52 protein-coding genes and 1 pseudogene (1 of these 53 cut by a window edge) are annotated in these 56569 nt (G+C 66.7%); 18 read left to right on the top strand and 35 right to left on the bottom strand.

Features of this window, described 5'->3' with window-relative positions:
- Together BMY53_RS20340 and kdpE are read left to right on the top strand one after the other, a co-directional pair.
- On the top strand, positions 1-1624 hold the 3' portion of the coding sequence (locus BMY53_RS20340; RefSeq protein ID WP_092948325.1) for a DUF4118 domain-containing protein. Its footprint begins 1301 nt before the window's first position; 1624 of the gene's 2925 nt are visible here — the last part of the coding sequence; the start codon falls outside the window, past its left edge; it ends in the stop codon at positions 1622-1624.
- A gap of 17 nt (positions 1625-1641) precedes the next feature.
- The gene (kdpE, locus tag BMY53_RS20335; RefSeq protein ID WP_092948324.1) at positions 1642-2340 is read left to right on the top strand and encodes a two-component system response regulator KdpE; all 699 of its coding nucleotides are present in this window, start codon (positions 1642-1644) and stop codon (positions 2338-2340) included.
- A 69-nt stretch (positions 2341-2409) separates the two neighbouring features.
- Here the strand turns inward: kdpE and BMY53_RS20330 are convergent, their stop codons facing one another.
- Entirely contained in the window at positions 2410-3138 is a 729-nt protein-coding gene (locus tag BMY53_RS20330) for a type 1 glutamine amidotransferase (RefSeq protein WP_143074166.1), read from the bottom strand.
- Positions 3139-3295: 157 nt separating this feature from the next.
- On the opposite strand from BMY53_RS20330, the gene BMY53_RS20325 reads away from it, so the two are divergent.
- Positions 3296-3775: a molybdenum cofactor biosynthesis protein MoaE gene (locus BMY53_RS20325; protein WP_177200981.1), complete on the top strand. Its 480-nt coding sequence runs from the start codon at positions 3296-3298 to the stop codon at positions 3773-3775.
- A gap of 3 nt (positions 3776-3778) precedes the next feature.
- Here BMY53_RS20325 and BMY53_RS20320 read toward each other — a convergent pair whose 3' ends face one another.
- Complete coding sequence (locus tag BMY53_RS20320) at positions 3779-4063, bottom strand: hypothetical protein (RefSeq protein ID WP_092948322.1); 285 nt, start codon at positions 4061-4063, stop codon at positions 3779-3781.
- Between the two features lie 317 nt (positions 4064-4380).
- Here BMY53_RS20320 and pepA point away from each other — a divergent pair, with 317 nt between their 5' ends.
- A complete protein-coding gene (gene pepA, locus BMY53_RS20315; protein ID WP_092948321.1) occupies positions 4381-5172 on the top strand; it encodes a flocculation-associated PEP-CTERM protein PepA in 792 nt (263 codons plus the stop codon).
- Positions 5173-5420: 248 nt separating this feature from the next.
- On the opposite strand, the gene BMY53_RS20310 is transcribed toward pepA, so the two are convergent.
- Both BMY53_RS20310 and BMY53_RS20305 read right to left on the bottom strand, forming a co-directional pair.
- Positions 5421-6203 (bottom strand): Crp/Fnr family transcriptional regulator, encoded by a 783-nt coding sequence (locus BMY53_RS20310; protein WP_092948403.1) that lies wholly within the window; start codon positions 6201-6203, stop codon positions 5421-5423.
- Between the two features lie 331 nt (positions 6204-6534).
- Positions 6535-7227 (bottom strand): heavy metal response regulator transcription factor, encoded by a 693-nt coding sequence (locus BMY53_RS20305; protein ID WP_092948320.1) that lies wholly within the window; start codon positions 7225-7227, stop codon positions 6535-6537.
- A 485-nt stretch (positions 7228-7712) separates the two neighbouring features.
- Here BMY53_RS20305 and BMY53_RS20300 point away from each other — a divergent pair, with 485 nt between their 5' ends.
- On the top strand, positions 7713-10001 hold the full coding sequence (locus tag BMY53_RS20300) for a hybrid sensor histidine kinase/response regulator (RefSeq protein WP_092948319.1): 2289 nt from the start codon (positions 7713-7715) through the stop codon (positions 9999-10001).
- Positions 10002-10050: 49 nt separating this feature from the next.
- On the opposite strand, the gene paoC is transcribed toward BMY53_RS20300, so the two are convergent.
- The 14 genes from paoC to BMY53_RS20230 all read right to left on the bottom strand — a co-directional run bounded on the left by paoC (position 10051) and on the right by BMY53_RS20230 (position 24696).
- Entirely contained in the window at positions 10051-12264 is a 2214-nt protein-coding gene (paoC, locus tag BMY53_RS20295; RefSeq protein ID WP_092948318.1) for an aldehyde oxidoreductase molybdenum-binding subunit PaoC, read from the bottom strand.
- Positions 12261-13226, bottom strand: a complete 966-nt coding sequence (locus BMY53_RS20290; protein WP_092948317.1) for an FAD binding domain-containing protein — start codon at positions 13224-13226, stop codon at positions 12261-12263. The genes paoC and BMY53_RS20290 overlap by 4 nt, the downstream gene beginning before the upstream one ends.
- Positions 13223-13951, bottom strand: a complete 729-nt coding sequence (gene paoA / locus BMY53_RS20285; RefSeq protein WP_092948316.1) for an aldehyde dehydrogenase iron-sulfur subunit PaoA — start codon at positions 13949-13951, stop codon at positions 13223-13225. The genes BMY53_RS20290 and paoA overlap by 4 nt, the downstream gene beginning before the upstream one ends.
- A 121-nt stretch (positions 13952-14072) precedes the next feature.
- Positions 14073-14261, bottom strand: a complete 189-nt coding sequence (locus BMY53_RS20280; RefSeq protein WP_092948315.1) for a DUF3606 domain-containing protein — start codon at positions 14259-14261, stop codon at positions 14073-14075.
- A gap of 77 nt (positions 14262-14338) precedes the next feature.
- Positions 14339-16489, bottom strand: coding sequence for a sensor domain-containing diguanylate cyclase (locus BMY53_RS20275; protein ID WP_092948314.1), 2151 nt, complete (start codon positions 16487-16489; stop codon positions 14339-14341).
- Between the two features lie 113 nt (positions 16490-16602).
- Positions 16603-17571 carry a Gfo/Idh/MocA family oxidoreductase gene (locus BMY53_RS20270; protein WP_092948313.1) on the bottom strand — a complete coding sequence of 323 codons (969 nt, stop codon included), beginning with the start codon at positions 17569-17571 and terminating at the stop codon, positions 16603-16605.
- A gap of 71 nt (positions 17572-17642) precedes the next feature.
- Positions 17643-18515, bottom strand: coding sequence for a class III extradiol dioxygenase subunit beta (locus BMY53_RS20265; protein WP_092948312.1), 873 nt, complete (start codon positions 18513-18515; stop codon positions 17643-17645).
- Entirely contained in the window at positions 18515-18973 is a 459-nt protein-coding gene (gene ligA / locus BMY53_RS20260) for a protocatechuate 4,5-dioxygenase subunit alpha (protein WP_092948311.1), read from the bottom strand. Before ligA ends, BMY53_RS20265 begins: the two co-directional genes overlap by 1 nt.
- 24 nt (positions 18974-18997) lie before the next feature.
- Positions 18998-19945: an amidohydrolase family protein gene (locus BMY53_RS20255; RefSeq protein WP_092948310.1), complete on the bottom strand. Its 948-nt coding sequence runs from the start codon at positions 19943-19945 to the stop codon at positions 18998-19000.
- Between the two features lie 36 nt (positions 19946-19981).
- Complete coding sequence (locus BMY53_RS20250) at positions 19982-20941, bottom strand: NAD(P)-dependent oxidoreductase (RefSeq protein ID WP_092948309.1); 960 nt, start codon at positions 20939-20941, stop codon at positions 19982-19984.
- A 101-nt stretch (positions 20942-21042) separates the two neighbouring features.
- Positions 21043-22077, bottom strand: coding sequence for a Bug family tripartite tricarboxylate transporter substrate binding protein (locus BMY53_RS20245; protein ID WP_092948308.1), 1035 nt, complete (start codon positions 22075-22077; stop codon positions 21043-21045).
- A 97-nt stretch (positions 22078-22174) separates the two neighbouring features.
- Complete coding sequence (gene ligK, locus BMY53_RS20240; protein WP_092948307.1) at positions 22175-22858, bottom strand: 4-carboxy-4-hydroxy-2-oxoadipate aldolase/oxaloacetate decarboxylase; 684 nt, start codon at positions 22856-22858, stop codon at positions 22175-22177.
- Positions 22859-22885: 27 nt separating this feature from the next.
- Entirely contained in the window at positions 22886-23932 is a 1047-nt protein-coding gene (locus BMY53_RS20235; protein ID WP_092948306.1) for an amidohydrolase family protein, read from the bottom strand.
- A gap of 71 nt (positions 23933-24003) precedes the next feature.
- The gene (locus BMY53_RS20230; protein WP_255370303.1) at positions 24004-24696 is read right to left on the bottom strand and encodes a substrate-binding domain-containing protein; all 693 of its coding nucleotides are present in this window, start codon (positions 24694-24696) and stop codon (positions 24004-24006) included.
- A gap of 118 nt (positions 24697-24814) precedes the next feature.
- Between BMY53_RS20230 and BMY53_RS20225 the strand changes: the two genes are divergently transcribed.
- Together BMY53_RS20225 and BMY53_RS20220 are read left to right on the top strand one after the other, a co-directional pair.
- Complete coding sequence (locus BMY53_RS20225) at positions 24815-25711, top strand: LysR family transcriptional regulator (protein WP_092948305.1); 897 nt, start codon at positions 24815-24817, stop codon at positions 25709-25711.
- Positions 25712-26110: 399 nt separating this feature from the next.
- Positions 26111-27976 (top strand): tannase/feruloyl esterase family alpha/beta hydrolase, encoded by a 1866-nt coding sequence (locus tag BMY53_RS20220; RefSeq protein WP_218151274.1) that lies wholly within the window; start codon positions 26111-26113, stop codon positions 27974-27976.
- Positions 27977-27997: 21 nt separating this feature from the next.
- Here BMY53_RS20220 and BMY53_RS20215 read toward each other — a convergent pair whose 3' ends face one another.
- Positions 27998-28906 (bottom strand): LysR family transcriptional regulator, encoded by a 909-nt coding sequence (locus BMY53_RS20215; RefSeq protein WP_092948303.1) that lies wholly within the window; start codon positions 28904-28906, stop codon positions 27998-28000.
- Positions 28907-29016: 110 nt separating this feature from the next.
- On the opposite strand from BMY53_RS20215, the gene BMY53_RS20210 reads away from it, so the two are divergent.
- Both BMY53_RS20210 and BMY53_RS20205 read left to right on the top strand, forming a co-directional pair.
- A complete protein-coding gene (locus BMY53_RS20210) occupies positions 29017-30423 on the top strand; it encodes a gallate dioxygenase (RefSeq protein ID WP_092948302.1) in 1407 nt (468 codons plus the stop codon).
- 141 nt (positions 30424-30564) lie between these two features.
- Positions 30565-31692, top strand: a complete 1128-nt coding sequence (locus BMY53_RS20205) for a porin (protein WP_092948301.1) — start codon at positions 30565-30567, stop codon at positions 31690-31692.
- An 82-nt stretch (positions 31693-31774) separates the two neighbouring features.
- Here the strand turns inward: BMY53_RS20205 and BMY53_RS20200 are convergent, their stop codons facing one another.
- Positions 31775-32389 (bottom strand): TetR/AcrR family transcriptional regulator, encoded by a 615-nt coding sequence (locus tag BMY53_RS20200; RefSeq protein ID WP_092948300.1) that lies wholly within the window; start codon positions 32387-32389, stop codon positions 31775-31777.
- A gap of 116 nt (positions 32390-32505) precedes the next feature.
- On the opposite strand from BMY53_RS20200, the gene BMY53_RS20195 reads away from it, so the two are divergent.
- The 5 genes from BMY53_RS20195 to BMY53_RS20175 all read left to right on the top strand — a co-directional run bounded on the left by BMY53_RS20195 (position 32506) and on the right by BMY53_RS20175 (position 38580).
- Positions 32506-33996 carry an efflux transporter outer membrane subunit gene (locus BMY53_RS20195; RefSeq protein ID WP_092948299.1) on the top strand — a complete coding sequence of 497 codons (1491 nt, stop codon included), beginning with the start codon at positions 32506-32508 and terminating at the stop codon, positions 33994-33996.
- A 56-nt stretch (positions 33997-34052) separates the two neighbouring features.
- A complete protein-coding gene (locus tag BMY53_RS20190) occupies positions 34053-35444 on the top strand; it encodes an HlyD family efflux transporter periplasmic adaptor subunit (protein ID WP_092948401.1) in 1392 nt (463 codons plus the stop codon).
- A gap of 8 nt (positions 35445-35452) precedes the next feature.
- Positions 35453-36997, top strand: coding sequence for a DHA2 family efflux MFS transporter permease subunit (locus BMY53_RS20185; RefSeq protein WP_092948298.1), 1545 nt, complete (start codon positions 35453-35455; stop codon positions 36995-36997).
- Positions 36998-37240: 243 nt separating this feature from the next.
- Complete coding sequence (locus BMY53_RS20180; protein WP_092948297.1) at positions 37241-38341, top strand: NAD(P)/FAD-dependent oxidoreductase; 1101 nt, start codon at positions 37241-37243, stop codon at positions 38339-38341.
- Positions 38342-38424: 83 nt separating this feature from the next.
- Complete coding sequence (locus BMY53_RS20175) at positions 38425-38580, top strand: DUF3309 family protein (RefSeq protein ID WP_092948296.1); 156 nt, start codon at positions 38425-38427, stop codon at positions 38578-38580.
- Between the two features lie 77 nt (positions 38581-38657).
- Here the strand turns inward: BMY53_RS20175 and BMY53_RS20170 are convergent, their stop codons facing one another.
- Positions 38658-40004, bottom strand: a complete 1347-nt coding sequence (locus BMY53_RS20170; protein WP_092948295.1) for a 3-oxoacyl-ACP reductase — start codon at positions 40002-40004, stop codon at positions 38658-38660.
- A gap of 75 nt (positions 40005-40079) precedes the next feature.
- A complete protein-coding gene (locus BMY53_RS20165; RefSeq protein ID WP_092948294.1) occupies positions 40080-41528 on the bottom strand; it encodes a heavy metal sensor histidine kinase in 1449 nt (482 codons plus the stop codon).
- A 159-nt stretch (positions 41529-41687) separates the two neighbouring features.
- Here BMY53_RS20165 and BMY53_RS20160 point away from each other — a divergent pair, with 159 nt between their 5' ends.
- Positions 41688-42128: a DUF4148 domain-containing protein gene (locus BMY53_RS20160; protein WP_092948293.1), complete on the top strand. Its 441-nt coding sequence runs from the start codon at positions 41688-41690 to the stop codon at positions 42126-42128.
- Between the two features lie 443 nt (positions 42129-42571).
- Positions 42572-44290: a glycosyl hydrolase family 18 protein gene (locus BMY53_RS20155; RefSeq protein WP_092948292.1), complete on the top strand. Its 1719-nt coding sequence runs from the start codon at positions 42572-42574 to the stop codon at positions 44288-44290.
- A 201-nt stretch (positions 44291-44491) separates the two neighbouring features.
- On the opposite strand, the gene BMY53_RS20150 is transcribed toward BMY53_RS20155, so the two are convergent.
- The 13 genes and pseudogenes from BMY53_RS20150 to BMY53_RS20095 form a co-directional block, all read right to left on the bottom strand.
- Positions 44492-45073, bottom strand: coding sequence for an ORF6N domain-containing protein (locus BMY53_RS20150; protein ID WP_092948291.1), 582 nt, complete (start codon positions 45071-45073; stop codon positions 44492-44494).
- A pseudogene (locus tag BMY53_RS26525) lies at positions 45001-45265 on the bottom strand (hypothetical protein); the annotation flags it as partial. The pseudogene BMY53_RS26525 and the gene BMY53_RS20150, both read right to left, overlap by 73 nt.
- Before the next feature lie 15 nt (positions 45266-45280).
- Positions 45281-45799, bottom strand: coding sequence for a hypothetical protein (locus BMY53_RS20145; protein WP_092948290.1), 519 nt, complete (start codon positions 45797-45799; stop codon positions 45281-45283).
- Complete coding sequence (locus BMY53_RS20140; RefSeq protein ID WP_092948289.1) at positions 45796-46602, bottom strand: hypothetical protein; 807 nt, start codon at positions 46600-46602, stop codon at positions 45796-45798. The genes BMY53_RS20145 and BMY53_RS20140 overlap by 4 nt, the downstream gene beginning before the upstream one ends.
- A complete protein-coding gene (locus BMY53_RS20135) occupies positions 46586-48226 on the bottom strand; it encodes a GspE/PulE family protein (RefSeq protein WP_255370302.1) in 1641 nt (546 codons plus the stop codon). Before BMY53_RS20135 ends, BMY53_RS20140 begins: the two co-directional genes overlap by 17 nt.
- Positions 48227-48258: 32 nt before the next feature.
- Positions 48259-49464 (bottom strand): type II secretion system F family protein, encoded by a 1206-nt coding sequence (locus BMY53_RS20130; RefSeq protein WP_092948287.1) that lies wholly within the window; start codon positions 49462-49464, stop codon positions 48259-48261.
- 40 nt (positions 49465-49504) lie between these two features.
- Entirely contained in the window at positions 49505-49975 is a 471-nt protein-coding gene (gspG, locus tag BMY53_RS20125; RefSeq protein WP_092948286.1) for a type II secretion system major pseudopilin GspG, read from the bottom strand.
- Positions 49972-50514: a type II secretion system protein gene (locus BMY53_RS20120; protein WP_092948285.1), complete on the bottom strand. Its 543-nt coding sequence runs from the start codon at positions 50512-50514 to the stop codon at positions 49972-49974. Before BMY53_RS20120 ends, gspG begins: the two co-directional genes overlap by 4 nt.
- Positions 50501-50905 carry a type II secretion system protein gene (locus BMY53_RS20115; protein WP_255370301.1) on the bottom strand — a complete coding sequence of 135 codons (405 nt, stop codon included), beginning with the start codon at positions 50903-50905 and terminating at the stop codon, positions 50501-50503. Before BMY53_RS20115 ends, BMY53_RS20120 begins: the two co-directional genes overlap by 14 nt.
- A gap of 5 nt (positions 50906-50910) precedes the next feature.
- On the bottom strand, positions 50911-51447 hold the full coding sequence (locus tag BMY53_RS20110) for a type II secretion system protein (protein WP_092948283.1): 537 nt from the start codon (positions 51445-51447) through the stop codon (positions 50911-50913).
- A gap of 1 nt (position 51448) precedes the next feature.
- Positions 51449-53797, bottom strand: a complete 2349-nt coding sequence (locus tag BMY53_RS20105; protein ID WP_092948282.1) for a secretin N-terminal domain-containing protein — start codon at positions 53795-53797, stop codon at positions 51449-51451.
- 11 nt (positions 53798-53808) lie between these two features.
- The gene (locus tag BMY53_RS26025; RefSeq protein WP_092948281.1) at positions 53809-54402 is read right to left on the bottom strand and encodes a hypothetical protein; all 594 of its coding nucleotides are present in this window, start codon (positions 54400-54402) and stop codon (positions 53809-53811) included.
- Positions 54403-54405: 3 nt separating this feature from the next.
- The gene (locus BMY53_RS20095; protein ID WP_092948280.1) at positions 54406-55230 is read right to left on the bottom strand and encodes a hypothetical protein; all 825 of its coding nucleotides are present in this window, start codon (positions 55228-55230) and stop codon (positions 54406-54408) included.
- Positions 55231-55802: 572 nt separating this feature from the next.
- Between BMY53_RS20095 and BMY53_RS25555 the strand changes: the two genes are divergently transcribed.
- Together BMY53_RS25555 and BMY53_RS26190 are read left to right on the top strand one after the other, a co-directional pair.
- The gene (locus BMY53_RS25555) at positions 55803-56132 is read left to right on the top strand and encodes a hypothetical protein (protein WP_143074165.1); all 330 of its coding nucleotides are present in this window, start codon (positions 55803-55805) and stop codon (positions 56130-56132) included.
- A gap of 19 nt (positions 56133-56151) precedes the next feature.
- On the top strand, positions 56152-56569 hold a 418-nt coding region (locus tag BMY53_RS26190), incomplete at its 3' end, for a hypothetical protein (RefSeq protein WP_218151273.1).

Raw genomic sequence — 56569 nt, 5'->3', positions numbered from 1 at the left:
CATGCTGTTTCTGCTGGGCGTGGTGGGGGTGGCCCTGCGGCTGGGGCGTGGCCCGGCCGTGCTGGCCAGCTTCCTCAGCGTGGCCTTCTTCGATTTCTTCTTCATCGCGCCAAGGCTGAGCTTTGCGGTGAGCGATGTGCAATACCTGATCACCTTCGGGGTGATGCTGGTGGTCGGGCTGGTTACGGGCCAGTTGACCGCTGGCCTGCGTTATGAAGCGCGGGTTTCGGCGGACCGGGAGGCGCGCGCACGCGGGCTCTTTGAGCTGACGCGCGAGCTGGCGGGCGCCTTGCAGGTGGAGCAGGTGGTGGCCACGGCCGAACAGCAACTTGCCCAGCAGTTCGGCGGACGTGCCCTGGTCTATGTGCTGGACGATGACGATCATCTTCAGGCGTCGCCCGCCCAGCCCCTGTTGCCCGGCGCCGAGGCGCCGGACCCCGGCACCGCACGTTGGGCCCTGGACCATGAGCAGCCGGCCGGGCAGGGCACCGACACCCTGCCGGGCAGCGCCTGGTTCTATCTGCCGCTGCGCGCGCCCATGCGCAGCCGTGGCGTGCTGGCGCTGAAGCCGGGGGATGCGCGCACCTTGTGGCTGCCCGAGCGGCGGGCGCAGCTGGATACCGCTGGTCGCATCACCGGCCAGGCGCTGGAGCGGGTGCATTACGTGGCGGTGGCACAGCAGGCGCTGCTGCAGATTGAATCCGAGCGGCTGCGCAATTCGCTGCTGTCGGCGCTCTCGCACGACCTGCGCACGCCGCTGGCCGCCTTGCAGGGGCTGGCGGAGACCCTGGCGGGCTCGCTGGAGCGGGCCGCGCAGCGCCAGGGGACGGCAGGAGAGGCGCCGGAAAAGCCGAACACGCTGGAAAAGCCGAACACGCTGGAAAAGCCGAGCGCGTTGGAACAACCGCAAAAGCTGGAAAAGCTGGAAACCCTGGATGCGGTAGAGGCCGCCCGCGCCATCCAGCAGCAGTCCCTGCGCATCAACGCCATGGTGCACAACCTGCTGGACATGGCGCGGCTGCAGAGCGGGGCGCTGAAGCTGAACCGACAGTGGCAGCCGATTGATGAGGTGGTGGGCAGCAGCCTGCAGCTGATGGGGTCTGCACTGGCCCGTCACCGGGTGATTCTGGATGTGCCGGCCAGCCTGCCGCTGGTGGAGGTGGACGCGGCGCTGCTGGAACGTGTGCTGGCCAACCTGCTGGAGAACGCCGCCAAGTACACCCCGCCCGGCAGTGAGGTACGGGTGGTGGCGCGCACCCGGCAGGACGAACTGCTGGTGTCGGTGGAGGACAACGGGCCCGGGCTGCCGGCGGGGCGTGAAGAGGCCCTGTTCGAGAAGTTCACCCGGGGCCAGAGCGAATCGCACTTGCCCGGTGTGGGCCTGGGTCTGGCCATCGGCCGTGCCATCATGCAGGCCCATGGAGGCCGCATCTGGGCGGAGCGGGTGGAGCGTGCGGGGCAGGACGGCCAGGGCGGACAAGCTGGTCAGGCCGGTCAGGCCGGAAAGGCGGCGCCATCGGGCGGCGCCCGGTTCAGCTTGGCGGTGCCGCTGGGCACGCCGCCGGTGCTGCCCAGCTTTGATGAAGACGAATCCACCGGTGCCGCGCCCGGCGCGGGGAGATGAGGTGAGGAGAGTGCGCAGTGAGTGAGCCGCAACCGGTGGCGTTGATTGTCGAGGACGAGCCCAACATCCGGCGATTTGTCCGCCTGGCACTGGAAGGTGAGGGCTGGCAGGTGCACGACGCCGCCACCTTGCGCCAGGGCCTGATCGATGCAGGCACGCGCCGGCCCGACCTGGTGGTGCTGGACCTCGGCCTTCCGGATGGTGACGGCCTGGACTTCCTGCGCGACTTGCGGGGCTGGTCCGCCGTGCCGGTCATCGTCCTGTCGGCGCGAGGCGCCGAGGAGGACAAGATCGCCGCGCTGGACGGCGGGGCGGACGACTACCTATCCAAACCCTTTGGCGTGGGTGAGTTGCTGGCGCGGGTGCGCGTGGCCCTGCGCCGCAGCCAGGCGCGGGCCAGCGAGCAGCAGGATCCCGTGTTCCGGTTCGGGGACGTGGAGGTGGACCAGTCCGCCCGACGGGTGCGCCGGGCGGGCGAGGACGTCCACCTCACTCCGATCGAATACCGGCTCCTGAGCCACCTGATCGCCAACGCCGGCAAGGTGCTCACGCATCGGCAACTGCTCAAGGCGGTGTGGGGGCCGGCCCATGTGGAGCAGAACCACTACCTGCGGGTCTACATGGGCAACCTGCGCCAGAAGCTGGAGGCCGAACCGGCCAGCCCCCGGCACTTGCTCACCGAGACGGCGGTGGGCTACCGGCTGATGCAGGGCTGACAGCGGGAGCAGGAAGGCAGGAGCGTCAGGCGGCCCTCAAGCGGCCCTCAAGCGGCCGTCAAGCAGCCGTCAAGCGGCTCTCAGCCGGCCAAACACCGGCGACCTGTCCAGGTGTCCGATCCAGTGGTGATACAGCACCCCGGCGGCGCGGCGCAAGCGGGCCAGCCGTTCCGGCAGCTCGGCCAGGATCTCCTGTTCCGTCTGCACGGTCGGGCCGTGGCCATTCGCCAGTTCGGCGCGGCCGTGGGCGCACCATTCGCGCAGCCCCTTCTCGGTCACCTCCAGGTGGCTTTGCAGGCCCAGGTGCGGCCCCAGGGCGAAGCCCTTGTTGAGGCCGTGCAGGCCAAACAGCGTACGCGTGGCGCCGGGCGGCATCTGGAAGCTGTCGTAGTGCCAGTTGAAGCTGAGCAGCCGTTCCTGGCCATCGAACAGATGGCGGGCGGCCGGGGTGACCCACAGATCTCGCCAGCCGATGTCCGGACGCGGGTTGCGCGTCACGGGGGCGCCCAGGGCCTGCGCGAGTTGCTGGGCGCCGAAGCAATGGCCTAGCACCGGGCGGTTCAGGCGCAGGGCGTCCGCCAGCAGCAGGCGTTCGCGGCGGATCCAGACCAGCTTGTCATGGACGGAGTGGTCGCTGCCCAGCAGCACCAGGCCACTGAAGTCTCCGGCATACGCGGGTGGGCGGTCGCCCAGGTCGGGCCGCAGCAACTCGACCGGCAGGCCGTGGTCGTGCAGGCATTGCAGCAGGTAGCCGGGGCCCTGGGCGGGTTCGTGCTGGAGGATCAACACGGGTCTCATGCATCGAGCGTCGGGAAGGACGCGGTGGTGACGATGCGCTCAGCGTAGGGCCGGGCCTGTGCAAATGGTGGCAAGACCGGGCCCGCAGCCATCAAGAAGCTGTCAAGGCAGCGTGGGCGGGTCGGACGGGGCCCGGTGCAGTGCGAAAATCCGCCGCATGCCGATGCCCCGCGTAAGTATCCAGACTGAAGATTTCGACCTCAGCGCCGAGACGCTGGCCCTGCGTGCCGACGATGGCGGCGTGGGCGCGGTGGTGAGCTTTGTGGGCACCGTCCGGGACGCCGCAGACGGCACGCCGGTCCGCCTGATGGAGCTGGAACACTACCCGGGCATGACGGAGGCCGCCATTGAAGCCATGGTGGAAGAAGCCTTCAGCCGTTTCGACATCCGCGCCGCCCGTGTGATCCACCGGGTCGGGCCGCTGGCGGCCCGCGCGCAGATCGTGCTGGTGCTGGTCAGCTCCCGGCACCGGGGCGAGGCCTTTCAGGCCTGCGAATTCCTGATGGACTATCTCAAGACCCAGGCCCCGTTCTGGAAGAAGGAGCATGGGCCGCAGGGCGCCCGATGGGTGGACGCCCGGGTGACCGACGATGAAGCGCTGGCGCGGTGGGGCATCCAGGCCACCGGTAACGGGTAGGTCCTAGGCCCACCACATCGACAGCATCACGCCCACTGCGAGGGTGGCGATCCAGATGCGCAGGGGCGCCGGTTCGTCCTTCGGACGGTTTTGCTGATGACGGTGGCCGAGGAAGCAGGCCACGGCGCCGGCGCCGGCCAGCAGGAACACCAGCGCAAAGCCCAGGCCCTCCACGCTGCGGCCGTGGTGGATGGACAAGGCCAGCACGACCTGACCCAGCATCAGGCCGGCGACGCCGCAAATGGCGGTGGAAGACAGGGCGGCAGAGGTTGAAGAAGATTTGCTCATGACCGTGGCGCTGGGCGAAATAGCAACAAAATGATTGTCGGCCGCCCACCAAGTTTCATGACATGGAAAACTGGCGGAAGGCAGGACTAATTCGCAGCACAAGGCCATTTCGGATGGCGTTGTTAGGACGCAAATCGGTTCCCCCGTGAATGCGGGGTCAACCATAGATTTGACGGGGGGTGTAGTCACCGCTTCCTGTGACAACCAGGGGACCTGCCGCATTCAGTGCGGTTTGGCGCACAGACGTGAATTTCTCACGGTGGCGAAATGCTTTGTGTCCGCGAGGTGCGGACATCTTTTATATCGGAGCAACCACCATGACTCTGCCTTTGCTCTCCCGGAAGTCTCCGGCGTTCCAGCGTACCTTGCTGGCTCTCGCCCTGGCTGCCGCTAGCGCCAGTGCTTCGGCACTACCCTCGTTCACCTGGGATCCGTCCCTCGCAGGTTTGAACGGTTCGGCCTTCACGGCTGACAATCTGCTGATCTCGAACTACTCGACGATCAACTTCACCAGCGCCACGACCTTCACGGAAGAAGGTTACCTGGCGATCAGCGCTGCCCAGCTGGGCGGCAACGCTGTGCTGCCGGAAGGCCTGAACAGCGACTACGGTCTGTACATCAAGTTCAGCGGTGCTGGCACGATCAGCGCTGGCGACCCCGGCTCGGTGATCACCTCCGGCACGCTGACCTCGCTGAACTACACCCTGTACGGTTACAACGGCACCGCCACCTACGCCTACAGCGGTGGCGCGTGGACGGAATCCGCTGCTGGTGAAGTGGCTCTGGCATCCGGTTCGCTGCAATGGGGCACTGTGGCCACCATTCCTTCGGGCAATGGCACCACCTTCAACCCTTCTGCCAATGCTGGTCTGAACATTGACTGGCTGGTGAGCGGCTTCTCCAGCCCCACCTACGCGCTGGGTCTGACCTCGTTCTCCAACACGACCTCGCAAGTCACGGTCACCCCGACCGGCTTTGTGATCAGTCAAGGTGGTGGTTCGATCAACTTCGCTTCCCCTGTGCCGGAACCGGCCAGCTACGCGATGCTGATCAGCGGTCTGGCGGCTGTGGGCTTTGTGGCCCGTCGTCGTCGTCGCGGCGAGAAGTGATGTAGAGACGCGGATCCCGGGGTCAACGCCCTGGGAATCCGTGATGGCTGATGGCGCTGCTACCGCGGGGTCATTGGTCAGCCAGTCGGCATCTGAGGGGCACGTGATGTGCTGATCGGATGCGGACAGGCGCGGCAACCGGAAAAAGACGGACGATGCTCACGCATCGGCCGCTTTATTGCCGCGCAGATGTTCTGAAGTGAATGGGTTTGTTGGTGTGACCTGTGGAGTGACGGAGCGATTCCGTCTCAGGCCTGGACAGCAACTGGCGCGAAGGCGGCAGAGGTGGTCGCGTGAGTTTCAGTCACGGCTTGGGGAAGCAATCGTTGAAAGTCCAACTTCAGCAGGCTATAGCACTCGCAAGCCCGGGCTTCCAGCCCCGGCCGGTCCAATACTGCGATATGACCTCGTGTGTAGCGGATCAGGCCGGCGGCCTGGAGGCGTTGTGCCCCCTCGGTCACGCCTTCCCTTCGCACCCCCAGCATGTTGGCGATCAGCTCCTGTGTGACAGAGAGCTCGCTGTGGCCGTGTTGGCGGTCCAGGCATTGCAGCAGCCAACGGCACAGTTGGCGTTCCAATGCGTGATGGCGGTTGCACACGGCGGCCTGGGCCATCTGTGTGATCAGCGATTGCATATAGCGCAGCAGTGAATGCGTTACCAAGCCACCGCGCTGGAATTCTTCCCGCAGCGTATTCAGGCGCAGGCGATAGGCCAGGCCGGCACGTTGCACGACTGCGCGTGATGCGGGCGACTCGCCGCCCATCAATCCAGAGATCCCCACCAGGCCTTCCGGGCCCACCATGGCGACCTGCGAGGAGGCGCCCGAGTGTGTCGTGTAGATCAGCGACACGATGGACGTGGCGGGGAAGAACACGTGGGGGGAGGGCGTTCCGGCTTCAAACAGCACACGGCCCTTGAGCAACTCCACTGCCTCAAGATGGGGCAGCACGCGAGCCAGCTCCTCCTGGGGCCATTGACCCAGTAGGTGATTGCCGCGCGGCGCATTGGCAGAAGTTGTTGCTAAGGACATGACCATGAATTCGCTCCAGCGGGTTCCAACGTAGAGCAGTGGCAAGCTGCGTGCCCACCTGGGAAACCCAGACATTTCATCGATGCTCAACTTCCGAAAAGTTGAACGGGCCGGGAGTTGCGTGCCACCGCTGTTGCTATTGCTGTCGCCGTGGCCGGGTGAAGGCAAGGTGCGTGCCTTCTTTGGTAGTGACTGTCGATATGGCACCTACGGAGTGCATTCAACGCAAATCAACGTGTCCAGTGTCACGCAACCCGGACACCCTGCGTGCAACTGATTGCAATTTCATGGCAATAGCAAAAACCCCCTCCAGGGGGATGGATCTTGGCCGTCAGTTCTGCCGTAGTTCCAATACGTAGCCCATGCCTCGGACGGTATGAATCATGGGCAGCTCGAAGGGGACATCCAGCTTCGTTCTCAGTCGTCGCACGGCGACTTCCACGACATTGGTCTCGCTATCGAAATTCATGTCCCAGACCTGTTCGGCCAATTCAGTACGGGACAGCACTTCGCCTTGGCGGCGCAGCAGCAGGGTGAGAAGGCTGAATTCCTTGGCGGTGAGTTCCAGGCGTTGCCCGGCGCGTTGTGCCTTGCGTCGCAGCAGGTCCAGTTCCAGGTCCCCCAGCTTCAGCACGGTGGTGTCTGGCGAATGTGTTCCCTGGCTGCGGCGCATCAGCACGTGCAGCCGGGCCACCAGCTCTGAAAACGCAAACGGCTTCACCAGGTAATCGTCCGCGCCGGACTGCAGTCCTTTCACGCGGTCTTCCACGTCGCCCCGGGCGGTGAGCATCAGCACGGGCAATGCCTGGGTCTGCTTCTGCTGTCTCAGGGCCGCCAGCACGGCCAGGCCATCGAGCCCGGGAAGCATGCCGTCCAGCACCATCAAGTCGTACTGCCCCTCACAGGCCTGATGCAGCCCATCCAGCCCATCCAGTGCGACATCCACGATGAACCCCTCCTGCGTCAATCCATGTCGCAGGTATTCCGCCAGCTTGGCTTCGTCCTCGACCAGCAGCAGTTTCATCGCGCTCGATTCTCCACAAACTTAAGGAAGCTCCGCATTTCTTCTCGCGGCCAATATCGACCCCGAGTCGCCCGGGTAGTGGAAGGGTGGAACTGCGCCCGGGCACTTGTATGTCCAGGTATCGATGGCTGACGATAGTTGCTCTTCGTTGCAGCCCTTGTCTTGATGGAGGAATACCTCGCCATTCCCGACCACCTCCATTTCAGACACTGAGCAAACCAGCGACCCGCCTCAACAAAACACATGGGCGGACAGCGGATATGAACGCGCCATGGATATGGATGATGACCGGCACAAGGCGAGCGGACTACCGGAACTCGTGCCAGAACTCGGTCTAAAAAGCGCAGCGTGGTCCTCGCTTTCCTGCGCAGTACGAAACAAGCCTTAGAGAAAGACCCCAACAGGGCAGCAAAGCCCCCGTATACGCGTTAGCCCACCCCCTCCCACCGCACAACCCGCACCCCCCCCACCTCTAAAATCCCCCCATGCCCCTCCGCGCCCCTGCAGCCTCCCGCCCTCTGAGCCCCAGCTCCATCAGCGGAAAGTTGAAGGCCATGGTCTGGCTGATGGTGTTGCCCACGGTCTTGCTCTCCGTGATGGCGGGCGTTGCCGTCTTCCACACCGAGCGCCGAGCCGCCATCAATGCGGCGATGGAGACGGCTGAGGCGCTCAGCCTGGTCACCGACCGGGAGATGGCGGTGCGTACTGCCTTGCTCCAGGCGCTCAGTGTCTCGCCCAGCCTGCGCGAGGGCCGGCTCGACCAGTTCTACTGGGAGGCTGCGCGCCTGGTGGCGGGCTCGGTCAACACCATTGTGCTCAGTCGCCCGGACGGCCAGCAGGTGCTCAACACCCGTGTCCCTTGGGGCCAGGCCTTGTCCCTCACGCCGGCGTTCCTCCATCCGCCCCCCAAGGACCCCCCCAAGGAACGTGCGCTCACCGTTTCCGACATCTATCTAGGGGCCACCGACAAACGTCTCAGCTTCGCTGTGCGGGTGCCTGTCACCGTCAATGGTGAGACGATGAACCTGGGATTTGGCAGCCCTGTGTCGGAATTGCAGCAGATCTTTCGCCAGCAGCCTTTGCCTGAAGGTTGGCTCGGTGTGGTCCTCGACAGCCGGGGTTATGTCGCTGCCCGCACCCTTGATCCGGAACAGCGCGCCGGCCAACGTGCCAGCACCAACATGCTGGGCGCCATCGAGCGTGCTGACCGCGGCATCGTCGACGCCCGCACCCTGGACGGCGTGCCGGTCGTCACCGTCTTCGCGCGCGCGCCGGACTCCGGCTGGGTCGTTCTCATCGGCCTTAGCCGCTCCCAACTGGGCCAGTCTGCCTGGGCCGCTTTCGGCCTCACCTTGTGTGTGTCGCTGATTTTCATTGTGGTGGCCATCCTGGTGGCCCGGCGCATCGGTGGCTCCATCGTCCGGCCCTTGCAGCGCTTGCGTGATGACGCGCTCCTGCTTGGTGGCGGCGGTGGCATCTCTGCCTCGGCCAGCGGCCTGGAGGAAGTGGACATCGTCCAGCAGGCCCTGGTGGCGGCCAGCGAAGAACGCAGTGGGCACGACCGCCGTCTGCGCGATGAAATCGAGGCCGCCGTGGCCCAGACCCGCACGGCGCAGGAGGCCGCGCTGCGTAGTCAGAAACTCGAAGCCCTCGGCCGCCTCACGGGTGGCATTGCTCACGACTTCAACAATCTGCTGCAGACCATGACCACCGGCCTGCAGCTCGCGCGCCGCCTCAGCACGGACGCCCGAGCCAACAACGCCCTGGCCGCGTGCCAGCGCGCCACCACCAAGGCGGCTCAGCTCACCCGCCAGCTGCTGGCGTTTGGCCGCCAGCAGGTGGGTCACGAAACCGTCATCGACCTGCGCCAGCAACTGCCCGAGCTGATCGAACTGGTGCGGGGCGCCGTGGGCAGTGCCATTGAAACCACCGTGGCCACGGACGAGGCCCTCTGGGCGGTGCGCACCGACCCGGTCCAGCTCGAACTCGCCATTCTCAATCTGGCGCTCAATGCCCGCGACGCCATGCATGGCCGCGGCCGGCTGGCCGTCCATGCCACCAACCGCGTCGTCGCTGCCGACGAAATCCCGGACCTGCTGGCCGGTGACTACGTCAGCATCGCCGTCATCGACGATGGCGACGGCATGACGCAGGAACAGATGCAGCACGCCTTTGAACCCTTCTTCACCACCAAGGCGGTGGGGCAGGGCACTGGCCTGGGCCTGGCCCAGGTCTATGCGCTGGCCCGTGGCGCGGGTGGCAGCACCACCATCAACAGCAAGATCGGCCTGGGCACCGAAGTGGCGTTGTGGCTGCCGCGTTCGCTGGGCCGTGCCGCCAGTCCGTCCACCGATGTCCCGTTCAGCAGCCGCCGTTATCAGGGCACCGTGTTGCTGGTGGAAGATGATGCCTCGGTGCGTGAGCTCACGGCCCAGGCGCTGGAGGACCTGGGGTTCCGGGTCATCACCGCGCCCACCGCCGACCATGCGCTGGATCTGCTGCGCGGCGGCACCCAGGCGGACGTGGTGCTGTCGGACATCGTGATGCCCGGCACCCGCAGCGGCGTGGACCTGGTGCGTACCCTCAAGGTGCTCAAGCCGACACTGCCCGTGGTGCTGGCCAGCGGTCATGCCGTGCGCATCGAAGAAGCGCCGGATGTGCGGCTGGTGGCCAAGCCCTACGACACGGACCAGGTGGCCGCCCATCTGGCCGAGGCCATGGACCTGGCGCGTGCCGCGCTACGGTCGAAGCCGGATGCACAAGCGGCGGACTGAGCCACTGCCCGGTCCGCCGCCGCGATGAAGCTTCTCTTCGCCGTCGGTGTCAGGCCACCCGCGGCAACTTGGCCAGCAGCTTGTCCAGCGTGATGGGATAGTCCCGCACCCGTACCCCTGTGGCGTTGTAGATCGCATTGGCCACCGCAGCAGCCACGCCGCAGATGCCCAGCTCCCCGACACCCTTGGCCTTCATCGGCGATGAGATCGGGTCCGTCTCGTCCAGGAAGATCACCTCCTGGTGCGGAATATCCGCATGCACGGGCACTTCATAGCCCGCCAGGTCGTGGTTGACGAAGAAGCCTCGTTTTTCGTCCACCTGCAGCTCTTCCATCAGCGCGGCGCCCACGCCCATGGTCATGGCGCCGATCACCTGGCTTTGCGCCGCCTTCGGATTGAGGATGCGACCGGCGGCACACACCGCCAGCATGCGGCGCACGCGGATCTCGCCGGTGTAGGCATCCACGCCTACCTCCACGAAGTGGCCACCAAAGGTGGACTGCTGATACTTCTTGTCCAGGTCGCCGTATTCCATCTTGTCTTCGGCCACCAACCCGTCGCGGCCAGCCGCGTCCGCCAGCGTCGCCGACTTGCCGCCCTCGCGCACGGCGCCATCGGCGAACACGGCCTTGAGCGGATCCATGCCCTGCTTGCGCGCCACCAGTTCGCGCAGCTGCAGGCAAGCGGCATACACACCGGCGGTGGAGCTGTTGCCGCCCCATTGGCCACCCGAGCCTGCAGAGACCGGCAGGTTGGAATCCCCCAGGCGCACCACCACCTTGTCCAGCCCCACGCCCATCATCTCGGCGGCGGTCTGCGCAATGATGGTGTAGGTGCCGGTGCCAATGTCGGTCATGTCCGTTTCCACGGTCACGACGCCGCGCGCGTCCAGCCGTACACGGGCGGCGGATTTCATCACCAGGTTGTTGCGGAAGGCGGCCGCCACGCCCATGCCCACCAGCCATCGCCCCTCACGGCGCTGACCCGGGGCGGTGCGTTGCTTCCAGCCGAACCGGTCCGCGCCGGTGCGCAGGCACTCCACCAGGCGCCGCTGCGAGTACGGGCGCTCCGGTTTCTCGGGGTCCACCTGCGTGTCGTTGACCGCGCGGAACTCGACCGGGTCAATGCCGGCCTGTTCAGCCATTTCATCGATCGCGATTTCCAGCGCCATCAAGCCCGGAGCTTCGCCGGGGGCCCGCATCGCATTGCCTTCGGGCAGGTCCAGCACGGCCAGTTTCATCGCGGTGAAACGGTTCGCGCCGGCGTAGAGCAGGCGGGTCTGCGCCACCGCCGTTTCTGGCGAGCCGCCGGGCAGGTCGCCCGACCAGCTTTCGTGGGCAATGGCCGTGATTCGGCCATCGCGCTCCGTGCCGATACGGATGCGTTGCACCGTGGCGGGCCGGTGCGTGGTGTTGTTCATGATGAGCGGGCGCTGCAGGGCCACCTTCACCGGCCGCCCCACGACCTTCGCGCCCAGGGCCGCCAGCACCACGTCCGCCCGCAGGAAGAGCTTGCCGCCAAATCCACCGCCGATGAAGGGCGAGATCAGCCGCACCTTTTCCTTGGGCAGGTTGAGCGTCTTGGCGAGATCACCCCGGCCCCAGTCGATCATCTGGTTGGCGGTCCACACCGTCAGCCGGTCGCCTTCCCACAGTGCCGTGGTGGCATGGGGCTCCATCATGGCGTGGGACTGGTCCGGCGTGGTGTAGGTGTGATCGATCTTTACCGCTGCCTTGGCATAGGCGCCTTCAAAGTCACCGATCCGGCTCTCCGGTGGCGTGCCCCCGGGGCCATCGTCCGCCTTGGGCGGTTTGGCGCCGGCCCGGGCCTTGGCCAGGCTGAAGGCGCCGGGTTCGGCCTTGTATTCAATCTTCACCAGTTCGGCAGCGGCCCGGGCCTGCTCAAAGGTTTCGGCCACCACCAGCGCCACAGCCTGGTGATAGTGCTGCACCTGCGGGCCGGCAAGCAGCTTGGCGGTGTTGAACTTGCCCTGGCCCAGCTTGCCGGCATTGCGGGCGGTCACCACGGCCAGCACGCCGGGCGCCGCTTCGGCCGCCTTCACGTCCATGGCGGCGATGCTGCCCTTGGCGATGCCGGCCCCCACCACGACCCCATAGGTCGGGTTGGGGGCGACGTCATGCCGCTCGTAGGCGTAGGGGGCGGTGCCCGTCGTCTTGCGCGGGCCGTCAATGCGGTCGGTGGGTCGGCCGATGACACGCAGCTGGTCGATCGGGTTCTGGGTGGCGGGCGTATCGAACTTCATGCGCGTGTCCTCGTTGACTTGGCCTGATCCAGCGCGGCGGCAATGGTGCGTTCCACCAGCGGCAGCTTGAAGGCGTTGTCCGATGTGGGGTGGGCGTCTGCCAGCAACCGGGCGGCGATGGCTTGGGAACCCTGCGGTACGGCGGCGTCAGCGGCCTCTACCCGCCACGGCTTGTGGGCAACACCGCCCACGGCGATGCGGCCCTGGCCATCCGGCTGCACGATGGCAGCCACGGACACCAGCGCAAACGCGTAGGACGCGCGGTCCCGCACCTTGTGATAGATGTGCGCGCCGGCCACGGGGCGGGGCAGCGTCACGGCGGTGATGAGCTCACCCGCAGACAGCGTGGTCTCCACGTGCGGCGTGTCGCCCGGCAGGCGGTGGAAGTCCACGATGGGGATGCGCCGGGTCTGGCCATCGGGCCGCACGGTTTCCACCGTGGCATCCAGCACGCGCATGGCGACCGCCATGTCGCTGGGGTGGGTGGCGATGCAGCTCTTGCTCACGCCGACCACCGCATGCTGGCGGCTGCGGCCATCCAGCGCCCCGCAGCCACTGCCGGGCTGGCGCTTGTTGCAGGGCTGATGGGTGTCGTAGAAATAGGGGCAGCGGGTGCGCTGCAGCAGGTTGCCTGCGGTGGTGGCCCGGTTGCGCAACTGGCCGGAGGCACCGGCCAGCAACGCGCGGGACAGCACGGCGTAGTCGCGCCGCACACGGGCATCGGCCGCCAGGTCGGTATTGCGCACCAGGGCGCCGATGCGCAGGCCACCCTCCTGGGTGGGCTCGATGCGATCCAGCGCCAGGCGATTGACGTCGATGAGATGCGTGGGCGTCTCGATCTGCAGTTTCATCAGGTCCAGCAGGTTGGTGCCGCCCGCGATGAAACGCGCACCGGGCTCGCGCGCCGCTGCGGCGGCGGCTTCGGCCGGGGTGCCGGGCCGTTCAAGGGTGAAGGGCTTCATGCGGGCCTCCCGGCGACCTCGGTGATCGCGTCGATGATGTTGGAGTAGGCCCCGCAGCGACAGATGTTGCCGCTCATGCGTTCCCGCAGTTCTTCAGCGGAGAGCAGGGGGCGGACATTGAGGTCGGCCGTCACATGGCTGGGCACGCCGGCCTTGATCTCCTGCAGCACGGCCGAGGCGGAACAGATCTGCCCGGGCGTGCAGTAGCCGCATTGGTAGCCGTCATGCTTGATGAATGCCGCCTGCAGCGGATGCAGCTTCTCCGGTGTGCCCAGGCCCTCGATGGTGGTGACCGAGGCGCCGTCATGGAGGACGGCCAACGTCAGGCATGAATTGATGCGCCGGCCATCCAGCAGCACGGTGCAAGCGCCGCACTGGCCGTGATCGCAGCCTTTTTTGGTGCCGGTCAGGCGCAAATGCTCACGCAGGGCGTCAAGCAGGGAGGTGCGGTTGTCCAGCACAAGCGTTTGGGGCTGGCCGTTGACCGTCAACGTCACCTGGGAAGTGGCCACAAGTTTCTCCTGCGAGGCGGGCGGACGGGGGGAGGGGACCTGGGCGCTGGCGTCCAGCGCCAGGCTGGTGCCGGCCGCACAGGCACCGCCGGCAATCATCACGTCGCGGCGGGTGAGGCCGGTGAGGACATCGCGCACGGCGTCTGTGCCGATGTCCTGAGGGGCGTCAGGCAAAACGCCTGGCGCGAGATCGTGGGGGGACGCTGCATCCATGCTGGGGCACTCCTGGCTGGCAGATTCGGATCCTGGCCAGGAGGGCAATCGCGGCTCCCAGACCGCTTCGGTCACCACGGACGATGTACGTCACCCCTGGTGAGGCTGCTTCGGTCGCGCTTCAGCGGTACGCCTGCAGCCACTGCTCCACCCGCTGCGCACTGGTGCCGACCTCATCGACGGCCCGTTTCAGCAGTTCATTGGAAACACCGAAGCGTTCGCCCCAGTAACGAAGCTCATAGTCTTCATTGATGCTGACCCGATGGTGGTCCGCACCATGAGAGCCGGCGGTGGTGGTGTCGTCAGGCATGACGTGCTCCTTGCGTCGCTGGTGGGCAGGGAACCTCGGCAACACTCCTCGCGGCGGCGGGAGTTGTGCAGGCTTCACTAGGTCCGGTTCCGGGGTGGCGGTATTTTGCTCGCGTCCTCGTCCAGGCTGGCGCCGGGGTCTTCCTCTCCGGCCACGGACTCCTCGAACGCATGGTCGGGCACCGGTGCCGGTGTGCCCGCAACGCCTGGCTCGTGGTCGGAATGGCCGGGATGGCCGGAACGGCTTGCGTGGTCCGCATGGTCCGCATGATCCGCCTGGGCGGCCGGTGGTGCGGGGGGCGAGGGAGCTTCGGAGATGTCGTTCATGCCAGGAATATCCGGTTCGGTGGAGGTCGCCGTCGGGGCGCCGAGGCCGTTGGCCACCACGATCTGGTGCTTGCCCTGGCGTTTGGCCAGGTACATGGCCGCATCCGCCATGCGCAGCAGCCCATCCGCCTGGCGGCCGTGACGAGGGGCAAATGCGATGCCTATGCTGGCTCCCACCTGCGCCTGGCCACCGCCAGGCAGCACCACCGGGTGATGGATGGCGGCCAACAGGCGTTGCAGCGTTGGCACAGCTTCCCGTTCATGGCGCAACGAGGCCAGCAGCAACCCCAGTTCATCGCCGCCCAGCCTGGCCACCACGTCCTGGCTGCGGATGCCCGCCAGCAGGCGCTGGGCCACCTCACGCAGCACGGCATCCCCCGCGTCATGGCCGAAGCGGTCATTGACGGCCTTGAAGCCGTCGAGGTCGATGTAACAGACGGCCAGCAAGCCATGGCGCTCATCCAGCTGCGTCAGTGCACCCGCCAGCCGCTCGGTGAAGCGCACGCGGTTGGGCAGGCCGGTCAGCGCATCATGAACCGCCAGGTGATGGGCCATGGCCTCGCTTTCCTTGAGGGCGCTGATGTCGATCATCATCCATAGGGATTCGTCTGCCGACACCGGCGCGCCGCTCATGTCGATCCAGACCGGGCTGCCGTCCTTGCGGCGCATGCGCAGCTGGGTGCGGAACCGCTGGCCGCGGCTGAAGGCCTCGGCTGCCAGGCGGCCCGTGCTCTCGTGGGATTCGTCGTCCAGATAAATGAAGCGCGAGGGCTGACCGACGATCTCCCCGCCGCTGAAACCGAAGATGCTGTCCAGCGCCCGGTTCTTCCAGATGGCCACCCGGTGGCGTACCCGCGCCATGCCCACCAGATCGTTGTCCAGCATGAGGCTCTGCTCACGCGCCAGCCGGGCAATCTGCTCGCGCGCGCGCTGTTCCCGCCGCTGCTGCCGGTAGACCACCACCGAGCAGGCCAGCACGGTGCAGATCACGATGCCCGCCAGCAGCGCCTGCTGCTGCGCCTCCCCGCGCCAGGCCGAGAGGAAATCCGACGTGGCGGCACCGGCCAGGACGATCAATGGATAGTCCCGCACCGCCCGGTAGGCGGTGATGCGCTCGATGTTGTCGATGCGGGTGCGCGTGAAATACGCGCCCCGGCTCGGGTCCTTGGCCATGCTGGCCAGCAGGTCTTCAGACACGATGACTTCACCGATGCCGCGGTTGCTGTCCGGCTCCGCCACCGAGTGGCGGGCAATCAGATGCAGCGTCCGGGTGCGCAACGAGATGGCGCCCTCGGTGCCGATGGCCAGCCGGCTGAAATTGCTGACGAAATGCTGGGAGGAGAGGTCGGTGTAGACCACCCCGGCGAATTCGCCCCGCTCGTTCTCCAGCCGGCGCGCCAGAATCACGCCCCACTTGCGGAACAGCCGGCCGTACAGCGGCTCGGAGATCACCATCCCGGCGCTGTTCCGGGCGTGCTGGAAGTAGTCCCGGTCCGCCACCTGCAAGTGACCTTCCTCGGCCGCCAGGCCGTAGACCACATGGCCCTGCGCATCGGTCACGCGGATGACGTCCACCTGGGGCAGCAGGCTGCGCTGGTCCGCAATGGCGCGTTCGATCTCGTGGCGGAAGGCCGGGTCCTGGGGGTTGGCGCGGCGGTAGTGCAGCGCGATGGTGGCCAGCGCGTTGTCCACCTGCTTGAGCTCGGCCCCGATATCGATGGCCAGGGTGCTGGCGAGGTTCTCGGTGGTCTCGCGGGCGCGTGTGTGGTCAGCCGTGCGGCTGGCACGCAGCGCCAGGGTGGTGGCGACCACGATCACGCCGATGACGATGATGTTGGTCACCACCAGCCAGATGGCGAGCTTTCGCAGAGATCGGGGAGGGGTGGTCAGCAACCGGTCCATGAGGCGCAGGCATCCAAGGCGGGAGGATCGTAGCCGGATTGTGGCTGGCTTGTGGCCGACGCATTCCGTCCTCTTTGAGCCAGGCGCCTGCGCGAACCTGGAGACGCCGGGGTTCAGGCGGGAGGCGCCGCCTGCAGTTGCGCCTCCAGGCGCTGCAGCACCTGGTAGCAGGGCAACACTTGTGCCACGCTGGCGTTGGGCTCACGGCCCTCCCGGATGGCCGCAATGAATTCCCGGTCCTGCAGCTCGATGCCGTTCATCGACACATCCACCTGGCTGACGTCGATCTTCTCCTCCTTGCCGTTGACGAGGTCGTCATACCGGGCGATGTAAGTGCCGCTGTCGCCGATGTAGCGGAAGAAGGTGCCCAGCGGGCCGTCGTTGTTGAAGGAGAGGGACAGCGTACAGATGGCGCCGTTGGCCGCCTTGAGCTGGATGCTCATGTCCATGGCGATGCCCAGCGTGGGATGGATGGGGCCCTGCAGCGCGTTGGCCTGCACGATGGGGCTGCCGCACTGGTAAGCGAACAGGTCCACCGTGTGCGCGGCGTGGTGCCACAGCAGATGGTCGGTCCAGCTGCGCGCCTGGCCCAGGGCATTGGTGTTGCTGCGCCGCAGGAAATAGGTCTGCACATCCATCTGCTGGATGTTGAACTCGCCGGCCTTGATCTTGCGGTGAACCCACTGGTGGCTGGGGTTGAAGCGGCGGGTGTGGCCCACCATGGCCACCAGGCCGGTCTCGCGCTGCAGGCGCACGACCGCCTCGCCGGCCTCCAGCCCGTCGCACAGGGGAATCTCCACCTGCACATGCTTGCCGGCCTTCAGGCAGGCCAACGCCTGGGCCGCATGCATCTGGGTCGGGGTGCAGAGGATGACGGCATCCACCTCGGGCAGGGCGAGCGCGTCTTCCAGCGAGGTGCTGGCATGGCCAATGCCGTACTTCGCCGCCACTTCCCGGGTCTTGTCGAGGTCGCGGCTGATCAGGGAGACGACCTCCACATCGGGAATCAGCTTCAGCGCGTCCAGGTGCTTCTGGCCAAAGGCGCCAGCACCGGCCAGCGCGATCTTCAAGGTGTTGCTCATCGGGTGCTCCGGAGATGAATGGGGGAGGCTCCCGGCGAAGCAAGCACGCCAGGGCCGGCCGCGCCCTGTGGTCAGGGCTGCGGCTCTTCCAGGATCAGGTGGCCGACCGCCGTATTCGACGCCGGTACGTGATAGAAACGGTGCGCCACGCGGGGCGGCGGCCCACCCGCCACGTCGCCCATGGCGCCGCGTGCGATGAGCCACATCACCAGCTCGATGCCTTCCGAGCCGGCCTCCCGCACATAGTCGACATGCGGCATCTCGGCCAGGCTGCGGGGGTCGGCGATCAGCCGGTCCATCCAGGCGTTGTCCCAGGCCCGGTTGATCAACCCGGCGCGCGCGCCCTGCAACTGATGGCTCATGCCGCCAGTGCCCCAGATCTGCACGTTCAGGGGGGCGTCAAAACTCTCCACCGCGCGGCGGATGGCCTGGCCGATCTGGAAGCAGCGGCGGCCCGACGGTACCGGGTACTGCACCACGTTCACCGCAAAGGGGATGACGGGGCAGGGCCAGCGGCCCTCGATCGGGTCCTGCGCGCCGAACAGCAGCGACAGCGGCACCGTCAGGCCGTGGTCCACGGTCATGCGGTTGATCAGCGTGAGGTCGAAGTCCTGCTGGATCACGCTCTGGGCGATGTGGGCGGCCAGCTCGCCGTGGCCGGGCACCAGCGGCACCGGGCGCGGGCCCCAGCCTTCGTCGGCCGGTTCGTAGCTCTCGGCGGTGCCGATGGCGAAGGTGGGGATCACGTCCAGGCTGAACGCATTGGCATGGTCGTTGTAGACCAGGAAGACCACGTCCGGGCGCTGCGCCTGCATCCATTGGCGCGAGAACTCGTAGCCGGCGAACAGGGGCTGCCAGTAAGGGTCGGTGGTCTTGCCGGTGTCCATCGCCACGCCGATGGCCGGCACATGCGAGGTGTAGACCGAGGCGGTGATACGGGCCATCAGGGTTTGTCTCCGTCGGCGCCGGGGACGTCTTTGCGCGTGCCGCCGGCCTGCTGGTGGGTCGAGTCCTGGGGGGGCTCCTCCCGATGGCGATGGCCGTCGGGCGAGCGCCCCCCGGCCAGCATCATGTCCCGATAAGCGGCTTCCGTCATGCCGGTCATACCCGCAGCCATCTGTTGGTAGGTGCGGCCGTCCGTGGCGCCAATCTTGGCCAGGAAATAGATGTTCCCGCCCAGGCGGATGCACTCGTTGAGGTCGCGCGCCAGCACGGCGGCCTTCTGTGCGTCGGTCATCGGCCATTCGTCCAGGTAGGCACGTTCGTCGGCCTTGAAGCGGACGCGGTTGTCCGCCTTCATCAGCGACATGCAGAACTGGTTCAGCCAGTAGCCCTTGCGGGACTGCTCGGCGTCGAAGATGGTGGTGCCCGGAATGTTCCTGTAGGGCTTGTCGAGCGGCATGACGGGCTCCTTGGAAAAACGTGCTTACCCCGCCAGCTCCGGCCAGTACAGCCGCAACGGGTTGTCCACCAGCAGGCGGCGTTGCAGGTCGGCCGTCGGCGCAATGTGCGGGATGAAGTCCACCAGCAGGCCATCGTCAGGCACGTGGTCCTTCAGGTTGGGGTGCGGCCAGTCGGTGCCCCAGAGCACGCGGTCGGGGAACTCCTCGACGATGCGGCGGGCAAAGGGCACCACATCCCGGTAGGCCTGCTGCTGGCCGTTCAGGGCCGGCGGGCCCGCCACCGAGAGGCGCTCGGGGCAGGAGACCTTGCTCCAGACATGTGCATGCTCGCGCATGAAGCGCAGGAAGAGGCCGAACGCCGGCCCGTCCGGTGACTGCGTCACGTCCGGGCGGCCCATGTGGTCCACCACCACGGTGGTGGGCAGGGCGGTGAAGAAGTCCCACAGCTCGGGCAGGTCCTGGCCTTCGAAGTAGATCACCACGTGCCAGCCCAGGCGATGGATGCGCTGGGCAATCTCCATCAACTCCTCGCGCGGCGTGAAGTCGACCAGCCGCTTGACGAAGTTGAAGCGCACGCCGCGTACGCCCGCCTCATGCAGGGCCTGCAACTGCTCGTCGGAGATGCCTCGGCGCACCGTGGCCACGCCACGGGCGCGGCCGCCGGAGGCGCGGCAGGCGTCCACCATGGCGCGGTTGTCGTCCCCGTGGCAGGTGGCCTGCACGATGACATTGCGGCTGAAGCCCAGATGGTCGCGCAGCGCAAAGAGCTGCTCCTTGCCGGCATCACAGGGGGTGTACTTGCGCTCCGGGGCATAGGGGAACTCGGCACCGGGACCGAACACGTGGCAGTGGGCATCCACGGCGCCTTCGGGCAACTGGAACACAGGGCGCGAAGGGCCCTGGTACCAGTCCAGCCAGCCAGCGGTCTTGGTGAATCCGCCCGTGGTGGGCAGGCCTTCGGGAAGGCTCATGAACGGTACTCCTGATCGAAATTGAAAGGGGGCGATTCAGTCGTCCTGCCCGGGGGCTTTGGCGACCTGGGCCAGCAGGCGGTCGGCCTCGGTGCGCCAGTCCGGGCTGCGGGCGAAGCGCTCGTCGGCCTTGTCGCCGAACACGCCGCTGTCAGCCAGGTCCGCCACCCAGGCCTGGCGTTCGGCCGTGCCGTCCGCACTCCAGGGCACCAGACCTGCCTCGCGCACGGTCACAGCCACTTCGCGAACTTCTTCGCTGCGGCGCCGGCCGTGCTGGATGACGCGCTGGAAGAAATACGCCGCCTGCTTTTCCCAGTCGATGCCCGGGAAGGTTTCCTGCAGCGATGCCACCACCGCATCCTCCACGCCGTAATGGCGGGCGGTGGTGAAACTCTCGATGACCATGGCTTCCAGCCCCTTGATCATCACGCTGCGGCACATCTTGGTGGCGCTGGCCACGCCCAGGCGCTCGTCATGCACCTTCGGGGCGAAGCCCAAGCGCTCCAGCACCGGCATCAGGGTCTGGGCGTGCGGGCCGCCCAGCAGCAGCGGCACCTTGATGCGGTAGGGCGGCACGCTGGTCATGACCGCGCCTTCCACATAGCGGCCCCCGTGGCCATCGACCACTTCCGCGGCCTGCTGCTTGGCACCGGGTGAGGCGGAATTGAAGTCCAGCACAAAGGTGCCGGCCGTCAGCCCCGCCGCGCAGCCGCGGGCGGCGTTCAGCGTTTCGCTGGCCGTGACCGCGCTGATCACCAGCTCGGCGCCGGTGGCCACCATGGTGGCGGAGGTGCTGAGCGTGACGCCGTGGGCAGCGGCATGCTCACGCATGGCATCGGCCTGCGCCGAGGGCGATTCCAGCTTCAGGTCGTAGGCGCTGACGGCATGGCCGGCGGCGCGCAGATCCTCGGCGAGGATGCGGCCCACCTCGCCATAACCAACCAGGCCGATGCGCAAGCTGCCATCGGCGGGGGTTTGGGTAGCGGTATCAGACATGGAGGTACTGCTTGTATCAGTGATGGTGGCCGGCCCTGGCCGGGCCGGAGCACGAAGGCGATGACGACGGGGCGCTCGGGAACCAGGCCCCGTGAAGGCGCTCAGTCAAGGGCGATGTTGGAGCGCTTGACGATGTCGGCGTACTTGGCCGACTCCGTCGCCATGAAGGCCGCAAACTGCTCCCGGGTGGCGGGGAACACGTCGTAGCCGAAGGTGGCGTAGCGCTCCTTGATGTCGGGCTCCGCCAGCGCGGCTTCGATGTCACGCTGGATCTTGTCCGCCACCGCCTTGGGCAGGTTCTTGGGCGCGGCAATGGTGGTCCAGCCGGTGACCTCATAACCTGCCGGGCCGCCTGATTCCACCACGGTGGGCAGATCCGGGAAGGCCGGATGGCGCTTGGGCGCCGTCACCGCGATGAAGCGGATGCGCCCGGCGCGTTGCAACGGGCCGGCGGTGGCCATGGAGCCCAGTGCGAAGTTCAGTTCGCCGTTGGCCACGGCGGTGTAGAGCATCGATGTCTCCTTGTAGATGACATGCTGCATCTGCGTGTGCGTCATGGCCTCCAGCTGCGCGGCGCCCAGGTGCACCGGGTTGCCCACCGACCAGGAACCGTAGTTGAGCGCACCCGGATGGGCCTTGGCGTCCGCCACGATGTCACCGACGGTCTTGTATTTGCTGTTGGTGGGAACGCCCACAAAGAAATAGGTGCGGAACAGCGGTGCAATGGGGTCGAAGTCCTTCACCGGGTCATAGGGCAGCTTCTTGAACAGATGCTGGTAGACCACCAGGTGGACGTTGTCCAGCTGGATGAGGTCGTAGCCGTCCTGCGAGCCCCGTTTGAAGGTGTCGATGGCCAGGAAGCCGTTGGCCCCGGGCTTGTTCTCCACGATGACCGGCTTGCCCCACTTCTTCTGCAGCTTCTCGGCCACCATGCGGGCCACGGTCTCGGGGCCCGCACCGGCCGGGAAGGGTGTGATGATGCGGACCGGGCGATTGGGCCAATCCGTGGCGGCGGCGCCCGGGGCGGCTGTCTGTCCAGCAGTCTGTGCGGCCACCGAGCCACAGGCTGCGGCAGCGACCAACCCGAGGGTGATCGCCAACGCGCGGCGGCGGTGCGTGTCTTGGGGAACTCTCATCGTGCTTGTCTCCGTCTGTTCTCGTCACGTTGAATGGCCGCCCGGACTGCTGGTGGTGGGCCTGAAGGTCCACCGACTGGTCTGCGCTTCGTCAGCCCTAGTCGATGTAGCGCAGGCCTGCCTGGGCCAGCGGCTCGCGCATCTTGTACATGTCCAGCCCCAGCACGCCGGCCGCGAGCTTCTCGCGCTTGGCGCCTTCCAGGGCTTCGCGGGCGGTGGCGGCCTCCAGCGTCTTGACTGCCAGCGCGGCCGGCACGTTCACCACACCGTCGTCATCCGCGACGATCACATCGCCCGGCGTGACAAAGGCGCCTGCGCACACCACCGGGATATTGACCGATCCCAGCGTGGCCTTGATGGTGCCCTTGGACGAGATGGCCTTGCTCCACACCGGGAAGTTCATCTCGTTGAGGGTTTTCACGTCCCGGACACCAGCGTCAATGATCAGCGCGCGAGCACCCCGGGCCTTGAAGGAGCTGGCCAGCAGGTCACCGAAATAGCCGTCGGTGCATTCGGCGGTCAGCGCGGCCACGACCACATCGCCTTCCTGGATCTGCTCCGCCACCACATGCATCATCCAGTTGTCCCCGGGGTGCAGCAGCACGGTCACTGCCGTGCCGGAGACATTCACGCCGCGCTGGATGGGGCGCATGTAGGGCTTGAGCAGGCCCACGCGGCCCATCGCCTCGTGCACCGTGGCGGAACCGAGATGACCCAGGGCGTCGGCCGCGTGACGGTCGGCGCGCTGGATGTTGCGGTAGACGACTCCAAGTTCGTACATGGGGAATTCCTTCAACTGCTGATGGGGTTACAGGCCCTTGGCCTTCAGGGCGGTGTCCAGCCGGGAGAACACGCGGCGGGCATTGCCTTCGTAGATCTGGAAACGCTCATCGTCATTCAGGTGAGGCGTGGCCTCGATGTAGCGCCTGGTGTCGTCGTAGTAGTGGCCGGTGGTGGGGTCGATGCCTCGCACGGCGCCGATCATCTCGGAGGCGAACAGCACGTTCTTCACCGGGATCACACGGGCCAGCAGGTCGATGCCGGGCTGGTGGTAGACGCAGGTGTCGAAGAAGATGTTGTTGAGCAGGTGCTCGTCCAGCAGCGGCTTCTTCAGTTCCTGCGCCAGGCCACGGAAGCGGCCCCAGTGGTAGGGCACCGCGCCGCCACCGTGGGGGATGAGGAACTTCAGCGTCGGGAAGTCCTTGAACAGATCGCCGGTCAGGCACTGCATGAAGGCCGTGGTGTCGGCGTTCAGGTAGTGGGCGCCGGTGGTGTGGAAGCAGGCGTTGCAGCTGGTGGAGACGTGCACCATCGCCGGGATGTCCCACTCCACCATCTTTTCGTAGATGGGGTACCAATGGCGGTCGGTCAGCGGGGGGCTGGTCCAATGGCCACCGGAGGGATCCGGGTTCAGGTTGATCCCGACAAAGCCATATTCCTTGACGCACTTCTCCAGCTCCGGAATGCAGGTCGCCGGGTCCACGCCCGGGCTCTGCGGCAGCATGGCGGCGCCGATGAAGTGGTCCGGGAACAGTTCGCTGACGCGATAGCAGAGCTCGTTGCAGATCGCGGCCCAGGTGGCGGAGGTCTGGAAGTCGCCGATGTGGTGCGCCATGAAACTGGCACGCGGGCTGAAGATGGTCAGGTCGCTGCCGCGCTCCTGCATCTTGGCCAACTGGTTGGTGATGATCGATTCGCGCAGTTCGTCGTCGCTGATCTTCAAGTCGCTCGGTTTCGGGGCCTTGGACGGGTCCTTCAGGCCGGCGATCTGCTGGTCGCGCCAGGCACCCAGCGCGGTGGGCGCGGTGGTGTAGTGGCCGTGGACGTCAATGATGAGGGGCTTGCGTGTGGACATCTTGGGTCAAGCTCGTGGGTGTCTGAAAGTCAGGAAGAAAGCGGGCCTGGCGACGGGTGGCTGCCGGGGTGTCACGCCGGTGGCGTCATGCCATGGCGCTGCTTGAGCGCGTCATGGCGGGCCTCGGTGAGGAAGTCCAGCGCGCGGCGGGCCGTGGCGGGCTCCGCGCTGGTGGCGGCAACAGCCCCCACAAAGCGCGTGATGATCTCGAAGCCCGCCGGCATCGGGCCCAGGATGGTGATCCCAGGGACATGCTGCAGCTCGCTGAGCTGCTGAAAGCCGATGGAGACATCGCCCTTGGCAATGAACGAGCCGACCGGTACGCCCGGGGGCGCCTGGCGCAGGCGCTCGCCCAGGGCGTCCCGCAGGCCCCACCGGTCGATCAGCTGGAGCAGGGCGGTGCCGCTGGGGCCGGTGGAATAACCAATGCCGGGGGCGTCCAGCAGGGCCTGGCGTAGCGCGTCGCCAGTGGAGACGTCCGGCAACGGGCCGCCTGCGGTGGCGGCGATCACCATCGGGGATTCAACGATCACACGGCGGCTGTCCGCCACCAGATGGCCGGCATCGGCCAGGCGAGACATGGCGTCCTCGGCCAGGATGACCAGGTCCAGCACTTCGCCGGCGGCTACGCGTTTGGCGGCATCCACGCCGCCGACGGACTCCACGCGCAGCTCAAGCCCGGTGGCTGAAGTGAGGGCGCTGGCCAGGTCGGCCAGTACCTGGCGGGTGGCCATGGAGGAAATGCCGACAAGGGGAGCGATCACGGCAGGCGGGTCCCAAAACTGAACTGCGGTGGATTCTGGAGCGGTCGGCACCATCAATCCAGTTCTAGCTCCCACTAGCTGATATTCCAAACAGGCATGGCGTGAGATCATCCGGGCCATGAACCTGACCCAACTCGAAACCTTCGTCCACGTGGCCGAACATGGCAGCTTCAGCAAGGCGGCGCTGGTGCTGGGTGTGGCCCAGCCGGCGCTGAGCCGCCAGGTGCGGGCGCTGGAGACGGAGCTGCATGAGACGCTGCTGCTGCGCAACGGGCGCGGCGTGCAGCTGACCGAGGCGGGCCGGCGCCTGCTGCAGCATGGGCAGGACATCCTCAACCTGGTGAGCCATGCCAAGGAAGACCTGCGGGCCCAGCGCAGCGAGCCCGTGGGGCAGATCACCATTGCCATGCCTCCCACGCTGGCGCGGGTGCACACGCTGGCCTTGATCCGCGCCTTCCAGCAGGACATGCCGCAGGCGCGGCTGGCCATCATGGAGGGCTTCTCGGTCCACCTGACCGAATGGCTGCTCACTGGGCGTACCGACCTGGCCCTGGTCTACAACCCCGAGCCGGTGCCGGCGCTGGAAATCCTGCCGCTGCGCAAAGAGCGGCTGTGCCTGGTGAGCCCGAAGAACGAGGCGCCCACCAAGCCGCCCACGCTCAAGCAGCTGTCCCGTTACCCGCTGGTGATGCCCCAGCGCGGGCACATCTTCCGCACGCTGATGGAGCAGGCGGCGGCCATGGCGGGCGTGCAGCTGGAAGTGCAGTGGGAAGTCTCCAGCGTGCCGGCCATCCTGGACTGTGTGGCCGCGGGCATCGGCCACGCGGCGCTTGGGGAGGAGGCGCTGCGCATCGTGGAGCATCCGGAGCGGCTGGTGGTGACACCTTTTGCGCGGGCGGATATTCAGAGCACCTTGTGCCTGGTCACCCCCACCAGCAAACGTGCCACGCCCTTGATGCAGCGAACGGCCGCGTTACTCATGCGGCTGGTCAGCGAGGCACCGCTGATGGAGTGAGGGCGGGGCGCCCATGTCCGGCGCACCGTTTCGTGAGGCGACGGACGCTGATTTGCGTCGGGACGTAAAGCTCTCGTAGCGCTGTTGCGCACATACCAACGAGCGTCCCCCGAAAAGGGCTGTCTAGACTGGCCTTTCGTTGACGTCCTCCACAGTGGTGCGGAAGATCCCGGCAACATGACTGACTCTTCCCATTCCTTCCGTCCCCCTCCGCGACAACGCCCAGGACTGTGGCGCACGTGGGTCTGGTGGGCCCTGGCGGCGCTGGCGGCATTTGTGCTGCTGGAGGCGGTGCCTTCACATGCGTCCCCGTTGTCGACGCCTGCCGAAGGAGGGGTGTCTGCCGGTCCGGCATCAGGTCCTCCGTCGGCCCCTCCGTCGGGTATTGCAGCGGCGCCTGTGCCGCCGCCTGTGCCGGCGGGCCTCGTGCCTGGCGGCGTCGCCTTGTCCGTGGTGACCCCCATTGCGTCCTGCGAGGCCTTGACCACGACGGCCCTGATCGACATTGGCGGCCGCGGCAGCCAGGTCACCAAGGCCACCAAGGGCACCAGCCAGGGCCTGCCGGCCTGCGTGGTGGAGGGGGTGCTGGCGCCCAGTATCCAGTTCCGCGTGGCGCTGCCCCTGGGCAGCTGGACCCAGCGCTTTTTGCAGGTGGGGTGCGGCGGCCTGTGCGGGCGCATCGGCATGGAGGTGGGGGCGGCTGATGGTTGCCTCAACCTGACGCAGGGCGGCTTTGCCATTGCCTCGACCGACATGGGTCATCAGGACAATGACGGCAGCTTCGGGCTGGACGCCCAGAAACGCGAGGACTTCGCGCATCGGGCGGTGCACCTCACGGCGGTGGCGTCCAAGCGGCTGATCCAGCGCTTCTATGGCCGGCCGCAGCGTTTCGCCTATTTCAGTGGCTGCTCGGATGGCGGGCGCGAAGCCCTGGTGGAAGCGCAGCGTTATCCCGAGGACTTCGACGGCATCCTGGCTGGCGCTGCGGCGCTGAACTTCCAGGTGCAGAACAGCCTCTATCACGGCTGGCAGGCGCGCGCCAACACCGGCCCGGATGGCAACGCGATCCTGATTGCACCGCGCCTGGCGGTGCTGCACCAGGCGGTGCTGAAGCAATGTGATGGACTCGATGGCCGGCTGGATGGGCTGATTGCCGACCCGCGCCTGTGCAAGTTCGACCCCGCCGTGGTCCAGTGCCCGGGTGACGAGGACAAGCCCGGCCCCAACTGCCTGAGCCGCAGTGAAACCACCGCCGCGCGGCAGCTGTACGAGGGCCCGCGTGATCCCCAGACGGGTGAGCGCCTCACGGCTGGCGGCCCGCAGCCGGGTTCCGAGCTGGGCTGGGCCGGCGTGTTTGTGCCGGCGCAGGCCAGCCAGCCGATCTTCAGCGAGCGCATTGCGTTGCAAGCACTGCAGCACCTGATTTTCGAGGTGGATCCGCCGCAGGACTTCAAGCTGGCGGACCTGCGTTTCGACCGTGCCACCTTCGACCAGTTGCGGGCGCGGCATCCGCTGTTCGACGCCACCAACCCCGACCTCTCCCGCTTCGCCGCACGCGGCGGCAAGCTGGTGATCTGGCATGGCTGGTCCGACCCCCACATTTCGCCGCTCAACAGCATCGCCTATCACCAGGCGGTGCGGCGCTTCATGGGTGAAGACAAGGCCCAGGCCTTCGAGCGGCTGTATCTGCTGCCGGGCGTGTATCACTGCGCCGGCGGGGAAGGGCCCAGCGCCATTGACCTGTTGACGCCGATGATGGGCTGGGTGGAGCAGGGCCGGGCGCCGGCGGGCGTGGTTGCCAGCACGCCGCCGCCTCGGCAGCGTCCCAGTGGGTTTGGCCAGCCGGACGGTAAACCCGACGGTAAACCGGATGGCAAATTGGCCGGCGAGGGCGGTCCACCAGGTGGCCGTCCGCCGATGGCCGGTGGCTCGGGCCCGCAAGGCCGGCCCGACGGTCCGCCGCCCGGCATGATGGACTTCGGCCCCGCAGCGCCCGTGATCCAGCGCACTCGCCCGGTCTATCCCTATCCGCAGGTGGCCCGCTACAAAGGGCAGGGCGATGTGAACCTTGCCGACAGCTACGGCCCGGTGAGTGGCAGCGACATTCCCGTGCCCGCCTGGGCCGGCAGCGATCTGTTCCAGCCGTATCCGGTGCGTGCCGTCAACAAGGTGGCGCCGGATGTGCAGCGTGTGGGTCCGGCCCCTGCACCCGCACCTGCACCCGCACCCGCACGTGCATCAGCGCCTGTGCCAGCAGCGCGCTGAAGGCACCCCTGGGGCCACGGCTCAGAAGCGCTGCGAGCCCGTCAGATGATGGGCGGCGCGATGCAGGTGTGCCAGGAAGTGCCGCACACTCGGCTTGAGCGATGCATCGGCCCGCGCCAGCGCGCCAATGGTGAGCCGCAGCGGCCCCTCGGCCACCCGCACCACCTCCAGATGCTGCATGGCAAACGGGTGCACGGCGATCTGCTGCGGCATGAGCCCCACGCAGTTGCCGCTGGCGATGATGGAGAGCAAGCCCAGCGTTGAATTCACCAGCGCCCCGGCGGGTGGCGGCTTCAGGCCGTGGTTCTCGAACAGCGTCTTGGCATAACCGGACTCCGAGGTCGCGCCGGTGTAGACCCAGGGGGCGTCGTTCAACTCGGCCAGCGTGGTCGCTCTTCGCAGCGGATTGCCCTTGCCCACGACGATCACCATGTCGATCGGCATCAGCGGCTCCACCGTGAATTCGCCGGAGGGCAGGTGCTCAGGCAAGGGGCCCAGGGCGATGTCCACCTCGCCCTTGCGCAGGCGGGTGAGCTGCGCAATGTAGAGCTCCTCGGTGATGCGCAGCTGGATCTCCGGAAACTCCGCCCCAAACGTGCGCAGGGCCTCGGGCACCAGCAGCATCACCGCCAGGGGCACCGCGCCGATCGCCAGCGTGCCGGTCATGCGGCCCCCCAGCTGCTGGATCTGGTCCACCGCATGGGCCAGCTCGCGGTCGGCTGCGATGGCGCGTTCGTACAACACCATGCCCTGTGCGGTGGCCAGCACCCCGGTCGTGCTGCGCAGCAGCAAGGTGGTGGCCAGTTCGCGCTCCAGCTCACGAATCATCTTGGTCAATGCCGGCTGCGACACGCCAATGCGCCGCGCCGCGCCGCGCAGGCTGCCTTCTTCCACCGAGGCGACCAGCGCCTTGAGATTCGTGAGTTTCATGGTGAACCATGATAACGATACGTTATCGCCCCGTGGGGCCTGCCATCTGGCCGCCGCCAGGCCCGATTCCTAGACTGCATCACAAAAATTGGGCCCGAAAGTTCATCACCATGGCAGTCATCATCGGCGGCATTGCTGCTTCCCACACGCCCACCATCGGCTTTGCCTTCGACCGCGACAAGCGCAACGACCCCACCTGGGCGCCGATCTTCGAAGCCTTCGACCCGGTGCGTGAATGGCTGGATGCCAAGAAGCCCGACGTTCTGCTGTTCATCTACAACGACCACGTCACCTCGTTCTTCTTTGATCACTACTCCGCGTTCACGCTCGGGGTTGGCGAGCAATGGGAGGTGGCCGATGAAGGCGCGGGTGCGCGTGACCTGCCTCCGGTGCAGGGCCATCCGGCCTTTGCAGCGCATCTGGGCCAGAGCCTGATGGCGGATGAATTCGACATGTCCTTCTTCCAGCGCCGGGCGCTGGACCACGGTTGTTTCTCGCCGCTGTCCATGCTGGTGGAGCACCACTCCGGTGAGGCCGGCAGTGGCCAGGCATCGGCGCCCGGCTGGCCGGTGAAGATGGTGCCGCTGCAGATCGGTGTGCTGCAGTTCCCCATCCCCACCGCGCGGCGTTGCTACAAGTTGGGCCAGGCACTGCGCCGGGCCATCGAGAGCTATCCGGAAGACCTGCGGGTGGCCATCGTGGCCACCGGCGGGCTGTCGCACCAGGTGCATGGCGAGCGCGCCGGTTTCAACAACACCGAGTGGGACCACCGCTTCCTGGACCTGCTGGAGAAAGATCCCGAACGCCTGGCGGAGATGACTCACGCCGAATATGCCCAGCTCGGCGGCATGGAAGGCTCGGAAGTGATCATGTGGCTGGTGATGCGCGGCGCGCTGTCGGCGCGGGTCAACTGCCTGCACCGCAGCTACTACCTGCCGTCCATGACCGGCATTGCCACGGCGGTGTTCGAGAACGAGGCGGGCGAGCCCTCGGCCGCGGAGCGGGCTCGACAGGCGGCGCGCATTGGTGCGCAATTGGCGGGCATCGAGCAGTTGGCGGGCACCTATCCGTTCTCGCTGGCGGTGAGCGTGAAGGCCTACCGCATCAACCACTTTCTGCATGAGCTGGTGGTGCCCCAGCACCGCGCCGCCTTCCTGAAGGACCCGGAGGCCGAGTTCGCACGCGCCGGCCTGACCGCGGCGGAGCAGGACCTTATCCGTCGCCGGGACTGGCGCGGAATGATCCACTACGGCGTCATCTTCTTCATGCTGGAGAAGCTGGGCGCGGTGGTGGGGGTCTCCAACCTGCACATCTACGCGGCCATGCGCGGCGAAACGCTGGAGCAGTTCCAGGCCACCCGCAACACCAAGGCGCTCTATTCGGTGGCGGGCAAGGAGGCGGGCAAGCTGGACTGGTCGGCACCCCAGGAGCCGGCGGCCGCTGCCAGCCCCTCCAGCCCCTCCAGCCCCGCCAGCCCGGCTGCCATCACCACCAACACGGCCACCACCGGCCGATGAGATCCCTCCGGCTGCGGCCGCTGGCGAGACCGTCCCGGCGACGGTCCGCCCGCGGTCGGCCGGCCCCGCCCGGCTGAGGCCGGGCCCGGAGGACACGACGAGGTCCCCGGCCAACACTTCCACCACCCCAAGAGGAGACACATGAAGACCCCATTCAACCAACGCCTGCAGGCCGGAACGGGACTGGCCGCGGCTTGCGCGGCGCTGTGCCTGGCCAGCGGCACCGCGCACGCTCAGAGCGTGACCATCTACGGGCTGATCGATGCATCGGTCGAGCACCTGAGCAATGTCGGCGCCGGGCATGACGGCCTGACCCGCATGCCGGGCCTGACCGGCTCGCTGCCCTCCCGGCTGGGCCTGCGCGGCACGGAAGACTTGGGCGGCGGCCTGAAGGCTGTGTTTGTGCTGGAGCAGGGCATTGGCGTGGACAACGGCACCCTCAACCAGGGCGGCCGCGTCTGGGGGCGCCAAGCCTACGTCGGCCTGAGCGGTGACTTTGGCACCGTGGCGCTGGGCCGCCAGTACTCCATGCTGTACTGGTCGCAACTGGACGCGGACCTGCTCGGCCCGGCCATGTTCGGTTCCGGCTCGCTGGACAGCTACCTGCCCAATGCCCGTGTGGACAACGCCATCGCCTGGCGCGGGACGTTCAGCGGCTGGACCCTCGGTGCCACCTTCAGCCCGGGCCGCGATTCGGTCAACGCCGGCCCGACGCCGGCCGGCACCAACTGTGCCGGCGAAAGCGCGACCGATTCCAAGGCCTGCCGCCAATGGTCCGCCATGGTGAAGTACGACACGGCCACCTGGGGTGCGGTGGCTGCCGTGGATGAAATCCGTGGCGGGACGGGTGCCTTTGCGGGCCTGACCAGCAGCGCGCTCACCGACCGCCGCGCCACCGTGGCCGGCTGGGCGAAGTTCGGGGATTGGAAGCTGGGCGCCGGATTGATCAACCGCCGCAATGAAGGCAGCGTCACCACCCCCAAGAGCAACCTCTGGTACTTGGGCGCTGGCTACACGCTGAACCCGCAGATCCTGCTGGAGGCGGAGCTGTTCAAGCTGGACTACAAGAACAGCGCCAACGCAGCGACGCTGCTGGCCCTGCGCGGCACGTACACCTTGTCCAAGCGGACCGCGCTCTATGCCACTGTGGGTCGCATCGACAACGATGGCACCAGTGCGCTGAGCGTGAGCAATGCAGCTTCGGGGGGTACACCAACGGCGGGTGGTTCACAGAACGGCATTGCCACCGGCATCAAGCACAGCTTCTGAGCGTACACAGCGACGCCCACAATGCCCACGAGGTCCCGGCCATCCCGGCCGCGCCTCGTGGGCGTTTTTCATGACCATGGCGTCATGCCTCTGCGGCTGCGCCATAACCGCGCAGCCACACCTTCACTGCACGAGCCACCACCGTCGACAGCACCTCGTCCGGCGGCATCTCCTTCATCACCCCCAGCATGCGCGGCTCGCGGACCTCCGCTTCCACCAGCGCCTTGAGGTGCCACGCCGCCACCCCGGCGTCCGCCTGGGGCAGGGTGCCTCGGCGCATGCATTCGGCCAGGAAGTCGGCCACCAGCGTCCAGCCGCGCTGGATGCCATTGCGGTAGAGCAACTGGCCCACCTCGGTGCGGTCGCCCTCATGTTCCGCCATGCGGTGAATGGAGACCAGCTCCGGGGATAGCCGCACCCGCACAAATTCCCTGGAGAAGCGCAGCAGCACGTCCGCCAACGGCGCCTCATGGTTAAGCAGTTCAAAGATGCCAGCCATGTGCCGCTTGGCCTTGTGCTCCATCACGGCCACGAACAGGTCTTCCTTGGACGGGAAGTAGTTGTAGAGCGTGGCCTTGGAGCCGCCCACCCGCTGGGAGATCTCCGCCATCGAGGCCTTCTCATAACCGACGTCCTGAAAAACCACCGCCGCCTCATCCAGGATCAGCAGTCGGCGTTCTTCGGTTTTGGTGCGCATGGGAACTCCGTCGTGACACCTGTCACTTATTTCTGAACCACTGAGTACATTTTTGCTTGACGCTCGGATCGCGTCAAATCTAAACTGAACCGAACAGTTCAGTTAAAGCCACACCCATGCGATCCGTTCCTCCTCCTCAGTCTCCTTGGCGCTCCGTCCGCTGGCCGATCACCGGCCCACTGCTGACCTCCGTGGTCTCCGCCATCCTTCTGACGGCTTGCGCCCAGATTCCGGACCTGGGGCCGCGCGCCGCGTTGCCGGAAGCGGGTTCCCTGGCCGCCACCCAGTCGATGCCGGGCCGTGACACGGCCGCCTGGCCCGCCGACCCGTGGTGGATGCGTTATGGCGACCCACAACTCAATGCCCTGATGGATGAAGCGCTGCGGGACGCGCCGTCGCTGAAAGTGGCCGAGGCCCGCCTGCGGCAGGCGGCTGCGGTGGTGGAGCAGCAGGGCGCCAGCCTGCGCCCCTCCACCAGCGTCAACGCCGGCGTGAACCGGGAGCGCCAGAGCTACAACAACGGCATTCCAGCGGCCTTTGTGCCGCAAGGCTGGAACAACTATGGCCAGGCCGCTGTGCAGCTGAGTTATGAAGTGGACCTCTGGGGCCGCCAGCACGACCTGCTCACCGCCGCCACCTCCAGCTGGATGGCCAGCCAGGCCGATGCCGCGCAGGCGCGCCTGAGTCTGGCGGCGCAGCTGGCCACCGCCTACGCGGACTTCGCCCGCCTGTGCGCCCTGGAAGACACCGCCAAGGCCGCGCAAGAGGCGCGCCAGCAGACGGCCCGACTGATGCGTGAACGCGAGGCCCATGGCCTGGAGACCCGCGCGGCCACCCGCCAGGCCCAGGCGCGCCTGGCGCAGGCCGAGGGTGACCTGCTGTCCATCCAGGAGTCCCTGGTGCTGCAGCGCCATCTCATCGCCGCCTTGCTGGGGGCGGGGCCCGACCGCGGGGTGAGCCTGAGCCGCCCGGTGGTGGATCTGTCCCAGGTGCAAGGGCTGCCGGCGCAGATCGAACTGAACCTGCTGGGCCGCCGCCCCGACATCGTCGCCGCCCGGCTGCGGGCAGAGTCGGCCGGCAAGAAGATCGATGCGGCCCGCACCGCGTTCTACCCCAACGTCAATCTCAGCGCGTCCTTCGGATTCCAGTCGCTGGGGTTGGACATGCTGGCCAGATCCAGCTCCCAGACGGGCAGCTTCGGCCCGGCCATCAGCCTGCCGCTGTTTGATCAGGGGCGCCTGACGGGCCAGTACAAGCAGGCCTATGGCGTCTACGACGAAGCGGTGGCGCAATACCGGCAGACGCTGGCCCAGGCGTTGCAGGACGTGGCCGACGTGGCCGCCAGCGAAACCGCACTGGGCGATCGCCTGGCCCAGGCGCAACTGGCCTGCGATGCCAGCCAGGATGCCTGGACGCTCACCCGGCGCCGCTACGAGGGTGGCCTTTCCACCTATCTGGATGTGCTGAGCGCCGAGGACAGCTACCTCAGCCAGGCCCGCGCGCTGACGGAGCTGCAAGCGCGGCTCATGAGCCTGGACGTCTCGCTGATCAAGGCCCTGGGGGGCGGTTATCAAACGCCCGCATCCCGACCTCTTCTCGTCGATTGAACGCCGCCCGGCTCGCCTTCACGGCGCACCGCCACCCGGCACTCTGGAAATCCATCATGTCCCACGCTGACCAAACGCCTGAACAGAACTCCCGCAACAGCCACAGCAGCAACAGCGCCGCTGATGGCCAGCCGAACGCGACCACCGACCACCACACCGGCGCCCCGGCCGCCGCCAGCGCCTTCAAGGCCGCCGCCGCGCCGCAGCCGGCGCGCCGCAAGCCGCGCCTGGCCATCGTGACCGCTGCCGTGGTGATCCTCGGGGGCGGGGCCTACGCCTACCAGCACTTCATCGGTGCCCGCTACGTCTCCACCGACAACGCCTACACCGCCGCCGAGGTGGCCCAGATCACACCGGCCATCGACGCGATCACGCAGGGCGTGCGTGTGGTGGACACACAGCACGTCCGCAAGGGCGACATCCTGGTGGAGCTGGATGCGACCGATGCCCGACTGGCGCTGGCCCAGGCGGAAGCCGAGCTGGGCCGAGCCGAGCGCCGTGTGCGCACCTACCAGGCCACGGACCTGGGTTATCGCGCCCAGGTGGCTGCCCGCGACGCAGAGCAGCAGCAGGCTGATGCCCAGCTCAAGGTGGCCCAGGCGGACCTGGATCGTGCCAAGCTGGACCTGGCGCGCCGCCAGGCCCTGGCCACCACCGGCTCTGTCTCCGGCGAAGAGCTCTCCAACGCCCAGGCGGCTTTCAACACGGCGCAGGCCCGCATGGCCGCTGCGCACGCCACTGCCGAGCAGTCGCGGGCCAACCGTGCCGCCACGCTGGGTGCCATGGCCGCCAACCAGGCCCTGATCGAACAGTCCAGCCTGGCGGACAACCCGGAGGTGGCCCTGGCGCGCGCCAAGCGCGATCAGGCCCGTGTGGATGTGGAGCGCACCGTACTGCGGGCGCCCACGGATGGGGTGGTGGCCCGCCGCCAGATCGAAGTTGGCCAGAAGGTCAAGGCCGGCACCGTGGTGATGACGGTCGTGCCCACCCAGCAAGTGCATGTCGACGCCAACTTCAAGGAAGGCCAGCTGGGCCAGGTGCGTGCTGGCCAGCCGGTGGAACTCAAGGCGGATCTCTATGGGTCCTCGGTGGTCTATCACGGCGTGGTGACCGGCTTGGCCGGTGGCACCGGTTCGGCCTTTGCGGCCATCCCGGCGCAGAACGCCACCGGCAACTGGATCAAGGTGGTGCAACGTGTGCCGGTGCGTGTGGCCATCGACCCGCAGGAACTGGCGCAGCGCCCGCTTCAGGTGGGCCTGTCGATGGCGGTGAGCATCGATACCCGTGGTGAGCCGAGCGCCGCCTTGGCGGCCCTGGCCGCACCGATGCTGGCGTCTTCCGACCGCGCACCCACGGCCGTGGCTGCCACGGCAACAGCCACGCCGATGGGCGTGCAGCCGGTGTCCACCACGGCTGCCGATGCGGTGCAGCCCACCACCACTCGCTGAGGTCGGCCATGAGTACCCCAAGCCTGGGCCGCGACGGCCCGGATGCTCCGCTGCAGGGCGGCCAGCTGGTGGCCGCCGGGCTGGTGCTGGCGGCGGCCAACTTCATTGCGGTGCTGGACACCACCATCGCCAATGTCTCGGTGCCCACCATTGCGGGCAACCTGGGCGCGACGAGCAGCCAGGGCACCTATGTCATCACCTCCTATGCGGTGGCCGAGGCCATCACCGTGCCACTGACGGGCTGGCTGGCGCGCCGCTTTGGCACCGTGCGGGTGTTCATCGCCTCCATGCTGCTGTTCGGCCTGTTCTCGGCGTTGTGCGGCTTTGCGCACAACCTGGGCACCCTGGTGCTGTTTCGCATCTTCCAGGGCCTGGCCGGCGGGCCACTGATGCCCTTGTCCCAGACCCTGCTGCTGCGCATCTTCCCGAAGGAGAAGGCTGCGGCGGCCACCGGCCTGTGGGCCATGACCACGCTGATCGCCCCCATCATGGGTCCCATCCTGGGCGGTGTGATCTGCGACGGCGCGAGTTGGCCCTTCATCTTCTTCATCAATGTGCCGGTGGCGTTGCTGTGCGCCGTGGCGGGCTGGCGCATGCTCAAGCGCTACGAGACGCCGCGCGATGCGGCCCGCATTGACGGCGTGGGCCTGGGCCTGCTGATCATCTGGGTGGGCGCGTTCCAGCTCATGCTGGACGAGGGCAAGGATCTGGACTGGTTTGCGTCGCCGGAGATCATCGGCCTGGCCATCATCGCGGCGGTCGGTTTTGTGACCTTCCTGATCTGGGAGCGAGACACGCCCAATCCGGTGGTGGACCTGCAGGTGTTCCGCCATCGGGGCTTCAGCGCCAGCGTGCTCACCATCAGCCTGGCTTTTGGTGCCTTCTTCGGTGCCACGGTGCTGACACCGCTGTGGCTGCAGAACACCCTGGGCTACACGGCCACCAAGGCGGGGCTGGTAACGGCCTTGTCCGGCGTGCTGGCGGTCCTGTCGGCGCCGCTGGCGGCCCAGCTCAGCACGAAGGTGGACCCTCGCAAGCTGGTGTGTTTTGGGGTGGCCTGGCTGGGCGGCGTGACGCTCTACCGCAGCTTTGCCTCACCGGACATGGGCTTCTGGGAGATCGGCCTGCCGTTGCTGGTGATGGGCGTGGGGCTGCCGTTCTTCTTCGTGCCGCTGTCGGCACTGGCGCTGTCCAGCGTGGAGGAGTCGGAGACAGCGTCTGCTGCCGGCCTGATGAACTTCTGCCGGACCGTCTCAGGCGCATTTGCGACCAGCCTGGTCAACACCAGTTGGGAGGACCGCACCACGGCGGCACATTCCGAGCTTTCCGGCTTGACGGACCGATTCGGCAGCCTGGCGGATCAGTTGGCCCAGTCCGGGTTCACGCCGGAGCAGGTGCTCAGCCAGATCAACCAGATGGTGACCACGCAGAGCCTGACGCTGGCCACCAACCAGGTGTTCTGGATTTCGGGCTGCTGCTTTGCACTGGCAGCGATGGCCGTGTGGCTGGCGCCGAAGCCCACGCGGATTGCCGACACCACGGGTGCACACTGAAGCGAGCCCCGGCACGGGGCTTATGAAACGCCGCATTCGGAGTGATCCGTCTGCGGCGTTTCCTTTTGCACGGATGCATGCTTCGCCGCAAGCCTCGGTGCAAGGCGCCTTGCGCCCCATCCCGAATCAGGGTCAGCTCGGCTCGCGGGTGTGATGCAGAGCTTCCCTTGGGACGTATGCTGCACCAGAGTTCGCCATCACGTTGGCGGGCATCCGGGTAATGACTGACAAGGAAGGACCTTGATGGAGCGCGTGGATTGCATCGTGATCGGTGCCGGGGTGGTGGGGCTGGCGGTGGCGCGGGAGATGGCGCAGCGGGGGCTGGAGACCCTGGTGCTGGAGCAGGCCGTGGACATCGGAACGGGCACCAGCTCCCGCAACAGCGAGGTGATCCACGCGGGCATCTACTACCCGCCAGGTTCGCTGAAGGCGTCCTTGTGCGTGCGCGGCAAGCAACTGCTCTATGCCTACTGCGGCGCTCGCGGTGTGGCATACCGGCGCTGCGGCAAGTACATCGTGGCCACCTCGGCCGAACAGCAGACGAAGCTGGAGCAACTGGCCGAGAATGGCCGGCGCAATGGGGTGGACGCATTGACGATGCTCACGGGTGCGGCCGCCAGGGCCGTGGAGCCCTCACTGCAATGCGTCGCGGCCCTGGAGAGCGGCTCCACCGGCATCATCGACAGTCACGGCCTGATGCTGGCGCTGCGCGGCGACTTTGAAGCCGCAGGCGGCATGGTGGCCTTTGACGCGCCAGTGCTGGGGGGGGACGGTGGCGCGGATGGTGTGGTGCTGAACGTCGGTGGAAGCGAGCCGATGGAGATTCAGGCGGGGCTGGTGATCAACTGTGCGGGCCTTGGTGCGCAGGCCGTGGCGCGCTCGGTGCAGGGCATGCCGGCGGCGTTGGTGCCGCCGCTTTTCCTGGCCAAAGGCAACTACTACAGCCTGCAGGGAAGGTCGCCGTTTTCGCGGTTGATCTACCCGGTGCCGGAGGAGGGCGGCCTGGGCGTGCATCTCACGCTGGACCTGGGCGGGCAGGCCCGGTTCGGGCCGGATGTGGAGTGGGTGGACGAGTTGGATTACCGCGTGGACCCACGTCGTGCTGATGTCTTCTACGCCGCCATCCGCCGCTACTGGCCGGCATTGCCGGACGGTGCGCTGCAGCCGGCCTACTCGGGCATCCGGCCCAAGATCAGCGGGCCGGGCAGTGCGGCGGAGGACTTCCAGCTGCAGGGGCCGGACAACCATGGCGTGAGGGGCCTGTTCAACCTGTTCGGCATTGAGTCGCCCGGGTTGACAGCGTCCATGGCGATTGCCGAAAGGGTGGCAGGGCAGATGCTCTGAAATGCGCGTTCCGAACGAGCAGGCACAGCCCTTGCCAAGAAGGGCGGAGTCTTCTTCCCTTCTACAACTCGAACGGAGCCCCCATGATCACCACCATCCTGCTTGTGATCCTGATCCTGCTGCTGATTGGCGCATTGCCCAGCTGGCCTCACAGCCGCGAATGGGGTTATTACCCCAGCGGCGGCCTGGGCCTGGTGGTCGTCATCCTGCTGGTGCTGCTGCTGCTGGGCTATATCTAGTCAGCGGACGCAAGGGTGTGGGGCGCGCGGTAGCGCGTCTCCCCCACCGGGTCTGTGTGGTCCGCAGGTCCAGGCGTTCAAGCGCCCAACAAGGACTGCCCGCAGACGCGAAGCACCGCACCCGTCATCGGCTGCGCTTGCGGCGTAGCCAGGAACGCTATGGCTTGGGCCACATCCTCGGGCCGGCCGCCTTGCTTGAGCGAGTTCAGACGGCGGCCCGCTTCACGGATCATCAGCGGCATGCGCCGTGTCATCGCCGTCTCGATGAAACCAGGCGCCACCGCGTTGACGGTGATGCCACGGGGCTGCATGGCCGCCGCACGCGCGGTCACGTACCCGATCAATGCCGCCTTGCTGGCGCTGTAGTTGGTCTGCCCGGCGTTCCCGGCAATGCCGCTGATGGACGAGAGGCACACCTCCCGAGCACCCACGCGCCACAAGCCCTGCGCATCCAGCGCCTGGTCGATGGCGAGGATGGCGCCGAGATTCACGGCCAGCACGCTGTCCCATTCGGTGGCGCTCATGCGCGCCAGGGTCCGGTCCCGCGTGATGCCGGCGTTATGAACCACCAGGTCGATGCCGTTGTGGCTGGCGGCTGCCGCCGCCAAACGGGCCGGCGTTGCCGCATCGGTCAGGTCCACGGCCAGCGCTTCACCGCTGACGGCAGCAGCGAGTGACGTCAGCGCGTCCTGGGCCGCGGGTACGTCCACGCACAGCACGCGATAACCCGCCGATGCGAGCGCCTTGACGGTGGCCGTGCCGATACCGCCAGCAGCCCCCGTCACCACCGCCACGCGCTGGCGGGTGCCGGTGTGTTCCAGCAGTTCAGCCGGGTGGGGCGCCTCCATGGCGCCCCAACGAATCACCTGACCCGAGACATAAGCGGAACGGTCCGTGCCGAAGAAGCGCAGCGCGCCGACCATGGAAGGATGGGTGCCGGCAGGCACCAGCAGCGTCGTCACGGTGGCGCCCCGCCGCCCCAGTTCCTTGGCGAGTGAACGGCCGAAGCCCTGAACCGCCTGAGCGACCGCCGCCTTGTCGGCCAGGGTGAGCGATGCCGGATCCGCGGCCAGCAGCAGTACCCGTGCACCGGACACCAGCCTGGGCAGCGCCGCCTGCACCTGGCGAAAGAGGTCCTTCAGATCACCAAGCGCCATGGCACCGGTGGCGTCCACCACCAGCGTGGCCACGTGGGCCTGTGAGTCGGCCACTTGTGCGCCACCTTCCGTGGCCACGTCCCGAGTCAAGGCGGACATCAGCGGCGCCGCGCCAATGCCGATCAACTGCACCGGGCGGCCTGCAAGTTCCTGCTCGGCCCAAGGCCCCTCCCGACGGCGCAGGCGCTGCGGCTGGGGCAGCCCCAGCGCACGCAGCAGGCGTTGGCCCCAGGGGCGTTGGGCAAGTTCAAGCAGGCGATCGGTCATGGTGGCGGCACGGGGCAGGCGAGAGCGGGGCTGCAGTGTAGGGGCCGTGCAGGCCGGGGTTCTGGAGAGCCGACCTCAATGCAGAGGCGCCCGCAGGTGCGCATGGGTACTCTTGAAGCGGCGACGGCGCCAGCGGCGGCCCGCAGCGGCGGGCAGGTCGCCGCCGGCCACGGTGAGCCCGACGCGCGTCTGGCCTTGCGCCGACATCGCAAACGGCGCGCCGCCATGCATGCGCGCAATGGCGGCCACGATGGACAAGCCCAGCCCGTGATGGTCGTTGCCACGGGTGCGGGAGGGGTCTGCGCGGTAGAAGCGGTCAAAGAGCCTGGGAAGATGTTCCGGTGGGATCGGAGGCCCGACATTGGCCACCCATAAACGCAGCAGGCCGCCGCCCGCACTGTCGATGCACACCTGCAGCGTGCTGCCGTTGGACGCGTAACGGGTGGCATTGCCCAGGAGGTTGGAGAGCGCGCGCTTGAGTAGCGGGGCATCCACTTCGCCGGAGGCATCTCCGTTGATCTCGAGCTGCAGGCCGGCCTCCGCCACGGCGGCCTCGTGATAGTCCGCCACGTCTCGCGCGAGCGCGGCCAGGCTGGGGACGCGCTGGCGTCGGGCGGCGGCACCGCTGTTGGCGTGGCTGAGAAACAGCATGTCGTTCACGATGCCGGCCATGCGCCGCAATTCCTCCAGGTTGGAGCCCAGTTGGTCCAGCGTGGCGGCCGGTACGCCGGGCTGGCGCATGGCGAGTTCGGTGGCCGTGATGAGCGTGGCGAGCGGGGTTCTCAGCTCATGGGCCACATCGGCATTGAAGCCCTTGAGCTGCGTGTAGCTGCGATTCAGCCGCTCCAGCAGGGCGTTGAACTGCTGCACCAGCGGGCGCAATTCGTCGGGCTGGTCACTGCCGTCCAACCGTTCGTGGAGCGTGTCGGCCGCCAGGCGGCGGGTCTGGTCCACGAGGGACCGCACGGGCGCCAGCGCCAGTCGTACCAGCACCATGCTGCCGGCGGAGACCAGCAGGGCGCCGATGAGCGAGGCCGCCATGAGCGTCATGCCCAGGCGGCGGACGAAGGCATCGTCCGCGCGGGTATCCAGCAAAAGCGTGGCTCGCAGGCCATCTGTCATGGGGAAGTTCATGGCGCGGCGCGAGCCCGGCGGGGCCGCAGCGGCCCGGTCATACAGCGTGGTGCCATCCGGCCCCTGAAGCGTCAGCGTCAGGCCCCGGTGCACCTCCAGGAATTCGTCCAGCCGCTTGTGCAGCTGACCGGCTTGCGTCCCTCGGTGTTCATCGAGCAGGTGAATCAGCAAGGCCTGGTTCTGCTGGAGGGTTTCGCCTTGTTTGTGGCGGAGATCGGAGGCGGTCAGCAGGTAGACCGCCAGGGACACCAGCGCGAGCCCGGTGAAGGTCTGCGTGGCCAACCACAGCGAAAGCCGCGGGCCCACCCCATCGGGAATGTGCAGACGGCGCCACCAACGGCGCGGCGCAGCGGAACGGGGCGAGGGCGAGGGCGATTCGACCGTATTCATTGAGCGTACATGACGAAACGGTAATGCGCAGGTCGGCTTGCTGACGGGGTGGACCGCCTAGAGTTGGTTCCAAGGCGTTGAAAAACATCGCTGCAACGGCCCGAAGGGATGTGAGTTCCAAAGGCCGCCATGGACTGACTTTCAACTAGGAGATTTCTCATGCGTCGCTTCCGTCCTTTAGATGTTCCCCTGGGTGTTCTGGCCTTTGCCGCTGCGATGAGCGTTCCGGCGTTTGCGCAGGTGGAGGAAGAAATCGCCTCGGGTCCCAAGTCCCGTGAGCAAGTCGTCGCCGAGCTGGAGCAGGCGCGGGCAGACGGTGCTCTTGCCAAGATCAATAGCGAAGCCGGCTATTCGCCTGATTTCGATGAGGCGATGGGTCAGCCTGTCATCTATTCCAACACCCAGGGTGATACGGACGTGTCAGTCAGTATGGACACGACCAGAGACTTGACCTTTGCGCCGCCTGCTGCGGGTGGCAAGTCACGTGCCCAGGTCATGGATGAGCTGCAGCAGGCCCAATCTGACGGTTCTCTGCAAAAGATCTGGAGCGAAGCGGGATATGCACCGGAGTTCGAGTCGGTGCATGCGCCACGCCCTTGACGTTCAACTGACGCTCAGGGATTGATGGTGTGATTCGTCGCCGCACCCTTGCGGCGGACTTCCCTCGGACGACGGGGCCCCTTCTCGGGGCCCCGTTTCTTTTGATGCCGCGCGGCAGGGTGTTACGTTACGGCGTGAACCTGGACTGCAACTGGTCTTGCCCCTGCATCCACACATAAAAGCCCGTCGGGATGGCGGGTCAATCGGATGCAAGCCCTCGACAACTGGCTTCGCGCCGCAACCTTTGCTCACACGCTTGCGGGATTCTCCCTATCTCGTCACGCGTCCTTGAGGGGCAAAGTGGTATGGTCCATCGCGACAAAACAAGACCAAATAAATACCACCAGGCCTAAGGGCGCGCGTCGGGCAGCGACGCCCTCCTGGCCGCTCCCGGGCGAGGGCGCTCAGCAGCGGTCGTGTCGACGTCAAACAGGAGCTCTTGAATGAAGCCTTCCCCCACCCATCGCATTCCGCTGCGTGAGCTGCGCAAGCTCGCGCTGATCAGCGCGGCGGCATTCGCGCTGAACGCTGCTGCGCAGACCTATTCCGCCTGGGCGGCCGATGTGTATTACGCCGCCGGTACGGTGGTGAGCTACAACGGCCACCTCTACCGCGCGCTGGTGAACCAGACCGATTACGCCAGCACGGGCTGGAACCCCAGCAATGCGTCGCTGTGGACGGACCTGGGTGCCATCAGCGGCACCGCGCCTGCGCCGTCGCCTGCACCCACCCCGGCGCCTTCGCCGAGCCCGTCTCCCAGCCCCGCACCGGCGCCCACGGGCAACTGCGCGCCAGCCTGGTCCACCTCCAAGGTTTATAACGGTGGCGATCAGGCCAGTGTGGCCACCACCAACTACAAGGCCAACTGGTGGACCCAGGGCAACAACCCCTCGACCAGCAGCGGCGCCGCGGGTTCCGGCCAGCCCTGGACGGTGGTGGGAAGCTGCTCCAGCTCGCCGGCACCGAGCCCCACGCCGGCACCGAGTCCGTCTCCGGCTCCCAGTCCGTCACCCGCGCCAAGCCCCGCGCCAGCGCCTTCGCCTGACCTGACGGACCCGGCGGCCAAGTCGGCCACGCAGGCCGGCCGTGTCTACACGGTGTATTACCCGTCGTGGAGCGACAACTGGTTTGATGCCACGAGCATGACCAAGAACCAGGTGTTCCAGGCCAGCAACTTTGCGCGCATTCCGGCTAACTACACCCATGTGGTGGCGGCCTTTGCGCAGCCCAACTTCACCTGGGGCGGCATGACGGCAAACAACTGGTCGGGCACGGGGATCAACTTCAATGGCCGTCCGTCGGACATCAAGGCGGCCATCGACGTCCTGCATGCCCGCAACATCAAGGTGCTGCTGGCCGTGGGTGGTGCCACCTACAACAGCTGGAGCACCTTGTCGGCCGAGGGCCATGCTGGCAGCGGCCCGACCATCACGGCACTGGCCAACATCATGAAGGACGTGGGTTTCGACGGTCTGGATGTGGACTTCGAAATTGAAGGCCTGGATGGTTATGCCGGTGCGGTGAAGGCCATGCGCAAGGCGGTGGACACCGCCGGAGGCGGCCGCATCCTGAGCGTGGCGGCGTGGTCCACGGGTGCGGATTGCACGGCGGCCACGGCCAATGACGCGCAATGCTCGGGTGTGGGCGTGAGTTACTGGGGCGGCAAGGCCGGCCTGGAGCGCCAGTTGGTGAACAGCTACCCGGCCTTGGCCACGGCGTTCAACCTGGTCAACATCATGAGCTACGACGCGCGTTACGAGCATTACGACGGCGTGACCGCGTGGCAGCAATACCGCAAGCTGTTCCCGAGCAGCACCATCGTGTCGATTGGCTTCGAGACTGCACCTGAAGGTTGGGCGGGTGGCCAGTTGGTGGTGAACAACGCCGATGCGCAATGCACCGGCTCCGTGATCCTTCAGAACAGCTACGGTGCCAACATCAACCAGCCGTATTCGGTGGAGCGGTATCTGAATGCCGTGACGGGCAGCACGCTGAGCAATCGCAATGCGCGAGACGGCGCCATGCTGTGGCAGGCGTTGAAGACGGCATCGGGCAGCTGCGGCAGCGCAGCGCTGGCATCGCCCGGCAGTATCGGCAAGAAGGTGTCGGGCTCGCTGGGGCTGGTGGATGACCCCGCATTGCAAGGGGCGCGGTGGAAGTGAGGCGCTATGCAGTGATGACTGCTGAGCGTTGACTGAAAACCGCCGTGTCGGCTTGCGCCGGACGGCGGTTTTTTTTCGTGCAGGCACGGCATGGAGGAAAGGTGCCCGAATATTGCGGGAGTTATGCAGAGATCGTTCCTTAGCAGCCCGCGCTGAGGTGATGGCACAGCAATGTTGAACAGCGGCGAAGCCGAGACCCGTTCAGGTCTTGTTCTTCTTGTCCTCGGGGGGCGCAAAACCGATGGGCCGCTTCGGCGGATCGGGCGGCGTCATGAGCTCGCGCAGCGCATCAAACACCTGCTTGAGCTGATTACGGGTATTGCGGCTGAAGGTGTCGTGATTCAAGGCCAGCACTTCGGTCTTGTCCTCCAGCTCCGCCAGGCGCTGGGCCAGGTCGGCGTGCGTGGCGGCCAACTGCCGCACCCTGACGAAGGTGCGCATGATCTCAATGTTGACGGCCACGGCACGCTCGCTGGAGAGCACCGAGGAGAGCATGGCTACGCCTTGCTCGGTGAAGGCGTAGGGCGCGGTACGCCGGCCGCCGCGGCCTGGGGTGATTGAGATCACAGACTGTGATCTCAAACCGGAGAACTCCTCGGCCGAGAGCTGAAACATGAAGTCCGCAGGAAAGCGGGTCAAGTTACGCTTGACGGCTTGGACGAGGACGCGGGTCTCGGTGCCATACAGCTCGGCCAACGGCGTGTCGATCATCACGCGCTGATCGCGCAGCAGCAGGATGCGGCTGCCGATGAGAGGCTGTAGCGCGCTCGGGATGTTTTGCATGAGCTCAGCGAAGACCTGAATGAAGGCAGTTCCCAGCGCCAGTTCATCGTCTGGCGAGCGGAGATTGTTGAGCAGATCGGCGATCGAATCCAGTGCGCCCTGGTCGTGGATTGATAGATCTGTGCCTTTGGGCAGTCGCTGCCGGAGCAGGCCGTTGGTGTTCTTGTGACTGCCTGGCTGCCAAGGGTTGTGGAGGGGGCCTGCAGCTCATCGACCCAGAAACCTCACCACCGCCTGCCGCTTCTGCCCACTCTCCTGCGCCCGCACCAACACCCAGGGCGTCTGCGGCTCGCCTTCGTTGAGCTGTTCCACAAACTTCAGCAGCGTCTTGTAGTCCGAGAATTCCAACCCGACCTCCGCACTGCGTTGCGCCGGTTGCAGCGCGATGCTGCTGAGGCGAATGCCGTCGACGGCGGTGGATTCCAGCGCGCGCAGCACGGCCTGGGTCGGGAAGCGAGCCACACGCGCGGCTTCCAATGCGTCGCGGGCGTACGGGGGCGGCCCTTGTGACGCCAACGCTGCTCGTGCGTCCCGCAACTTCGACTCGAGCGTGGCCAGCGCCTGTGCCGAACTCTCGGCCTGCTGAATGGCCGCTTGCCGCTGCTCCCACGCCACGCCTGCCTTCAAGCAGAGTGCTGCCGTGCCAACCGCGCACACAACCGCCCAAGCGATCAGCGGCGCCGTCCATACGCGTTGGGGTGCGAAGTCCACCAGGATGGGCCTCATGCCATCACCTCCAGAAACGGCACGCCGCCAGCAGAGGGAGAGGATGGCTTTGAGGAGGCGTCCAGCATCCGCCGCACCACGACTTCTCCAACATGCCGACCATGCGAGATCAGCGCACGCGCCAGGACCGTCGGCGCCGGTTCGCCCATCAAGCTGTAGGACTGCGCCACCTCGTAACGGTTGCCGTCAGCCAATAGAACCGTCACGGCGTCGCTATCGATCACCACCAGACCCTGAGCCTCTGGCTTGGTGCTCATGCCTGCGCCTGCGCCCGTATGGGCACTACCGCCATGCGCACTCGCGCCCACCTGGGGCAATGGCCCATCAGCCACTCGCACGCTCGCAACACCCTCCCGAGCCAGCACCTCCCCCCACCATGGCTTCAACGCCTGGACCCGGTAATGCTCTGCCAACCCCTTCACCAAAGCCTCTACCTCCGGATGCAGGCCCACTGCCAGCGGCGGGGTGCCTTGTTCCCGGTCCAACCACAGCCGGCTGTTGGCAGGCATTCCTGTCAAATCCTCCAGCAACCCCGCGGCCACCTGCAGCCATTCGGCATCGCTGCCCACACCTTCCACCGGCGGCAGCAGAAAGGGCTGGCACAGCCCGCCACTCACCAGCACGCGCAACGCCACACGCCCCAAGGGCTTGAGCGCTTCCCGCAGGAACGGGGCAGCTTCCCCCAAAGGCACTGCACGTGCCACCACCTGCTGCTCATCCCCGTTGGGGCCCGCGTGAGCCAGCCGGACCTCATCCTGGCCCACATACACCGTCGCGATGCCGCGCTTACCAGCCCACCACACGCTTGATCTCCTCGGCACTTGTTTCTCGGTGCACCACCATCTCGGCGCCCAGGGACGAAAGGGTCTTCACACCACGTCGGTAGACGTGTTCCCTTAGCGCCGAGACGGGCGCACCGGTGGTCACCAGGTCGCGGAAGCCGTCATCCATGGTGTGCACCTCCGCGATCACCCGGCGGCCTTTGAAGCCCGTACCGGCGCAAACATCGCAGCCCACCGCCAGGGGCACCGATGTCGCCTCGGTCTGCCCCATGCCATGCAGCCAGGCCAACTCGCGCGCTGTCGCCGGCCGGTCCGAGGCGCAGGCCTGGCAGAGGCAACGCACCAGCCGCTGCACGATCACGCCGTTCAACGCTGCCATGAACCCGAACATGTCCAGGTCGAAGTGCTTGAACCGTCCGGTGACGTCAAAGACGCTGTTGGCGTGCACCGTGGTGAGCACCTGGTGGCCGGTGAGCGCGGACTGCACGGCGATCTCGGCCGTCTCGGCGTCGCGGATTTCGCCCACGAGGATGCGGTCCGGGTCGTGGCGCAGGATGGAGCGCAGGCCCTTCGCAAAGGTCAGCCCCTTGCGCTCGTTCACCGGCACCTGCAGCACCCCGGCCAGTTCGTACTCCACCGGGTCCTCGATGGTGATGATCTTCTCCAGGCCGCTGTTGACCTCGGACAGCGCCGCGTAGACGGTCGTGGTCTTGCCGCTGCCCGTCGGGCCCGTGACCAGCAGCATGCCGTGCGGCAGTTCCGCCAGCTCGCGGATCTGTGCAGCACTGATCGCATCAAAACCCAGCCGGTCCAGCGAGACCTGCTCCGACGGGTCGCGCAGCTGTGCCTTGTCCAGCAGACGAAGCACCGCATCCTCACCAAACACGCTGGGGATGATGGAGACACGCAAATCGATGTCCCCATCCGGCAGCGCGAGCCGGAAGCGTCCATCCTGCGGCAGGCGCCGCTCGGTGATGTCCAGTTGCGCCAGCACCTTGATGCGGGAGATGGCTTCTTCGGCGCGGCGCGGGTCATCCAGGCGCGCATGTGGCACCAGCACGCCGTCACGCCGGAAGCGCACCTGCACGCCGCTGCGGCTGCATTCGAAGTGGATGTCGCTGGCCCCGAGTGCATAGGCGCGGCGCAGCGCCGTGTCCACAAACTCCACCACCGGGCCGGAGGCCTGCAGGGCATTGGCGGAGATGCTGCCGCCGGCAGGGGCTGCGCCGTTGCTGCCAGCGCCCAGCCACTCATCCAGCTGCGCCTGCGAAGCCGCCACTGGTGTCACGCGCCGCCCGAGCGCCTGCTGGATGCCCCTCAGGCTGGCCTCATGCCACGGGTCCGCCATGGCCACCTGCAGCTGATCAGGTCTGGCGGCGTTCCGCACGGGGACGGCACGCCATTGGCGCGCCAGCGTTGCGGCTTGTGCGCCGAAGGCGGGCAGGTCGGGCGCCTGGCCGGTGTCGGTGGCCAGCGCTTCGATGCCGCCCACATCCCGCAACAGCAGTGCCACGGCAGCCGGCGGCCAGCGTCCATCCGCCCGCAGTGCATCCAGCACGGAGACGCTGCCGTCCTGTGCCACGCGCCGCCGTGCCGCTTGCAACGCGGCCGGGAAGGCGTGTCGATCGTCGTTTGATACTTCCACGATGGGTCTCTCTGGATCTCGGGGCGCAGTCATCAACGGATGCTGCTGGCAATGTCGAAGATGGGCAGGTACATCAGCACCACGATGCTGCCCACCAGCAAGGACACCAGCAGCAGCATCAAGGGCTCCACCACGCGTGTGGCGCGGTCCATGAAGCCGGAAAAATTCGTCGCGTGCCGGTCGGCAATCGTCTGCAGCACACGCTCGAACTGGCCGGAGCGTTCACCCACAGCCAGTAGCCGCTGCGTCACCGTATCCGTCATGCCGGCCTCGCTCAGGGCGGCGGAGACGCGCACGCCACGGTGCAGTGCCGCACGGGCGTCCCGCATGCCCTGGTCCAGCGCTTCACCCAGCTTCAGCCCTTCGCAGCGCAGCAGGGCTTCGTCCAGCGTGTAGCCGCCGCGAAACATCACCGTCATGGAGTGGTAGAGCTTGGCCAGCTGGAACTCACGCAGGGCGCGCCGGATGAAGCCAACGCGCATGCCGATGGCCATGGCCGCCCGCTGCACCAGCCCCTGCCGCCAGCACCACACCGCCAACGCCACCAATGCCGCCAACCCGGCCACCACCACCAGCCGATATTCCCGCATGAAGGTGCTCACCACGGTGAGCATCTCGGTGGTCCAGCTCATGCTGCCGTGCAGGTCCGCGTACATGGTGGCAAAGCGGGGCAGCACCACGATGATCAGAAAGGTGCTCACCACCAGGCCCAGACCCAACACCAGGCTGGGATAGATGGAGGCGCTGATCACCTTCTTGCGCAGCGCTTCCACCAGTTCGTGATAGCGCAGGTATTCCGTCAAGGCCTCGGCCAGCGAGCTGCTGCGCTCGCTGGCGCGCACGCTGGCCACCAGCACCATCGGGAAACGCGCCAGCGACTCCATCGCCACAGAAAGCGCCTTGCCGCGGTGCAGTTCTGCCAGCAGCGCCGTCTGCATCGCCGCCCGGTCGCTACCGGCGGCGGACTGGGCATGCAGCGTCTCGATGGCTTCCACCACCGTCATGCCCGCATGAAGCAGCGTGCGCAGTTCCTGGCACCACCAGGCCACATCCAGGGATTGGGCGCGTGCCGAGGAGGGCCGTGAGCCGGTGGCGGCCGAGAGCTTCACCGGTTCTGCACTCAACACCTTGCGTCCGTCCGGCAGCACCGGGCCCAGCTCAGCGGGCGACGCCACCTCCATCAGCTCTTCGCTGATGGACATGCGCTGGGGGTCAAGCAGGCGGACGCGGACTTTCATGGGCGGGGAATGCGGGGGGCGGGCGGTGGCCAGGCGGGGGTCAGATCTGGATGTCGGCGTCGTCGCCCGTGCCGCCGGTCACGCGGTCGCGGCCGAAGCTGTAGAGGTCGAAGTCCTTGCCGGCGGTTTCGCTGGGGATGCGGTATTGGTAGGGCATGCCCCACGGGTCGTTGGGCACTTCACCCTTGAGGTAGGGGCCGCGCCAGCGGGCATCGCTCGTGCCGTCCCGCACCAGCGCGGCCAGGCCTTCATTGGTGTCGGGGTAGCGTCCCATGTCGATGCGGTAGGCCTGTAGTGCCTTGTCCAGGGCGTCAAGCTGGGCCTTGGCCGTGGTGGTCTCGGAGCGGTTGATCTGCGCCAGGAAGCGCGGGCCGACGATGCCGGTGAGCAGGCCGATGATCAGGATCACCACCAGCAGTTCCAGCAGCGTGAAGCCCCTGATGGCCCGCGCGCGAGGCGACTGGGCACTTGGGGCAGCGCCCAGGGGGGAGTGAGTGAGGGTGGGGGTCATTTGTCGGAATCCACTACGAATTTCCAGTCGGAATATCGGCTTGCTGCCGCCAGCCGCAGGCCAGGTCGGCTGACGGTGCCTTTGATCAAGGGCTCCTGATCGCTGAGGCTGTAGACGCCCTGGATGCGTCCGTCATCGCCCCGGATCACGCCCCAGTCCTGGCCCAGGCTCATCGGGTCGGGGTACAACCGGCGAATGTGGCGCACGGTGCCGACGAAGCGCTGGTCCAGCATCAGTTCATCCAGCGCCATGGGCAGCCGCTTGTCGGTGCCTGGCGAGACACGGCGGTACCGATCCAGGGCCTGCACATACAGCTGGCCGATGCGGATCAGCTGTTGTTCCTTGTCCCGTTTGGCCTCGGTGCTCCAGGAGGTGCTGACACTGGATAGCCCCAGGGACACCACGGCCAGCAACAGCAGGATGGCGACGAAGCCGTAGCCCCGCTGATGGCGCAAGCGGGGTGGCTGCAGCCTTGCTGGCACCTGCACCGTGGCGCTCGTCGGCATGTGCAGTGCGAAGGTGGCCTCACCAGGTCGCATACAAACTCCCGTCGGGTGCCAGGTCCTTGGTGCCGCTGTGTACGTCGTACACGCCTTCGCCCTCGGCGTTGCCACTGCGCGGCAGCACGGTCTGCCAGGTGTCGGCGCGGCCGGTCACCGGGTCCAACGGAATGGCACGCAGGTAGCGGCGTTCCACCAGTTCGGCCAGGGTGGCCGGGTAGCGGCCTTGGTCGCTGTAGAACTGGTCGATGGCGTTGCGCATCTCATGCAGGTTGTGCCGCATGGCCGTGTCGCGGGCCCGCTCCAGGTGCTGCATGTAGCGCGGCGCGGCCACGCTCAGCAGCAGCGCGAGCGCGGCCAGCACCACCAGCAGTTCGATGACGGTGAAACCGGGTTGGCGTGGGGCCGTGCGTGGCTTCAAAGGCTTCACCCTGCTCACCATTGCTTCAACGGAATGCCGTTGAGCCCTTTGAGTGGGGAGTTGGAATAGACGTCATAGACCTCCGGCCCCGGCTTGGGGTTCTCCGCATCGGACTGGAAGCCACGCAGGCCCCAGGTCTGGTCCGCAGGCAAGGAGGTGTCGGCAAACGGGTCACGCGGCACGCGCCGAAGGAAGCGCAGGGTCTGCCCCTGATGCTCCAGGCGGGAATCCGGCACTTCCTTGGTCAGCTCGGCCAGCGTGGCGGGGTAGGGCGGTTGGTCGGCGGCGCCCAGCAGGGCACCGGTTTCGCGGGCGGCGCGGTAGCTGTCCAGGGCGTCACGGATTTCCCAGAGCGCGCGTTTGAGTTCGCGCTCCTTCTCCCGCTGGGAGGCCATCTCCGCCATGGGCAGGGCCAGCGTGGCCAGGAAGCCCAGGATGCCCAGGCACACCAGCAGTTCAATCAGCGTGAAGCCGCGCGCACGCCAGCCCGCGCGGGCGCGCGGCTGCACAGGGCGGTGGCGGTCAGACCGAAGTAACTGCCCGGTGCGCATCTCACTTCACCTCGATCACCACGGGCGCGGGCAGGGCCGGCCGTTCGGCGTTGGGGTCCAGCGAGACCGGTTGTGCCGAGTTCAGGCGCACTTCCGCACGGCCGGCGGCCGTGGCCTTGAAGCGCAGCTTGAACACGCCGCCAGCCCCATCGGCCGACGTGGCCTGGTTGCGCAGCACGCTCATGTTGGCCTTGCCGGCCTCCACGCGCTTGGTGAAGCTGGTGGGGCTGCCGCCCTTGCGGAAGAACTCGTCCTCCTCGGCTTCCACGAGGCTGAGCTTGTCCGCGCTGAACTGGAACTCGGTCAGCAGGCCGCGCAGGTTGGCGTCACGAAGGTCCAGGCGGACTTCAACGGTGTCGCCCACCTTGGCCTGGCCCGGGGCGACCAGGTTGAAGCTGGGCGTCTTGCGTTCGGTCGCGGCCGGGGGCGTGCCCGATGGGCCGCCAGGTTGTGCGCCAGATAGAGCACCCGGCTGGCCGCCGAGGGCGGGGCTGGCACCGGCGCCCTGCGCTGCAGTCGCGCCAGGCTTGCTGGTGTCAGCCGCCGGCACGTTGAATTGCAGGCCGCCCACCTGGCGCAGCTTGGGTGCCGCTTCCGTGCCCACCCACAGCTCGGATTCGCTGGCATTGAGATGGCGCACATTGCGCAGCACGCGCGGTGTGATGGCCAGCAGCAGTTCGGTGCGTGAGCCGTTGTCCAGGGTGCTGGAGAAGAGTCGGCCCACGACGGGAATGTCCCCCAGGCCGGGCACGCGGCTGGAGCTGTTGCGTTCGTCGCGGCTGATCAGGCCGGCCAGCAGCTGGGTTTCACCGTCGCGCAAGCGCAGCAGCGTGTTGGCATTGCGTGTGCTGACCTGGTAGACCGTGGTGCCGGACGCGGTCTTGGTGGCGGTGCCCAGGGCACTCACTTCCAGCCCGATCTTGATGGCCACCTCATCATCCACATAGACCACCGGTTCCACATCCAGCTTCAGGCCCACGTCCATGTAGGTGATGCTCTCCGACGAGAACCCCCCGTTGCCGCTGGTGGTGGTGCTGGGGATGGGGATCTTGTCCCCGATCATGATCTTGGCCTTTTCCTTGTTGCGCACGCGCAGCTTGGGGTTGGCCAGCGTGGCCACGTCGCCAACCTCCCGGCGCAGGTTGATCAGCAGGCTGCCCACGCTGGCGCTGATGCGGCTGCTGTTGAGGTCCTTGAGGTCCGCAATGGTGGTGTCGCTGCCGCCGCTGCCCGTGAGCGGCGCGAAGGTGAACGAGCTGGGAAACTTCACGCCCAGTTCGGTCAGGCGGGTGGAGCTGACCTCCAGCACTTCCACGTCCAGCAGCACCTCGGGCTCTGCGGCGTCGTAGACGGCCAGGAGCCGCTCTGCGAGCTGGATGTTCTCGGGCGAATCGCGCAGGGCGATCATGTTGGTGCGCTCATCCACGTAGGGCTCGCGGATCTTGAGCATGGATTTCAGGAAGGCAGCGGCACCCTTGGCGTCGCTGCTCTGGAGGTTGAACATGCGCACCAGCTGCTCCTGGTACTCGCGGTGTTTTTCCGGGGTGTTGGGGTAGATGATGATCGTCTTGGGGTCGATCACCTTCTTGGACAACTGGTTGGTGGAGGTGATCAGGTCCAGCGCGTCTTCCACCTTGGCCTGGCGGAGCAGAACGGTCACCTTCACGTCGCCACGCACGTCGCGGTCCAGCACGAAATTGATGCCGCTGTTGCGGGTGAGCACTTCCAGCACGGTGCGCAGGCTGGCGTCGCGGAAGTCCAGCGAGATGGGGCGTGATTCCTGCAGCCCGCTGTTCATGGCCTGCACCTGCACGCTGCGCTGGTCGGCCAGCAGGCGGCGTTGAAGGTCCAGCAGGCCGGAATGGCGCGGGTTGTCCTTGAGGGCCTGCTCCAGCAGGCGCAGGGCGCGGTCGGGCTGCTTGCTGGTGACCAACTGCTGCGCGGCGGCCAGGTCGTCCATGGCCTTGCGGTCCAGCGTCATGTCGCTGAGCAGGGCCTGCACGCGGGTGTTGGCAGGGTCCAGCGCCTGGGCGGTCTGCAGGGTCTTCACGGCTTCGTCGAACTGGCCGGCGGCCCGTTCATTCAGGGCCTTGCCGATCAGGCGGGTCTGCGATTCATTGCGGGCGGCCAGCAGGCTGCTGCGCAGGGTGGTGCTTTCCGGATATTGCTTGAGGCCGTCTTCCAGGGTCTTCATGGCCTGGTCGTACTGGCCGTCGCTGAACGCCTTCTGGGATTCGCCGCGGATGCGCGTCTCCGCGCAGCCGGCCAGTTGCAGCACCATGAGGGCGGCGCAGGCCCAGACCGTGGCGCGGCTGCCCAGGGGTCTTGCGGTAGGTCTCCAAAGCGGCATGGTGATTCTGTTCAAGGCGTGGGCTGCGCAGGCGGAATGCGGATCACCGCGCGCTGCTGCAGGGGTTCGTAGATGAGACGGATCTCGTCCTCGGTGATGGCTTCCACCCGATAGCCCTCGTCCAGCCGGCTGCCAACTTCCACCAGCACGTCCTTGTCGGCGCGGGCCAGGTAGACCTTCCGGTCCCCTTGCGGATCGACCATGGCGCCGAGGAAGCGGTAGTTCAGTGGCGGTGCTGTGGGGGCTGGTGGTGGCGGAGGAGGGGGCGGTGGTGGAGGCGCCGGCGGGGGCGGAGGCACCGGGATCATGAAAGGGTCACGGTCGGCAGCTTCCAGCGCGAGCTCGGGCAGGCGGCCGGGGATCGGGGGTAACGGCGCCACGGCGGGCTTGCGGTTGGCGTTGGCGGCGGGTGTCAGTGCCCGCGTGGGATCCGCCTGGGGGCGGTCCTTGCCGGAGGCGGCCGTCTTGGCCGCGGCAGTGACGTTGCCATCAGCGGGGGAGAGCAGGGCCCAGGCGGTGGCGGCTGCGGTCAGGCCCAGGGTCCAGAGGAGGCCGGGACGCAGGCCTTTGGTGGGGGGCTTCGGGGTGTTCAGCGTGGAGGCCATGGGTCAGTGCCTCGCGGTGGGGCTGGAGACGCGGGCTGCTGAAGCCGGTGCGGATGATGCCGATGCCGACGGGGTGGGCACTCGTGCGGCGCGCGCCGAAGGGCCCGAAGCGGGCAGCGATGCACCAGCCGCCGATGCGGAGGCCGGTGGTGCTGATGCGGGCGATGTCGGCAGCAAAGGGGCCGATGTTGCCGTTGCGGTCGGTGTTGTTGTTCCGAGCGTTGTTGTCGTTGCAGCACCGTTCGCAGACAGGGGGCGGTGCAGCCAGCTCACCGACACCTGTGCTTCCACATCGGTATTGGTGGTGCCGAGCGCCGGATTGGCGACAGAACGGCGCAGGCTCAGCTGCTGCAGCACGATGCGCTGCGCATCGCGGGAGAGCAGTTCGTTGAGCACGGCCTTGATGGCCACATAGCCGCCGCGAAGCGTGAAGTCCAGCGTCACGCGGCCGAGCGTGGCGGGTGTGGCCGCACGTTCGTTGGCGCTGACGGTGGCCACGGTCACGGCCTGCGACTCGGCGGCGGCACGCAGATGCTCGATGGCACGGGCCACCGGGTACGGGTCCACGGGCAGCCGCTCCGGGTAGGGCGCGATCTCACCCGTCGGGCTGCTGGCCAGCTGTGAGAGCTTTTGCTTCACCTGATGGTGCAAGGCGTGCTCGCGGGCCTGGGCCTGTTGCTCCGAGCGCGACATGGCCAGATAGACGCAGGCGGCCAGCAGCGGTGCAGCCAGCAGCGCCATCACGATGACCCAGGGGCGGTTCAGGCGTTGTCGAGCCTCGTCGGAGAGCAGCGACGAGGGCAGGGAGATCGGGAGGGAAAAACGCATCGCGGTGGTGGACCGGTGCGGGGTACAGCAAGAGAGGCAGGCGGAGGGCGATCCGTCAGCAACGAGCAGGCCGGCGGGGCCTGCGGCTGGACGCCGCGGGTGCGGCTCAGGGCATCAGCGGAGCCGGACGGCTCGGATCTTGACCTGGCTGAGATATGACGACGATCTGCATGAATTCCCCCCTCGAACTGGACGGGCTCGGCGGCACCGTTTATCCAGGTGTCCGTACTTTAACTGCTGTGTATGGGGCACGGTTCCAACTGTGTCAGTGGGGCCGTAGAGAAATGCCCTAGGTTGGCTGCGGCGTGGTGCTGTGGTCACAGGCGGCTGATGGCCGGTGGAAGGGTTTGTGCGATTGGCATCTCGCGATGGGCTGTGAACCAAGCCTGTTGCAATGTGTCGAGATAATTTCGCTCAATTGCTATGGCGCTGACTTTTGTTGTTGGCCAGAATGGCCATCAATGGGAGGTCGTCAGTCCGCGCGCTCAAGACGTGTGACGACGAGGTAAAGCGTTGCCAAGCCGCCAGTATTTCCTGCACGGTCACTTTCCAAATCCAAACAGACCATTTGCATGAATATCTCAGAAGAAATGGCTCTTGAATTTCTGCGGCAGCTGAAATGTTCGCCGCACTTCATCGCTGAATCGACGTTCAATGTCGAATATCAAGATGACGGTGAGTTTATTCTAATTCTTATGGATGTCCCTGATGGTTTGCCTGATGTGGCTATTCCTGGATTTTTAGGCGGCGCCCAAGAAATTGCCAAAAAATTGTTTCCATGTCGCATTGGTGCATATGGCTGGATGATGAATATCGGAATAAGAGGGCAGGTTGTAAATTCGGTTTTTGGTGGCGATTCTCTATATCCGAACTCTGGATATATTGATCGCGGCCGCACTTGACTCATTCAGCCGCCTGCCTATGAACATATTTTATTTATCGCTATTGATGGCCATGGGCTGGATAGTTGCAAGTCTCGGCATCGCTCTTTTCCTAGCTAACATCAGCCCACATGGGATGGCTTTGTTGGTGTGTTTGAGCGTTATTCTGGGTCCAGTAGCAGGTATTCTTCAGGCTGTCGTTATTTGCCTGCCCGTATTTAGATCATCGGCGTCGAAGCCAGGGTTTGGTTTGATCCTGGGATTGGTGGCGTCCCTTGTCTCTTTCCCAATTGCCACGCTGGTGTTCGAAGGTTGGGTGCAGTTTCCGAGTGATTCATTTCAATGGGGTATGCTGTGTTGCGTTAGGGAAGGTCTGAACAACTCGTTTTCGAGGTCGATGCTGGCGGATTTAACGGGGCCGGCAGCCGACGATGCTTCAACCAGCGCTCGGACGAAGT

Source organism: Roseateles sp. YR242, assembly GCF_900109745.1.
In the GTDB taxonomy this organism is placed as follows: Bacteria; Pseudomonadota; Gammaproteobacteria; order Burkholderiales; family Burkholderiaceae_C; genus Roseateles.
Note: the sequence above shows the minus strand (reverse complement) of the source record. Positions and strands in the feature narration are given on the sequence as shown.

Coding starts and splice junctions, on each gene's coding strand:
- BMY53_RS20175 (WP_092948296.1), top strand. CDS start 38,425: ATGATCACCACCATCCTGCTTGTGATCCTGATCCTGCTGCTGATTGGC.
- BMY53_RS20150 (WP_092948291.1), bottom strand. CDS start 45,073: ATGCAAAACATCCCGAGCGCGCTACAGCCTCTCATCGGCAGCCGCATC.
- gspG (WP_092948286.1), bottom strand. CDS start 49,975: ATGACCCCCACCCTCACTCACTCCCCCCTGGGCGCTGCCCCAAGTGCC.
- BMY53_RS20195 (WP_092948299.1), top strand. CDS start 32,506: ATGCGATCCGTTCCTCCTCCTCAGTCTCCTTGGCGCTCCGTCCGCTGG.
- BMY53_RS20210 (WP_092948302.1), top strand. CDS start 29,017: ATGGCAGTCATCATCGGCGGCATTGCTGCTTCCCACACGCCCACCATC.
- BMY53_RS20170 (WP_092948295.1), bottom strand. CDS start 40,004: ATGACCGATCGCCTGCTTGAACTTGCCCAACGCCCCTGGGGCCAACGC.
- BMY53_RS20130 (WP_092948287.1), bottom strand. CDS start 49,464: ATGAAAGTCCGCGTCCGCCTGCTTGACCCCCAGCGCATGTCCATCAGC.
- BMY53_RS20225 (WP_092948305.1), top strand. CDS start 24,815: ATGAACCTGACCCAACTCGAAACCTTCGTCCACGTGGCCGAACATGGC.
- BMY53_RS20305 (WP_092948320.1), bottom strand. CDS start 7,227: ATGAAACTGCTGCTGGTCGAGGACGAAGCCAAGCTGGCGGAATACCTG.
- BMY53_RS20095 (WP_092948280.1), bottom strand. CDS start 55,230: ATGCGTTTTTCCCTCCCGATCTCCCTGCCCTCGTCGCTGCTCTCCGAC.
- BMY53_RS20185 (WP_092948298.1), top strand. CDS start 35,453: ATGAGTACCCCAAGCCTGGGCCGCGACGGCCCGGATGCTCCGCTGCAG.
- ligK (WP_092948307.1), bottom strand. CDS start 22,858: ATGTACGAACTTGGAGTCGTCTACCGCAACATCCAGCGCGCCGACCGT.
- BMY53_RS20205 (WP_092948301.1), top strand. CDS start 30,565: ATGAAGACCCCATTCAACCAACGCCTGCAGGCCGGAACGGGACTGGCC.
- BMY53_RS20255 (WP_092948310.1), bottom strand. CDS start 19,945: ATGAGCCTTCCCGAAGGCCTGCCCACCACGGGCGGATTCACCAAGACC.
- BMY53_RS20265 (WP_092948312.1), bottom strand. CDS start 18,515: ATGGCCCGTATCACCGCCTCGGTCTACACCTCGCATGTGCCGGCCATC.
- BMY53_RS20145 (WP_092948290.1), bottom strand. CDS start 45,799: ATGAGGCCCATCCTGGTGGACTTCGCACCCCAACGCGTATGGACGGCG.
- paoC (WP_092948318.1), bottom strand. CDS start 12,264: ATGAAGTTCGATACGCCCGCCACCCAGAACCCGATCGACCAGCTGCGT.
- BMY53_RS20215 (WP_092948303.1), bottom strand. CDS start 28,906: ATGAAACTCACGAATCTCAAGGCGCTGGTCGCCTCGGTGGAAGAAGGC.
- BMY53_RS20235 (WP_092948306.1), bottom strand. CDS start 23,932: ATGTCCACACGCAAGCCCCTCATCATTGACGTCCACGGCCACTACACC.
- BMY53_RS20120 (WP_092948285.1), bottom strand. CDS start 50,514: ATGCGACCTGGTGAGGCCACCTTCGCACTGCACATGCCGACGAGCGCC.
- BMY53_RS25555 (WP_143074165.1), top strand. CDS start 55,803: ATGAATATCTCAGAAGAAATGGCTCTTGAATTTCTGCGGCAGCTGAAA.
- BMY53_RS20110 (WP_092948283.1), bottom strand. CDS start 51,447: ATGCGCACCGGGCAGTTACTTCGGTCTGACCGCCACCGCCCTGTGCAG.
- BMY53_RS20190 (WP_092948401.1), top strand. CDS start 34,053: ATGTCCCACGCTGACCAAACGCCTGAACAGAACTCCCGCAACAGCCAC.
- BMY53_RS20300 (WP_092948319.1), top strand. CDS start 7,713: ATGCCCCTCCGCGCCCCTGCAGCCTCCCGCCCTCTGAGCCCCAGCTCC.
- BMY53_RS20200 (WP_092948300.1), bottom strand. CDS start 32,389: ATGCGCACCAAAACCGAAGAACGCCGACTGCTGATCCTGGATGAGGCG.
- BMY53_RS20245 (WP_092948308.1), bottom strand. CDS start 22,077: ATGAGAGTTCCCCAAGACACGCACCGCCGCCGCGCGTTGGCGATCACC.
- BMY53_RS20290 (WP_092948317.1), bottom strand. CDS start 13,226: ATGAAGCCCTTCACCCTTGAACGGCCCGGCACCCCGGCCGAAGCCGCC.
- paoA (WP_092948316.1), bottom strand. CDS start 13,951: ATGGATGCAGCGTCCCCCCACGATCTCGCGCCAGGCGTTTTGCCTGAC.
- pepA (WP_092948321.1), top strand. CDS start 4,381: ATGACTCTGCCTTTGCTCTCCCGGAAGTCTCCGGCGTTCCAGCGTACC.
- BMY53_RS20270 (WP_092948313.1), bottom strand. CDS start 17,571: ATGAGCAACACCTTGAAGATCGCGCTGGCCGGTGCTGGCGCCTTTGGC.
- BMY53_RS20275 (WP_092948314.1), bottom strand. CDS start 16,489: ATGGACCGGTTGCTGACCACCCCTCCCCGATCTCTGCGAAAGCTCGCC.
- ligA (WP_092948311.1), bottom strand. CDS start 18,973: ATGCCGCTCGACAAGCCCTACAGGAACATTCCGGGCACCACCATCTTC.
- BMY53_RS20105 (WP_092948282.1), bottom strand. CDS start 53,797: ATGCCGCTTTGGAGACCTACCGCAAGACCCCTGGGCAGCCGCGCCACG.
- BMY53_RS20320 (WP_092948322.1), bottom strand. CDS start 4,063: ATGAGCAAATCTTCTTCAACCTCTGCCGCCCTGTCTTCCACCGCCATT.
- BMY53_RS20180 (WP_092948297.1), top strand. CDS start 37,241: ATGGAGCGCGTGGATTGCATCGTGATCGGTGCCGGGGTGGTGGGGCTG.
- BMY53_RS20165 (WP_092948294.1), bottom strand. CDS start 41,528: ATGAATACGGTCGAATCGCCCTCGCCCTCGCCCCGTTCCGCTGCGCCG.
- BMY53_RS20160 (WP_092948293.1), top strand. CDS start 41,688: ATGCGTCGCTTCCGTCCTTTAGATGTTCCCCTGGGTGTTCTGGCCTTT.
- BMY53_RS20325 (WP_177200981.1), top strand. CDS start 3,296: ATGCCGATGCCCCGCGTAAGTATCCAGACTGAAGATTTCGACCTCAGC.
- BMY53_RS20155 (WP_092948292.1), top strand. CDS start 42,572: ATGAAGCCTTCCCCCACCCATCGCATTCCGCTGCGTGAGCTGCGCAAG.
- BMY53_RS20330 (WP_143074166.1), bottom strand. CDS start 3,138: ATGAGACCCGTGTTGATCCTCCAGCACGAACCCGCCCAGGGCCCCGGC.
- BMY53_RS26025 (WP_092948281.1), bottom strand. CDS start 54,402: ATGGCCTCCACGCTGAACACCCCGAAGCCCCCCACCAAAGGCCTGCGT.
- BMY53_RS20280 (WP_092948315.1), bottom strand. CDS start 14,261: ATGCCTGACGACACCACCACCGCCGGCTCTCATGGTGCGGACCACCAT.
- BMY53_RS20310 (WP_092948403.1), bottom strand. CDS start 6,203: ATGTCCTTAGCAACAACTTCTGCCAATGCGCCGCGCGGCAATCACCTA.
- BMY53_RS20250 (WP_092948309.1), bottom strand. CDS start 20,941: ATGTCTGATACCGCTACCCAAACCCCCGCCGATGGCAGCTTGCGCATC.